The sequence below is a fragment of the Canibacter zhuwentaonis genome (assembly GCF_018531145.1).
GTDB lineage: Bacteria > Actinomycetota > Actinomycetes > Actinomycetales > Microbacteriaceae > Canibacter > Canibacter zhuwentaonis.
The window spans coordinates 1-57671 of record NZ_JAHDSZ010000002.1 but is presented as its reverse complement, the minus strand read 5'-3'; the positions used below and the strand labels follow the sequence as shown (position 1 = coordinate 57671).

General features: G+C 54.7%; 57 protein-coding genes and 1 tRNA gene (1 of these 58 running past the window's edge). 11 read left to right on the top strand and 47 right to left on the bottom strand.

All coding sequences use genetic code 11. The annotated features are described in order from the left end of the window. Positions 1–613: the 5' end (the start) of a hemolysin family protein gene (locus tag KJY78_RS02470; protein WP_214337004.1), read on the bottom strand. It extends 743 nt beyond the left edge of the window; the window shows 613 of its 1356 coding nt (coding positions 1–613); its start codon is at positions 611–613; its stop codon lies off the left edge, out of view. Between the two features lie 93 nt (positions 614–706). Continuing rightward, positions 707–835 (bottom strand): hypothetical protein, encoded by a 129-nt coding sequence (locus KJY78_RS06695; RefSeq protein WP_284675971.1) that lies wholly within the window; start codon positions 833–835, stop codon positions 707–709. Between the two features lie 169 nt (positions 836–1004). Between KJY78_RS06695 and KJY78_RS02465 the strand changes: the two genes are divergently transcribed. Next, on the top strand, positions 1005–4736 hold the full coding sequence (locus KJY78_RS02465) for a multifunctional oxoglutarate decarboxylase/oxoglutarate dehydrogenase thiamine pyrophosphate-binding subunit/dihydrolipoyllysine-residue succinyltransferase subunit (protein ID WP_214337118.1): 3732 nt from the start codon (positions 1005–1007) through the stop codon (positions 4734–4736). A 163-nt stretch (positions 4737–4899) separates the two neighbouring features. Here KJY78_RS02465 and KJY78_RS02460 read toward each other — a convergent pair whose 3' ends face one another. Further along, positions 4900–5199, bottom strand: coding sequence for an NAD(P)H-dependent oxidoreductase (locus KJY78_RS02460; RefSeq protein WP_348771178.1), 300 nt, complete (start codon positions 5197–5199; stop codon positions 4900–4902). 242 nt (positions 5200–5441) lie between these two features. Here KJY78_RS02460 and KJY78_RS02455 point away from each other — a divergent pair, with 242 nt between their 5' ends. Together KJY78_RS02455 and trhA are read left to right on the top strand one after the other, a co-directional pair. Next, positions 5442–6467, top strand: coding sequence for an agmatine deiminase family protein (locus KJY78_RS02455; RefSeq protein ID WP_348771172.1), 1026 nt, complete (start codon positions 5442–5444; stop codon positions 6465–6467). A gap of 15 nt (positions 6468–6482) precedes the next feature. Beyond that, positions 6483–7199 (top strand): PAQR family membrane homeostasis protein TrhA, encoded by a 717-nt coding sequence (trhA, locus tag KJY78_RS02450; RefSeq protein ID WP_214337000.1) that lies wholly within the window; start codon positions 6483–6485, stop codon positions 7197–7199. Positions 7200–7267: 68 nt separating this feature from the next. Here trhA and KJY78_RS02445 read toward each other — a convergent pair whose 3' ends face one another. Next, positions 7268–7528 carry a hypothetical protein gene (locus KJY78_RS02445; RefSeq protein ID WP_214336999.1) on the bottom strand — a complete coding sequence of 87 codons (261 nt, stop codon included), beginning with the start codon at positions 7526–7528 and terminating at the stop codon, positions 7268–7270. Between the two features lie 104 nt (positions 7529–7632). Between KJY78_RS02445 and KJY78_RS02440 the strand changes: the two genes are divergently transcribed. Both KJY78_RS02440 and greA read left to right on the top strand, forming a co-directional pair. Next, entirely contained in the window at positions 7633–8088 is a 456-nt protein-coding gene (locus KJY78_RS02440) for a DUF4307 domain-containing protein (protein ID WP_214336997.1), read from the top strand. Positions 8089–8731: 643 nt separating this feature from the next. Further along, a complete protein-coding gene (gene greA / locus KJY78_RS02435; RefSeq protein ID WP_214336995.1) occupies positions 8732–9217 on the top strand; it encodes a transcription elongation factor GreA in 486 nt (161 codons plus the stop codon). 68 nt (positions 9218–9285) lie between these two features. Here the strand turns inward: greA and ilvA are convergent, their stop codons facing one another. The 12 genes from ilvA to KJY78_RS02375 all read right to left on the bottom strand — a co-directional run bounded on the left by ilvA (position 9286) and on the right by KJY78_RS02375 (position 22207). After that, on the bottom strand, positions 9286–10533 hold the full coding sequence (gene ilvA, locus KJY78_RS02430) for a threonine ammonia-lyase (protein ID WP_214337116.1): 1248 nt from the start codon (positions 10531–10533) through the stop codon (positions 9286–9288). A 2-nt stretch (positions 10534–10535) separates the two neighbouring features. Next, a complete protein-coding gene (locus KJY78_RS02425) occupies positions 10536–11765 on the bottom strand; it encodes an AI-2E family transporter (RefSeq protein ID WP_348771171.1) in 1230 nt (409 codons plus the stop codon). A 68-nt stretch (positions 11766–11833) separates the two neighbouring features. Beyond that, positions 11834–12862 carry a 6-phosphofructokinase gene (locus KJY78_RS02420; RefSeq protein WP_214336993.1) on the bottom strand — a complete coding sequence of 343 codons (1029 nt, stop codon included), beginning with the start codon at positions 12860–12862 and terminating at the stop codon, positions 11834–11836. 2 nt (positions 12863–12864) lie between these two features. Further along, positions 12865–15018: a DEAD/DEAH box helicase gene (locus KJY78_RS02415; protein ID WP_431732320.1), complete on the bottom strand. Its 2154-nt coding sequence runs from the start codon at positions 15016–15018 to the stop codon at positions 12865–12867. A gap of 136 nt (positions 15019–15154) precedes the next feature. Next, a complete protein-coding gene (locus tag KJY78_RS02410) occupies positions 15155–16129 on the bottom strand; it encodes a bifunctional riboflavin kinase/FAD synthetase (RefSeq protein WP_348771170.1) in 975 nt (324 codons plus the stop codon). Positions 16130–16131: 2 nt separating this feature from the next. Then, positions 16132–16548: a hypothetical protein gene (locus KJY78_RS02405; RefSeq protein WP_348771169.1), complete on the bottom strand. Its 417-nt coding sequence runs from the start codon at positions 16546–16548 to the stop codon at positions 16132–16134. Between the two features lie 58 nt (positions 16549–16606). Next, complete coding sequence (mutM, locus tag KJY78_RS02400) at positions 16607–17581, bottom strand: bifunctional DNA-formamidopyrimidine glycosylase/DNA-(apurinic or apyrimidinic site) lyase (RefSeq protein ID WP_214336991.1); 975 nt, start codon at positions 17579–17581, stop codon at positions 16607–16609. Further along, entirely contained in the window at positions 17581–18474 is an 894-nt protein-coding gene (gene rnc, locus KJY78_RS02395; protein WP_348771168.1) for a ribonuclease III, read from the bottom strand. The genes mutM and rnc overlap by 1 nt, the downstream gene beginning before the upstream one ends. Before the next feature lie 12 nt (positions 18475–18486). Next, positions 18487–18690, bottom strand: coding sequence for a 50S ribosomal protein L32 (gene rpmF, locus KJY78_RS02390; protein WP_214336989.1), 204 nt, complete (start codon positions 18688–18690; stop codon positions 18487–18489). Positions 18691–18722: 32 nt separating this feature from the next. Then, positions 18723–19250: a YceD family protein gene (locus KJY78_RS02385; RefSeq protein ID WP_348771167.1), complete on the bottom strand. Its 528-nt coding sequence runs from the start codon at positions 19248–19250 to the stop codon at positions 18723–18725. 40 nt (positions 19251–19290) lie between these two features. Next, positions 19291–19788, bottom strand: a complete 498-nt coding sequence (gene coaD / locus KJY78_RS02380) for a pantetheine-phosphate adenylyltransferase (RefSeq protein ID WP_214336987.1) — start codon at positions 19786–19788, stop codon at positions 19291–19293. 247 nt (positions 19789–20035) lie between these two features. After that, entirely contained in the window at positions 20036–22207 is a 2172-nt protein-coding gene (locus KJY78_RS02375; RefSeq protein WP_214336985.1) for an ATP-dependent DNA helicase RecG, read from the bottom strand. Between the two features lie 30 nt (positions 22208–22237). On the opposite strand from KJY78_RS02375, the gene rsmD reads away from it, so the two are divergent. Next, entirely contained in the window at positions 22238–22822 is a 585-nt protein-coding gene (rsmD, locus tag KJY78_RS02370) for a 16S rRNA (guanine(966)-N(2))-methyltransferase RsmD (protein WP_214336983.1), read from the top strand. 86 nt (positions 22823–22908) lie between these two features. Here rsmD and KJY78_RS02365 read toward each other — a convergent pair whose 3' ends face one another. Further along, entirely contained in the window at positions 22909–24378 is a 1470-nt protein-coding gene (locus KJY78_RS02365; protein ID WP_214336982.1) for an NAD-dependent succinate-semialdehyde dehydrogenase, read from the bottom strand. Positions 24379–24491: 113 nt separating this feature from the next. Here KJY78_RS02365 and KJY78_RS02360 point away from each other — a divergent pair, with 113 nt between their 5' ends. Then, positions 24492–24998: a DUF3515 family protein gene (locus KJY78_RS02360; RefSeq protein WP_214336981.1), complete on the top strand. Its 507-nt coding sequence runs from the start codon at positions 24492–24494 to the stop codon at positions 24996–24998. A 134-nt stretch (positions 24999–25132) separates the two neighbouring features. Here KJY78_RS02360 and KJY78_RS02355 read toward each other — a convergent pair whose 3' ends face one another. The 5 genes from KJY78_RS02355 to KJY78_RS02335 form a co-directional block, all read right to left on the bottom strand. Continuing rightward, on the bottom strand, positions 25133–26233 hold the full coding sequence (locus tag KJY78_RS02355) for a D-alanine--D-alanine ligase family protein (protein ID WP_214336980.1): 1101 nt from the start codon (positions 26231–26233) through the stop codon (positions 25133–25135). Further along, on the bottom strand, positions 26223–27332 hold the full coding sequence (locus tag KJY78_RS02350) for an NAD(P)H-dependent glycerol-3-phosphate dehydrogenase (protein ID WP_214336979.1): 1110 nt from the start codon (positions 27330–27332) through the stop codon (positions 26223–26225). Before KJY78_RS02350 ends, KJY78_RS02355 begins: the two co-directional genes overlap by 11 nt. After that, entirely contained in the window at positions 27332–28165 is an 834-nt protein-coding gene (locus tag KJY78_RS02345; RefSeq protein WP_214336978.1) for a lysophospholipid acyltransferase family protein, read from the bottom strand. The genes KJY78_RS02350 and KJY78_RS02345 overlap by 1 nt, the downstream gene beginning before the upstream one ends. 10 nt (positions 28166–28175) lie before the next feature. Further along, positions 28176–29558 carry a UDP-N-acetylglucosamine 1-carboxyvinyltransferase gene (gene murA, locus KJY78_RS02340; RefSeq protein ID WP_214336977.1) on the bottom strand — a complete coding sequence of 461 codons (1383 nt, stop codon included), beginning with the start codon at positions 29556–29558 and terminating at the stop codon, positions 28176–28178. A 254-nt stretch (positions 29559–29812) separates the two neighbouring features. After that, positions 29813–30784 (bottom strand): TerC/Alx family metal homeostasis membrane protein, encoded by a 972-nt coding sequence (locus KJY78_RS02335; RefSeq protein ID WP_214336976.1) that lies wholly within the window; start codon positions 30782–30784, stop codon positions 29813–29815. 389 nt (positions 30785–31173) lie between these two features. Between KJY78_RS02335 and KJY78_RS02330 the strand changes: the two genes are divergently transcribed. Beyond that, on the top strand, positions 31174–31857 hold the full coding sequence (locus KJY78_RS02330; protein WP_214336974.1) for a queuosine precursor transporter: 684 nt from the start codon (positions 31174–31176) through the stop codon (positions 31855–31857). Between the two features lie 118 nt (positions 31858–31975). On the opposite strand, the gene KJY78_RS02325 is transcribed toward KJY78_RS02330, so the two are convergent. From KJY78_RS02325 to glmS, 4 genes are all read right to left on the bottom strand, one after another. Continuing rightward, positions 31976–32048, bottom strand: a tRNA-Lys gene (locus KJY78_RS02325). Positions 32049–32113: 65 nt separating this feature from the next. Next, positions 32114–33271 carry an alanine racemase gene (gene alr, locus KJY78_RS02320; RefSeq protein ID WP_214336972.1) on the bottom strand — a complete coding sequence of 386 codons (1158 nt, stop codon included), beginning with the start codon at positions 33269–33271 and terminating at the stop codon, positions 32114–32116. 41 nt (positions 33272–33312) lie between these two features. Next, positions 33313–33774, bottom strand: a complete 462-nt coding sequence (locus tag KJY78_RS02315) for a holo-ACP synthase (protein ID WP_214336971.1) — start codon at positions 33772–33774, stop codon at positions 33313–33315. A gap of 6 nt (positions 33775–33780) precedes the next feature. Then, on the bottom strand, positions 33781–35625 hold the full coding sequence (gene glmS / locus KJY78_RS02310; RefSeq protein WP_214337109.1) for a glutamine--fructose-6-phosphate transaminase (isomerizing): 1845 nt from the start codon (positions 35623–35625) through the stop codon (positions 33781–33783). Positions 35626–35655: 30 nt separating this feature from the next. Here glmS and coaA point away from each other — a divergent pair, with 30 nt between their 5' ends. Beyond that, entirely contained in the window at positions 35656–36648 is a 993-nt protein-coding gene (coaA, locus tag KJY78_RS02305) for a type I pantothenate kinase (protein ID WP_214337108.1), read from the top strand. A gap of 105 nt (positions 36649–36753) precedes the next feature. Here coaA and glmM read toward each other — a convergent pair whose 3' ends face one another. Genes glmM through rplM form a run of 3 tightly spaced genes read right to left on the bottom strand, consistent with a single transcriptional unit; the run spans position 36754 to position 39090 of the window. Continuing rightward, positions 36754–38106: a phosphoglucosamine mutase gene (gene glmM, locus KJY78_RS02300; RefSeq protein ID WP_214336970.1), complete on the bottom strand. Its 1353-nt coding sequence runs from the start codon at positions 38104–38106 to the stop codon at positions 36754–36756. 23 nt (positions 38107–38129) lie between these two features. Then, positions 38130–38615: a 30S ribosomal protein S9 gene (gene rpsI / locus KJY78_RS02295; protein ID WP_214336969.1), complete on the bottom strand. Its 486-nt coding sequence runs from the start codon at positions 38613–38615 to the stop codon at positions 38130–38132. A gap of 28 nt (positions 38616–38643) precedes the next feature. Then, positions 38644–39090: a 50S ribosomal protein L13 gene (gene rplM / locus KJY78_RS02290; RefSeq protein WP_214336968.1), complete on the bottom strand. Its 447-nt coding sequence runs from the start codon at positions 39088–39090 to the stop codon at positions 38644–38646. Between the two features lie 205 nt (positions 39091–39295). On the opposite strand from rplM, the gene KJY78_RS02285 reads away from it, so the two are divergent. Continuing rightward, positions 39296–41281 (top strand): acyltransferase family protein, encoded by a 1986-nt coding sequence (locus tag KJY78_RS02285; RefSeq protein ID WP_214336967.1) that lies wholly within the window; start codon positions 39296–39298, stop codon positions 41279–41281. Between the two features lie 251 nt (positions 41282–41532). Here the strand turns inward: KJY78_RS02285 and rplQ are convergent, their stop codons facing one another. From rplQ to KJY78_RS02235, 10 genes are all read right to left on the bottom strand, one after another. Further along, positions 41533–42087, bottom strand: coding sequence for a 50S ribosomal protein L17 (gene rplQ, locus KJY78_RS02280; RefSeq protein ID WP_214336965.1), 555 nt, complete (start codon positions 42085–42087; stop codon positions 41533–41535). A 28-nt stretch (positions 42088–42115) separates the two neighbouring features. Further along, entirely contained in the window at positions 42116–43120 is a 1005-nt protein-coding gene (locus tag KJY78_RS02275; RefSeq protein WP_214336964.1) for a DNA-directed RNA polymerase subunit alpha, read from the bottom strand. Positions 43121–43219: 99 nt separating this feature from the next. Beyond that, on the bottom strand, positions 43220–43618 hold the full coding sequence (gene rpsK / locus KJY78_RS02270) for a 30S ribosomal protein S11 (protein ID WP_214336963.1): 399 nt from the start codon (positions 43616–43618) through the stop codon (positions 43220–43222). 33 nt (positions 43619–43651) lie between these two features. Continuing rightward, positions 43652–44020, bottom strand: coding sequence for a 30S ribosomal protein S13 (gene rpsM / locus KJY78_RS02265; RefSeq protein ID WP_214336961.1), 369 nt, complete (start codon positions 44018–44020; stop codon positions 43652–43654). A 147-nt stretch (positions 44021–44167) separates the two neighbouring features. Beyond that, positions 44168–44281 (bottom strand): 50S ribosomal protein L36, encoded by a 114-nt coding sequence (rpmJ, locus tag KJY78_RS02260; protein WP_214336960.1) that lies wholly within the window; start codon positions 44279–44281, stop codon positions 44168–44170. Between the two features lie 66 nt (positions 44282–44347). Further along, positions 44348–44569, bottom strand: a complete 222-nt coding sequence (gene infA / locus KJY78_RS02255; RefSeq protein WP_214336959.1) for a translation initiation factor IF-1 — start codon at positions 44567–44569, stop codon at positions 44348–44350. Between the two features lie 150 nt (positions 44570–44719). Beyond that, the gene (gene map, locus KJY78_RS02250; RefSeq protein WP_348771166.1) at positions 44720–45556 is read right to left on the bottom strand and encodes a type I methionyl aminopeptidase; all 837 of its coding nucleotides are present in this window, start codon (positions 45554–45556) and stop codon (positions 44720–44722) included. Between the two features lie 3 nt (positions 45557–45559). Continuing rightward, positions 45560–46156, bottom strand: a complete 597-nt coding sequence (locus KJY78_RS02245) for an adenylate kinase (protein WP_214336956.1) — start codon at positions 46154–46156, stop codon at positions 45560–45562. 3 nt (positions 46157–46159) lie between these two features. Further along, positions 46160–47482 (bottom strand): preprotein translocase subunit SecY, encoded by a 1323-nt coding sequence (gene secY, locus KJY78_RS02240; RefSeq protein ID WP_214336955.1) that lies wholly within the window; start codon positions 47480–47482, stop codon positions 46160–46162. 327 nt (positions 47483–47809) lie between these two features. Then, entirely contained in the window at positions 47810–48793 is a 984-nt protein-coding gene (locus KJY78_RS02235; protein WP_214336954.1) for a class C sortase, read from the bottom strand. A 199-nt stretch (positions 48794–48992) separates the two neighbouring features. On the opposite strand from KJY78_RS02235, the gene KJY78_RS02230 reads away from it, so the two are divergent. Continuing rightward, complete coding sequence (locus tag KJY78_RS02230) at positions 48993–49571, top strand: PepSY domain-containing protein (RefSeq protein ID WP_214336953.1); 579 nt, start codon at positions 48993–48995, stop codon at positions 49569–49571. Here KJY78_RS02230 and tsaD read toward each other — a convergent pair. From tsaD to KJY78_RS02190, 8 genes are all read right to left on the bottom strand, one after another. Beyond that, a complete protein-coding gene (gene tsaD / locus KJY78_RS02225) occupies positions 49564–50628 on the bottom strand; it encodes a tRNA (adenosine(37)-N6)-threonylcarbamoyltransferase complex transferase subunit TsaD (protein WP_214336951.1) in 1065 nt (354 codons plus the stop codon). The genes KJY78_RS02230 and tsaD overlap by 8 nt on opposite strands. A 110-nt stretch (positions 50629–50738) precedes the next feature. Continuing rightward, positions 50739–51197, bottom strand: a complete 459-nt coding sequence (gene rimI / locus KJY78_RS02220) for a ribosomal protein S18-alanine N-acetyltransferase (RefSeq protein WP_214336950.1) — start codon at positions 51195–51197, stop codon at positions 50739–50741. Continuing rightward, positions 51194–51919, bottom strand: coding sequence for a tRNA (adenosine(37)-N6)-threonylcarbamoyltransferase complex dimerization subunit type 1 TsaB (gene tsaB / locus KJY78_RS02215; RefSeq protein WP_214336949.1), 726 nt, complete (start codon positions 51917–51919; stop codon positions 51194–51196). The genes rimI and tsaB overlap by 4 nt, the downstream gene beginning before the upstream one ends. Beyond that, complete coding sequence (gene tsaE / locus KJY78_RS02210) at positions 51903–52598, bottom strand: tRNA (adenosine(37)-N6)-threonylcarbamoyltransferase complex ATPase subunit type 1 TsaE (protein ID WP_250544083.1); 696 nt, start codon at positions 52596–52598, stop codon at positions 51903–51905. The genes tsaB and tsaE overlap by 17 nt, the downstream gene beginning before the upstream one ends. 85 nt (positions 52599–52683) lie before the next feature. Further along, positions 52684–54585, bottom strand: coding sequence for a translational GTPase TypA (gene typA / locus KJY78_RS02205; RefSeq protein ID WP_214336948.1), 1902 nt, complete (start codon positions 54583–54585; stop codon positions 52684–52686). 289 nt (positions 54586–54874) lie between these two features. Then, positions 54875–55390, bottom strand: a complete 516-nt coding sequence (locus KJY78_RS02200; RefSeq protein WP_214336947.1) for a hypothetical protein — start codon at positions 55388–55390, stop codon at positions 54875–54877. A 45-nt stretch (positions 55391–55435) separates the two neighbouring features. Beyond that, entirely contained in the window at positions 55436–55936 is a 501-nt protein-coding gene (tpx, locus tag KJY78_RS02195) for a thiol peroxidase (protein ID WP_214336945.1), read from the bottom strand. Positions 55937–56210: 274 nt separating this feature from the next. After that, positions 56211–57671 (bottom strand): LPXTG cell wall anchor domain-containing protein (locus KJY78_RS02190; protein ID WP_214336944.1); only part of this gene is annotated, 1461 nt, incomplete at its 5' end.

Genomic DNA, 57671 nt, shown 5'->3' with positions numbered 1-57671 from the left:
GGGTTGCCGTATCCGCTTCCAAAACACCGGCAAGAGCAGAGTGTTTCACAAGCGCGGAAAGCTCTTCTGCGCTGCGCGCGCCCGACAGCTCCTCTTTAACCTCTATTCCAAAGACTCGCAAAATCTTGTTTGCGCTGCCGTTGAGCAACGCAATTGCGGGTCTAAACACGGTTGTGAAGCCGATTTGCAGCGGCACAACTATTTTTGCGGTGCGCTCGGGCAGCGAGATTGCAAAGTTTTTAGGAACCAGCTCGCCAACGACCATTGACAGCAGCGTCGCTAAGAGCACCGCAACAGGTGCCATTACAATGTGCAGCACACTCGAAGTCACTCCGAGGCTCAGCAGCGGCGCGCTCAGCAGGGTTGTGAGTGCTGGCTCAAGCGTGTAACCGGCGAGCAGCGTTGTCAATGTGATGCCGAGTTGCGCGCCGGAAAGATGAGTGGATGTGTGCGCAAGGGCTTTAATTACGCCCCCGAGACCTTTTTCACCGGTTGCCCGACGACGCTCGAGCTCGTGCCTGTCCAGGGCGACGAGCGAGAACTCTGCCGCAACAAAAACTCCGGTGCCAAACGTTAACAGCACCCCGATTACCAGCAATAACCACTCACTCACAGTGAGTCACCGCTTGTGTAACGGCTACTGCACGCAGTCTCAGCACTACCGCGCGGCTTAAAACAGTCTGTATCCATGAATGTAACAATTCTACTATAGGTAGCCGTTTGCGAAACACTCGTTTACGACAGCAGCCGGATCGGCAGCCGGATCAGCAACAGGTGCGGCAGTACTCGCAAGATGTGCAAAGCGCGCGGCGGCAACTATTGCGGCAGAAACCAACCAGTGGTCACTAGCGCGGCGGCAGCTAACGTCCCAACACCCTCAGCTGCACAAAACCACGCCACAGCAACCGCGCACCAACTCCCTTACACTGTGTAGAATCTGAGCTTCCCAAGATACCTGCAGATATATCCACTAGAATGTGTTTATCATTTTTTCTCTTGCGCTGATGCCAGAGGGCATCAGCGCAAGCCACTCTTCTACAAGGAGCACCCAGACAGTGACCGACTCAAACCAGCCATTAAGCGACTCACGTTTTGGAGCTAACGCCTGGCTTGTCGAAGAACTCTACAAACAATATCTCGTCGACAAAAACTCTGTTGATAGTTCTTGGTGGTCTACACTCGAAGAGATAAAAACCAACGGTAAGAGCGCAAGTTCACCGGCTGTAAAACCGGCTGCGGCAGCTGCTAGCGCTGACACAAAACCCGCTAGCGGATCTCCCGTTGCCGCCAAAACCACGAACACCGCACCGCGCACTCCCATTCCAGCTGATACCCCCGCAGCGCAGAAAGCAGCGGAAAAGCAGACGGAAGACACTGCAAGCGTCGATAAGGTAACCCAGTTAAAAGGCATCGCGCGCACGATTTCAAAAAACATGGATGCCAGCCTGAGCATTCCAACCGCAACCAGTGTACGCGTAATCCCAGCAAAACTACTGATCGACAACCGAATTGTGATCAACAATCACCTAAAACGCACCCGCGGTGGTAAAGTCTCTTTCACTCACCTAATCAGCTGGGCTATAATTCAAACGCTTAAAGAGTATCCCTCACAAAACGTGTCGTACACCGAGATTGACGGCAAACCCGCGAGCGTATCCCCCGCCCACATCGGGCTGGGAATCGCGATTGACCTGCCCAAGCCAGACGGAACCAGGCAGCTCATGGTGCCCTCTGTTAAAAAGGCTGAAACTCTCGCTTTTAACGATTTCCTAGCCGAATACGAAGATCTTGTCACCCGCGCCCGCGCAGGCAAGCTCGTTGCAGCTGATTTTGCGGGCGCAACAATTACGCTCACCAACCCGGGCGGCATCGGCACCGAGCACTCAATCCCGCGGCTTATGAACGGGCAAGGCTGTATTATAGGAGCTGGCGCGCTCGAGTATCCTGCACAGTATCAGGGCGCATCCCCCGAGGCGCTGGCACAAATGGGTGTTTCAAAGGTTATTACCCTCACCAGCACCTACGATCACAGGGTTATTCAGGGCGCAGGCTCTGGCGAGTTCTTGAAGCTCGTGCACGAGCGCCTAATTGGCAGGCACAACTTTTATGAAGAGATTTTCGCCGCTCTTCGGCTGCCCTATCCGCCTGTGCAATGGGCAACTGATATTTACGTGGATCAGCAAGACGCTGTTGATAAAAACGCCCGTGTGCTCGAGCTAATTAACGCATTCCGCGTGCGCGGACATCTGATGGCGGATACCGATCCGCTTGAGTATCAACAGCACACCCACCCGGATCTTGAGCTTGCCACGCACGGGCTCACATTCTGGGATCTTGACCGCGAGTTTGTGACCGGCGGAATTTCGGGCAAGAAGCTTATGAAGCTGCGCGATATTCTGGGTGTTTTGCGTGACTCGTACTGCCGTAAAATCGGTGTTGAGTATATGCACATTCACGACCCGGAACAGCGCCTGTGGCTGCGCTCACAGCTCGAGGTGAGCTACGAGAAACCGCACCACGATGTGCAGCTGCGGATTCTTGAGAAGCTCAACGAGGCAGAGGCCTTTGAAACATTTTTGCAAACCAAATACGTGGGTCAGAAACGCTTCAGCCTTGAGGGCGGCGAGTCGCTTATTCCGTTGCTCGATGCAATGCTTATTGAGGCGGCCGAGCACGGTGTTGACTCTGTTGATATCGGCATGGCTCACCGCGGCCGGCTGAGCGTGCTCTCTAACATCGCAGGCAAGAGCTATGGGCAGATTTTCCGTGAGTTTGAAGGGTCGCAGTCTGCCGCTGGGTCTTCCGGTGACGTTAAATACCACCTGGGCGCGTCGGGTGTTTTCACCGCGCCAAACGGCACGCAGGTGCCGATCCACCTGGCGGCAAACCCGTCGCACCTTGAGGTTGTGAACGGCGTGCTGAGCGGTATTGTGCGCGCTAAGCAGGATCTCAAGCCGATCGGCTCCTTCACAAGTCTGCCAGTGCTCGTCCACGGCGACGCGGCTTTTGCCGGTCAGGGCATTGTTTATGAAACGCTGCAGATGTCGCAGCTGCGCGGCTACCGCACAGGCGGCACCATCCACATTATTGTTAATAACCAGGTTGGTTTCACAACGCTGCCGATTGATTCGCGCAGCTCAACGTACGCCAGTGACGTTGGTAAAACCGTGCAAACACCGATTTTCCATGTTAACGGCGATGATCCCGAGTCTGTTGTGCGGGTTGCGCAGCTGGCGTACCAGTTCCGCCAGAAGTTCCACCGTGACGTGATTATCGACCTGATCTGCTACCGTCGCAGGGGTCACAACGAGGGCGACGAGCCGTCGATGACGCAGCCGCTAATGTATGATCTCATCGAGGCGAAACGCTCCACTCGTACCCTGTACACCTCCGATCTTGTTGGGCGCGGCGATATCACGCAGGAGGAATACGAGCAGGCAAAGCGCAACTTCCAGCAGAAGCTCGAGCAGGCCTTTAACGAGACTCACGAGGCAGAAAACACCGACGCTGTGCAGGTTATCAATCTGGATGAACGGATCGAGGAGGTCACCGAGCAGCCGGCAACAACCGAGGTTGAAACCGCTGTGTCACGCGCCCAGCTTGAGCTGATTGGTGATGCTCACCTGAACAAACCGATTGGCTTCACAGTGCATCCGAAACTTGAAGCACTGCTGCAAAAACGCCACAAGATGAGCCGTGACGGCGGCATCGACTGGGGCTTTGGCGAAATTCTCGCGCTGGGCACGCTGCTGCAAGAGAACATTCCGGTGCGTTTTGCCGGGCAGGATGCCCGCCGCGGCACTTTTGCGCAGCGACACGCTGTTTTTCACGATCGTAAGAACGGGCAAGAGTGGCTACCACTCACAAACCTGAGCGACGACCAGGCTCGTTTCTGGATTTACGATTCGCTGCTCTCCGAGTATGCTGCGCTCGCCTACGAGTACGGCTATTCACTACAGCGCGAAGAAGCTCTTGTGCTGTGGGAGGCGCAGTTTGGTGATTTTGCCGATGGCGCGCAAACCGTGGTCGATGAGTTCCTCTCCTCTGCGGAGCAGAAATGGGGGCAGAGCTCGTCTGTTGTGATGCTCCTCCCTCACGGTTACGAGGGGCAGGGTCCTGATCACTCATCCGCTCGAATTGAACGCTATTTGCAGCTGTGCGCGCAGAACAATATGATTGTTACCAGGCCGTCAACGCCCGCCAACTACTTCCATCTGTTGCGCAGGCAGGCGTACGCAAGACCGCGCAAACCGCTGATCGTGTTCACGCCTAAATCGATGCTACGGCTGCGCAGCGCGACGAGCGATGTTGCAGATTTCGTAACGGGCAAATTCCAGACGGTAATCGGCGACGAGCAGGCGAATCCAAAGCAGACAAAGCGGATCATCCTCACAGCTGGCAAAATCTACTACGATCTGCGCAGCGCTATGGAAAAGCGCGACGAAAACAGAATCGCGCTGATTCGGCTAGAGCAGTTTTATCCGCTGCCCAAACGCGAGCTTGCGCAGGCGCTGTCGCGCTTTAGCGAGTCGAACGCCGAGGTTGTATGGGTGCAAGACGAGCCGGTGAACCAGGGCGCGTGGTCGTTCCTGGTAAGGCGCTTTGCGAAAGTGCCAGGCATTGAAAGCGTACGTCCAATTTGCCGTGATGCTTCTGCGGCCTCTTCAACAGGGTCGGCTAAAGTGCACGCCGCCGAGCAGGAAAGCCTGATTAACGCTGCGCTAGACCTTAGCTAAGCTGTTTTTAAGCTGTCACCTTCCCTTAGGAGTGGGAGGCGACCGCTTTTTGCGTAAGTTGGTCAGTGAGCTGGCTATCCAGCACACTACTTAGCTCACAAATTAGTTAGCGGGCTAACAGTCGCGCCGCCCCGACGCACTAATCAACACCTCAGCACGCTAGTCAGCTAGCTGTCACGTCTGTGTTATGGCACTGCAAAAGCTGCGTCCAGCGTGCTAGCTCGCCGCCCGCACGACGCGCACGCGGCGTGATCCGCTCAAAATCACTCTCCCACTCGGGTTTTGCACCATAAACCCTAATGCTAACAGTGATTCTGTGCAGGTACGAGATGAACGACCGCAGCACGCTCTCAAGCAGCAGCGCATGACGCGCGAATCCGCCTGTCGCCCCCAGCGTAACTGCTTTGCCCGAAAGCGTTACCGGTGGCAGCAGGTCAAAAAACAACTTCAGCAGACCCGAAATAGAACCCTAAAAAACAAGGGTTATAACTATTAGACCGTCCGCCAGAAATAATTGTGAGCCGTGTTTGCCGCTGCGATTCTGCCGCTTGTAACTTTCGTCTTTCGCTCTCTGTGCGGCGCTTGGGCACGTGTAAACTCGCTGAATACTACCAATTGCTGGCGCGAATTGGCAATAATTAAAAACGGGTCAGGCAGGCGCGCTATGCTAGAGGAAGCACTAAAAATTTAGCAAGAGAGGTGTCCGTGTCAAACTGGAGAATGCCCATTGAATCGCATCCACAGGAGCGCGTGTTTATGGCGTGGCCTGCCAGCGGCGGCTATCTTTTTACCGATGCAACCAGCGCGGCAGAGGCTTATACCGCGTGGGCGAGCGTCGCTAACGCAATTACCGAGCACGAACATCTCACAATGCTCGTCAACCCGGGTGACGAAAAAATCGCCAAAAAATACCTTGCCAGGCAGGTTGAGCTTGTAACAGCTCCGCTCAATGACGCGTGGATGCGCGACATCGGGCCGAGTTTTGTGATTGGCGAGAACGGGGAGCTGGGTGCTGTAAACTACGTTTTTAACGGCTGGGGCGCGCAGCGCTGGGCAAAGTGGGATAAAGACCAACACGTTGGCAAGATCGTTGCCGAGCTTGCCGGGGCAACGATAATCAACTCTGAGATGGTTAACGAGGGCGGCGGAATCCAAGTTGACGGCATCGGTCGCGTTATCGTAACGGACACTGTGCAGCTTGACCCGGGGCGTAACCCGGGTTGGAGCAAAGCCCAGGTTGAAGACGAGCTGCGCCGCACAATCGGCACCACCGGCACACTCTGGCTGCCCCGCGGTCTAACCCGCGATTCTGACGAGTTCGGCACTCGCGGGCACTCTGATATTCTCGCCGCCTTTGCGAGCGAGGATGTGCTGCTAATGCACGAACAGACAAACCCTGCACACCCCGACTATGCCATTTCCAAAGAAAATATCGAAATTACACAACGCTGGCTGCAGGAGCGCGGCGATAAAACTGCTATTCTCACCCTGCCAGCGCCCGAAATACTCCGCGACAGCGAAGGCTTTGTTGACTACAGCTATATCAATCACCTGGTTATTAACAACGCGGTAATTGCCTGCGGCTTCGGCGAGAAAGCGGCGGATCAGCGCGCCCACTCGATTATGGCGGAGGTTTACCCCGGGCGAGAAATAGTGAACCTTGACGCACGCGATATTTTCACTCGCGGCGGCGGTATTCACTGCATAACACAGCAACAACCAGCGGTTTAACAAAGAAAAGCGACATTGCAACAAAACACTGAACCGACAGCCGCCACGGCAACCACGCAAACCCCGCGGGCAGAACATTCCGCCAACCAACCTTACAAACCCCTGCTGCGGGGCTGGCTGCACGCTGGCACAACTCCCCTTGCGATTGCGGCGGGCGTGCTGCTGATCGTGTTCGCGCACGGCACGGCGAGCAAGCTGAGCGCCGTTGTGTATCTTGTAAGCTCGGTTTTGCTGTTTGGCAACTCCGCGCTCTATCACCGCCTCAACTGGTCTGCTAAAAACAAGCGTATTTTAAGGCGGATCGATCACGCTAATATCTACCTGCTAATCGCGGGCACCTACACGCCAATTGCCGTCGGCACACTCCCCACTGATAATGCCAGGATTCTGCTATTCGCGGTGTGGGCGGCGGCTGTTGCAGGTGTTGCGATCCGCGTATTCTGGCTTGGTGCTCCCCGCCTGCTGTATGTTGGGCTGTATATTGCGATGGGCTGGGCGGCGGTTTTCTTCCTGCCGAAAATGTTTACTGCAAACAACGCAACCGTGATTCTGCTAATAATAGGCGGGCTAATTTACACGGCCGGCGCGGTTTTTTACGCTTTCAAATGGCCACTGCGCAATAATCAGTTTTTCGGCTTCCACGAGCTTTTTCACGCCTGTACAGTTGCCGCGTTCTTCTGCCACTGGGTGGGTGCGCTGCTGGCGCTGCTGAACCCGCTGTATCTGCGCTAGCTACTGCGAGCATAGAACCCGCCGCTAGCTTCCACGGGCGTGCAGCCCGATCCGCCGCAGCTGCGTCACTAACTGTCAGACGGTTTAGTGCCCTGCGCGGTCAGCTCCTGCACGATTTGCTCCTGCACCTGTGCGCGGTAATTGATCCGCCGCAGCGTGCGCACAAAAAACACGCAAAGCACAATCACAATCAGCACGAGCAGCGCAATAAAGGCAAAGCCCACGATTCCTGGGGTGACGCTAACCGGGTCAAAATCGTACTCGGGCGGCGTCTCCAGCGGCAGCACCCGATCGAGCGCAACCGCCCTAAAAACACCTGGTAAAAACAATTTGAATCCCCTGTGGTAAACCTACGGCGGCAAAAAATGTTTACAGCCGCATAAAGTATGCTGTCTAAAGTTAATTCTATTACTAAAACCCGAAAGTACCCGCAGTGCTATTAAGCGATCAAGCAGCAGAGGGCGCAGATCAGCCGCCCGCGTGCACAACTGTCGCCCCCCATTTGGCGGATCGCTACGGCGCGCGCGCCTCTCGTAAACGCGATCGCGCGCTCGCCTGGGTGCTCGGCGCGATGCTCGTTGTCTCGCTCGGCTGGTTCACCTACGCAATGGTTTTCAGAAACAGTTTTGGCAATATCTCAGTTGCTGATATCAGCCACTCTGTTATCGACAAGCACACCGCCAAAATAACCTTCGATGTCACAACCGCACGCCCGCAGACAAAACTGCGCTGTGAAATTCAGGCGCTAAGCACTTCTTATGCGCCGCTCGGGTACAAAATAATAGAGCTGCCCGCAAGCTCAAAACAGCATCAGCGGATCACAACAGAATTGCGCACCCTCAATACCGCCAACACCGTAACCGCAACCGACTGCTGGGAAGTACCGTAGCCGGGGCATAAAACCATCAAGATAACTCACAAAATCGCCAAGTATCTTGATTCTTAGTTGACACCTAGAAGGGTGGGAACTTATCCTCGCGATTGTCGCACTGCCGGCAATCACGAAACAGAAGAACTAGCTCAGCTAGTTACGAGACACACAAGGAGACACATAATGAAAACAATAAAAATATTTACAGCGGCCAGTTCGGGTCTTAGAGAAGCTCTGCTAGAATTGCTCGTTGTCGGAGCGGTAATTTCTGCTTGTGGATTCGGAGCATAAAATGAAAATCACCAGTATAATTGGCGGCTGCATTCTAGCAGCTGGAATCTTTTTGTATAATTTTTTGGGGGTTACCTGCGATGCATCTCTGCATATTACAGGTTTTTTCGTAGCGCTGGGGGGTTTAATATACGCAAAACTGCAATCTTCCAGGTCAGCTAAGGCAGATAAGCTTGCTGAGTAGCTCTTATAGATCGCGCAAGTTCGGCGGCGGGCTTCGTTTTGGTGGGGCTCGCCGCCGCTTTTTGCTTCCTCAATCACACTGATTAGCCAGAAAACAAGAAACTAGCTGTATAATGGATGAGTTAAAGGGGTGTTGATGTTATCAACACTGCTATTTTTTTTATCCACAAATATTTAAGGAGCAAGCGTGGCTGAAACAAACAAAACATGGCTAACGCAAAGCGCTTACGATCGTCTCAAAGCTGAGCTTGATCAGCTCTCAGGCGAGGGACGGCGTGAAATAGCAGCCCGTATCGAAGCGGCGCGAGAAGAAGGCGACCTCAAAGAAAACGGCGGATACCACGCCGCAAAAGACGAGCAGGGTAAAATGGAGGCGCGGATTCGCAATCTCGAAGAACTCCTACAAAACGCGGTTGTTAGCGCTGCACCAACTTCAAGCGGGGTTGTTGAAATTGGCACGGTCATCACCGTTGAACTGTTCGGTGAGGAAGAAAAGTTCCTGCTCGGCAGCCGCGAAATAGCAGAGGGCACAGAACTAGACGTGTACAGCCCAGAAAGCCCGCTCGGCAAAGCTGTGCTCGGGCTTAAAGCGGGAGAAACCGCGAGCTACACCGCACCCAACGGCAACGACATCAGCGTAAAAATTGTTGGCGTAGAAACCTTCAGAGACTAACCGCTCTTATAACCAACTAAGCGGTGTTGCGTTACTCACGCAACACCGCTTTTGTATGCTTAAAACTCCTAGTATCTCTCCCTCACGCGCACAACATACCCGGCGCTCTCCAGGGCATCCACAACCTCGCGCCCGTGCTCCTCGCCACGCGTTTCAATGTGCAGCTCCAGCTCCACATCACTAACCGGCAGCTCCGTTGTGTGACGCGTGTGCAGCACCTCCACCACGTTCGCGTTTTGCCGCGCCACAATCTCGGCGGTGCGCACAAGCTGCCCGGGATGATCCGGCAACAAAATACGCAGCTTCAGATACCGCGACGCGGCCGCAAGACCGTGCCCAATAACACGCTGCATTAGCAGCGGATCGATATTACCCCCCGACAAAACAACGGCGGTTACTCCCGTAGCATGCACTTTGCCTGCAACAATGGCGGCAACTGCGGCAGCTCCCGCCGGTTCCACAACCAATTTTGCACGCTCGAACAGAATCACAATTGCACGCGCAATATCTTCGTCGCTCACGGTTACAATCTCATCAACATAGTCGCGCACAACCGCTAGGTTACGATGCCCGGGCTTAAAAACCGCGATTCCGTCAGCAATTGTTGAGTTGCTCGAATTAACAGCAATCGGCTCACCCGCCGCCAGTGAGTTTTCAAACGATGCCACGTTCTCAGCCTGCACCCCTATTACCCGCACGTGCCGCCCCTGCCGAGCAGTTAAACGCTTTGCAACAACGGCAATTCCACTGATTAACCCGCCGCCACCAACGGGCACAATAATGGTTTCTAGTTCTGGCGCGGCGGTGAACATTTCAAGCCCCACAGTTCCTTGCCCTATGATCACATCGTGATCGTCAAAGGGCGGCACAAAGTGCGCGCTCTCCTTAGCCGCAAACACATTTGCCGCGGCCAGAGTCTCGTCCACGTTAATTCCGCCGAGCACAATGTCTGCGCCGTAGTTACGAGTCGCCTGCAGCTTCGGCAGTGCGACACCCCGCGGCATAAAAATAGTTGCTTGTAAACCCAGCTCACGCGCCGCATACGCAACGCCCTGCGCGTGATTTCCCGCAGAAGCGGCCACGACGTGGGTGACGCCACTGCTTTTGGCTAAATTAGCGATGTGGTTGTACGCGCCGCGCAGCTTGTACGAGCCAGTGCGCTGCAGGTTCTCGCATTTTAGATACAGCTCCGGTACGCGCAGCAGATCCGCTAAAAATCGAGATGTCACAAGCGGAGTGCGCTGTGCAACCTTAGCAACCTGCGGCTGCGCCGCTATGAACTCTGATAACTCTGGTGGTGTGTATTTCGCAGAAATAGCTACGACCTCCTTTTAACTTTGCGCGCCAGCTCCCTGATAATAGCACGCTTGTCGCGCTCCTGCTCTTTATCAGCGTGGTATATTTTAACCGGATCGGGCAGCCCTCGCCAGCTGCCCGACGCGAGCGTGTTAACCATTGAATTCGCGCACGCGGCAATTGGCACGGCAAACAACGCCCCGGCAATGCCCGCAAACATTGCGCCCATGGTAACGGCCAAAACAACCCCGAGCGGATGCACGCTAACCGCATTACCCATCACGAGCGGCTGCATCACATTGCCCTCAATCTGGTTTACCAGCACAACAACCGCGAGCATTAGCAACGCAATTGTGGGTCCGTTGTAAACAAGCGCGATAACGCAGGCGAGCACGCCCGTTGTAATCGCTCCCAAGAACGGAATAAACGACGCTAAAAAAACTGAAATGCCTATCGGGATCACAAGCGGCACCCCGAGAATCCACGCTCCCAGCGCAATGCCAACGGCATCAACAAAAGCCACGAGAATCTGCACTCGAACATAGTGCCCAACGGACTCCCAGCCGGCTTTTGCAGCCTCGTTAACGGGCGCGTGAGCTGCGGCAGGCAGAAAACCGAGCACCCAGAACCATATTTTCTTGCCGTCTATCAGCAGAAAAATAAGCGAAAAAATAACCAGCAGCGCACCGGCCATAATCTGCCCGGCGGTTGTTGCAAACCCGAGCGCACCGCTCAGTAAGCGGTTTTGGTTTTCGCGGATCGTCTGGATCGCGTCACTCACACTAAACTTAAAATCGCTCAGGTCAAAAGGCAGCGGGCTTGTAGTCAGCCACTCGGTGAAGTCGTTCCAAGCAAGTTGGATCCGCACCCCAAGCGCGTCAAAACCAGACTGAAAATTAATCACAATCAGCCACACAAGCAGCGACACGAACGACACCATAACCGTTAGCGCCGTAAGCATTCCGAGCCACCTAGGCAGCCCTATTTTAACCGCAAACTGCACAATCGGCTGCAGCAGCGCAGCGAGCAACACCGCAATAAAGAGTGGAATTACAATTGTGGAAACCTGCGCGATTAACCAAAAAGTAACCGCAATAGCCGCACCAACCAACAGCAGCCGCCACGACCAGGCAGCTGCGATGCGCATCCCTGCGGGCACATACTCCTGCGCTGGCGCGCTTTGCACGGTATTTCCGTTTTTAGAATCCTCACTGTTTGGCGCTGATTCTGAGGCATTTAATATGGTGTTCACCCTGTTAATTTTAGACTAAAAAGATACGCGCTAAACTCAGCAATAGCCTGGAATGCGCTATTTAGCAGCTACCCAAAAAGGCGCCGCACTTCCAGATAGCGCTCTTTTGGCACGTGCTTGGTTTTGCCACCAACCTCTGCCAGCGGCACAAGCTCCATCCGCTCGCCGCGCGCGGCAACCATTTTGCCCCATTCACCATCAGCTGCCGCATCCGCAACCCGAATCCCGGCGCGGGTTGCCAGTACCCTGTCAAACGCGGTCGGTACGCCACCGCGCTGCACGTGCCCGAGCACGGTCGCTCTTGTTTCGATGCCCGATATTCTTTCGATTTCTGCGGCAAGTATTTCAGCCACCCCGCCGAGCCGTTTGCGCCCAAAACCGTCGCTGCCCTCGCGTGTTATTTCGGTGTCATAACCCAAGGGAATAAACCCTTCTGCAACAACAACCAGCGCGCTTCTGCCCCGCTGATCAACCTTTGTCACCCACTCTGCTATCTGTTCGACGCTCTCACTGTGCTCAGCAACGAGAATAACCTGCGCACCGGCGGCAACGCCCGCGTGCAGGGCGATCCATCCCGCATCTCGACCCATTACCTCGAGCACCATGCAGCGCCTGTGCGACTGCCCGGTTGTGCGCAGCCGGTCAATAGCCTCGGTTGCAATGTGTACTGCAGTGTCAAACCCAAAACTGTAGTCTGTGCCAACCAGGTCGTTATCGATTGTTTTTGGCAGCCCCAGCACGGGAATGCCCTCCTGAAACAGCATATTGGCGACCGTTTGCGTGCCGTTGCCTCCGATTGTAATAAAACCGTCAATCGCGTTATCACGCATATGCTGTTTTAAGCCGCTCACGCCGATCGCACCGTCACCGAGCGGACTCACGCGGCTACTGCCCAAAATTGTGCCCCCGAGCGGCGCAATACCGCGCACAGCGGCCCTGTTAAGCGGCATAAATTCGTTATCGCGCACTCCGCGCCAGCCGTCCCGGTAGCCAATATACTCGTACCCGTAAACGTCAACTCCGCGCAGCACAGCGCCGCGCACAGCAGCATTCAGCCCCGGGCAATCACCGCCCGAAACCAAAACTCCAACTCGCATGGTTATATTGTACTAATACGCCGCTGCAGTTCTTGCCGCAGCACCTCAATCAGCACCCGCAGCTGCACCGGATCGCTGTTTTCCGCCTGTGCCTCAGCGCCGTCAAGCGCGCGCGCGGCAAGCCCGGCCTTGGAATCAATCAGCTCTGCGATTTTTTGATCCACCGTTTGCGCGGCAATGATCCGCCACGCGGTAACGGGTTCTTCCTGCCCTATGCGGTGCACGCGGTCGATAGCCTGCGTCTGCTCCGCATCGGTCCAGCTCAGCTCGGCAAGCACAACGTTCGAGCTGGCCTGCAAATTAACACCCACGCCCGCAGCTGTCAAAGAGCACACAATCACGTTCACGCGCGGGTCATTCTGGAACGCGTCAATCGCCTCCTGCCGCTCAATAGCACTCTGCGAGCCACGGATCGAACTCACGCCAAGCCCACGTGCGCGCATAAACTCCTCCGCACGATCCATAACTTCAATGTGCTTTGCAAAGAAAACAACTTTGCCAACCGAGCGCGCCAACTGCGCGGCATAATCGGCAGCAAGTTCAGCCTTCGCCAGCCCGATTTGGCGCACCATTGTGAAAACACTAACACCCCCGCTTTCGGCGGCGATCTCGTATTCCTGCATACAAGCGGCGCGGATCAGCTGCTCAGTGCTGAGTTTCTGCCCCAGTTTGCGCTGCTTAAGTTTCGCAAACTGGTTAAACAGTTTAGTCGCGAGCTGCCGTTCTGCCGCTTTAATATCTGGCGCTTCATCCGTGTCAAGCTCCACCGGCAAGTCAATAATCCGCTTTGCGGGCAGGTCTTTTGCCACGTCGATTTTACGGCGGCGCACAATTCCAAGATCAATAACCGACTGCCTCGCGGCCGGATAAAACGCACCATCTGCCGGGGTGTACCCGTTTTTCTCAAGCTCGTTAAGCAGTTTTGCGCCCGGCGCATCGCCCTGCAACCAGCCCAAAAACTGCCAGATCGCACGGAAATCCTCAATATCATTAATGAGCGGCGTGCCCGTTAGCGCAATCAACAGCGGATCAACCACGCTCTCGCGAATTTTTGCGGACAGCTCGAGTGTGTTGCGAGAGCGCTGCGAGGTCACGTTTTTAATCATGTGCGCCTCGTCAATAACCATGCCCTTAAACCCAAAGGCGGCAAGCCATGAAATATGCCGCTCAAGAATGTCGTAGTTGATAATAAAAATATCGGCGAACGGATTCACGTCTTTACCGTCACCGGTAATCACGCTCACACGACGCTGCGGAGTCCAGCTGGCGGCCTCGCGCGCCCAGTTCATTTTTACCACGTTCGGCGCAACCACAAGCAGCGGATACGCACCGGCAACAGAGGCAGCCAAAAGCGACTGCGCTGTTTTGCCAAGACCCGGCTCATCCGCCAGCAAAAACTCCCGATGCCCCGCACGCACACTCGCCAAAAGCCGCGCCTGGTGCGGCATCAGAGCTGACCTAGGAGGCGCAAACCTGTCTCGCTTAGGAGCCTCTGGCAGCTGCATTGTCGACTCGCCCTGCCCGCCCTGCTCAAAAGCCTTTAGCAGCGGCGCAATAAGCTCCCAGTTAGCAAGCCCGGTGTGCAAAGTCTCATGGTTTATCACGCCCTGCGGGGGCGGCAGGAACGGATTTGCGCGTGCGCGCCGCGCAATTGACCGCGGCACAACCTGCCGCTGTTTAGATTCTGTGACCATTTTACGCGCAGACGCAACCTCAACACTAAGCTCTTCGGGCTCTGTAACCCCGGCTTTTTCAAGCATTGTTTTGCGCAGTTGCAAGGCTGCGTCGGTTATCACAGCGTCTGGCTGCAGCAGCGGAATTAGCGAAGTATCGTGGCTTGCCGCGCTCGCCAGAATATTAGCCACGCCGTCTAGTCTTTTTAGGGTTTCTTGGCGATCTGCCTCGCTGATATCAGTGCCGTCGCGCACCCGCGCACGCTCCTCACGCACAAGCAGCGCAACAACCTGAAAACGCACCCTGTTTGCCGGGGTTGCTTTGCCGCGCCGGGCAGAAGCCTCAACCTCGCGCACCGCGAGCGCAAGCTGCGGGATGATCCCCTCGTTTTTAAGCACACGTCCTCCTCGTACAAGCGAACGGATGCCGTTCTTGTTGCCAGTCGCACGATTTTTCAAGCGTGCATCAGCCGTGGATGTCACAGAATCTCCAGATTTTAGAAGTAATAACGCTACAAAAATTAACCAAATATGTGCGTGAAAAGCACAAATATATACCTTTGCATAATAATACCAGGAAATAATAGATTCGCACAATAGTTTATGTGCGCCCGCCCCGCTATTTAGCTGCCTGCGGTTGATCCGCCAACCCGTCCAGGATCGGCGCGATTATACGCCGCGTGTTCACAACGTCTTCGCTAATCTGCGCAACCAGCGCGTCAATTCCCCGGTACGCGGTCATCATGCGCAGGTGCGCAACAAACTGCAGGGTCATTAATTCACCGTAAATATTGCCGCTAAAGTCTAAAAGATGCACTTCGATCTGCGAGGGCGCATCGGGCGTGAAAGTCGGGTTGCCACCGATAGAAATAGCCGCCGCGTAAGTTTCACCAGCGACCGTTGCGTATCCGGCGTAAACCCCGTCGGCGGGAGCCAACCCGGCATACTTCGGCTGCATATTTGCGGTAGGAAACCCCAGCGTGCGCCCGCGCGCCGCGCCATGCACAACAAGCCCGCGCACACTCTGTGTGCGACCCAGCAGTTTCGCGGCACCCGTCACATCCGCCCGCTCCAACAGCTCCCGGATCCGCGTCGACGAAACCCGTTCGCCGTCAATTTCAATGTCGGAGAGCACCCGCACAGCAAATCCGTGCTGCTGCCCGAGCTCGCGCAAAAGTTGCACGTCGCCTGAGCCGTTTTTGCCAAACTTAAAATCGTGTCCGACAAGTATTTCGCGCGCATTCATGCCCTGCAACAGCACGCGATACACAAACTCCGCCGGTTCTAGCCTGGCAAGCTCGCGCGTAAAATCAACCATCAGCGTGGCGCTCACACCGGCTTTTGCGAGCAGCTCGATCCGCTGTTCCGTGCTAGCGAGCGCGCGCGGGCACTTTTCGGGTGCGAGAGTTGCCAGCGGATTATCAGTGAAGGTGAAAACACAGGGCTCGTAATCACGCTGGCGGGCGGTGTTAATAAGCTCGGTAATAATTTTTCTGTGCCCCAGGTGCAAGCCGTCAAACTTACCTATTGCAACCGCTGTTGCAGAGGTGAACGCGTCTTGCGGCAAGGCTGCAAAACTTCTAAACGTGCGCACAGCTACCTTTCAACCCCTGATTTCAGCCACCACATACCAATAACCGGCAACACCAGCGGAATAAACAGGTAGCCCTGCCCGAAATACGACCATACGCTCGGATGCGCAAAAAGCTCTTTGTGCGTCAGGCTCAAAGTGCCAACAACCAGCACGCCCACAAGCTCAAAGGCGAGCGCAGCCTGCGCCACCGCGCGCCACCTAACGCCCTTAATAAGCGCAACCGTGGCAACGATGTAAACAGCCGCGGCAACTGCGGAAAGCGAGTAGGCAACAGGCGCCTGCTCAAATTTACTCAGCAGCTGATAGCAAGATCTTCCCGTGGCGGCGATCGCAAGAATTAAATAAAAACTGATTAAAATTTTGCCCGCGCTACGATGTTTCGACCCGTCAGTCTGCTGGTTTCCTGTTTCAGTGCGCACCCGTCAATTTTAGTTGATACTCTTAATTTTTACTACTCAGCAACTTTGCCGTGGCCAGCTATCGCTTGCGCTGACACCGCGGACAATAATGCGATGCCCGCCCAATCGCGTTTGACAGCCGCATAATCTCCCCGCACCGTTTACAAGGCTCGCCCGCGCGCCCGTACGCATTAAGACTGCGCACAAAATAGCCCGCCTCGCCATTAACATTCACATACTGTGCGTCAAAACTCGTGCCGCCCTCAATAAGCGCCCGCGCCATCACATCCGCCGCCGCCGCGAGCAGCTGCCGCAAACGCGCAACACTGATTCTGCACGCCCTCAATTCCGGATGAATAGCCGCCTCCCAGAGAGCTTCATCCGCGTAAATATTACCGATTCCGCTGCATAGCTGCTGCTCCAAAAGCAACTTTTTAATCGCGCTGTTACGCAGTTTCAAACGCGCCGCTACCTGCGCAAAATCAAACTCCGCATCAAGCAGATCTCGCGCAATATGCGCCGCCTGCGCCGGTATTGCGCAGGCATCATCGCCCCACCCCGCAGCCCTGCCATCAGCGGTTGGCACAAGCGGATCAATCGCGAGCGAGCCAAAACGTCGCTGATCTGCGAAATCAAGGCGGATCAGCTGCCCCGCCGCGCTCTCCAGCAAGATTCTAATTCGCACGTGTTTATCGTCTGGCGCGTCTGGCGCGCGCAAGAGCAGCTGCCCGCTCATCGCAAGGTGCGCAAACAGCGCGGTGTGCGGTTGTGGGCTGTCGGCTATGGGAATCCACAGAAACTTGCCCCGCCGTACGGGTGCGGCGAGTTTAACGCCGGTTATTCTTTGCTCAAAATCGGCGGCGCGCAGACTCTGGGTTGCAGCGTCGAGTGTGCGTCCGTGAGAGGGAGCAAGCTGCCCGCTGTTGCGTTCCGTTAGGCTAATGTGGCGTTTTAGCGAGCGCGCATCAAAAACTTTTGCGCTAAGCACGCACGCCCCTGTCACCGCAGGCTGCAAACCCGCGCGCACAACCTCAACTTCTGGTAATTCGGGCATTATTCAGAGCATCCGCATCTATTTGGTGAGTTTTTGCTCGGTTTTAATAGGCTTCTGCTCGGTGTTAGCAGGTTTGTTTTGTTATTGCTCGCCTGCTTGCTAATATGTTTTTTCACATAACCTGTGTAGTGGGCAAAGTCCGTCGACATTTTACTAAGCGCACTCTGCGCGGCAAGAGTCTCAGCCGCTTTTTTGCTGCTGGCAGAACCAGTGCCCGAAACACCCCGCCCATCAACAGCCACAGCTTTAACCACAATCGTGAATCTCTTATTGTGCGGCGGACCTTCTTCTGCAACAACCTCATAGACAGGAGCTGTGCCAACTGCGCACCTCTCTTGCAGCGTGGTTTTAGGATCGTTTTCCACAGTAAGAAACTGTTTCTGCGAGAGTAAATCTTCGTCTAACAGGTAGAGCACAAAGTTTACTGCTTTCTCAATATCGGTTGATAAAAGCACCGCCGCAATTATAGATTCAACAGTGTCTGCAAGCAGTTTTTTCCGCTCCCTGCCGCCGTTTTTATCCTCTCCCTTGCCGAGACGCAAAAACTCGCCAAAGCCAAAACGCTTTGCAACGGACGCAAGCGCCACTTCAGAAACGAGCGATGCTCGCAGACGCGAAAGATCACCCTCGTTAAGACCTCGATGATTTTTATAGATATACCTGGTCACCACATAACCGAGCACCGAATCACCCAGAAACTCCAGGCGCTCATAGTGCTTATCAGCAGGATGCTCCGCCGTCCACGACCTATGGGTTAGCGCTTGAGTTAGCAGCTGCTGCTCAACCTTAACTTCAAACCTTGCAAAAAACCCGTCTGAAGTTGCAAGATCATGCTTCATATCGGCATAACCGGCAATTTCAGACGAGTTTTGAGTGTTTTTATTAGCGCTCACAAGAAGCACTCGTTATGCGTCAGCTACGCGACGACCTTTATACTCAAGAAACAGTGCGTTACCCTGCGCGTCCTCAACAACACGAGCACGGTGAGGCACACTGTAAACGGTGCGACCATTCTCAACTGTTTTCACGAGGGTTGGAGCCGTTGCTTTCCACTGAGAACGACGGTGACGCGTGTTTGAGCGAGATAACCTACGCTTTGGAACTGCCATGATGCTCTCTTTCTAAATAGTTTAACTAAAGTCTAGTTTTTACTGCCTGTACGAATGGAAAAATCAGCAAGAGCCGCCCATCGAGGATCAACCTCGGGCACTTTTGCAACTGCTACGCCCGACTCATATGGCTCACCGGTTGCCGGGTCAAGACCCTCGCAATCACTGTCACACACAGGAGTGAACGGAAGTGCAAGCACTACCGCATCACGCAGCGGGAATTCCAGATCAATCTGATCGCCACGAACCCCGTATTCTTCATCTTCAGTAAGATTATACGCGAAAAGTTCTGTAAAATCGACTTTAATGTCTTGCGTGAAGTTTTTAAGGCATCTCGCGCACTCAGATTCCGCCTCTGTCGCAGCTCTCACAGTCGCCAAAATTCCCTCGTGAACAGACTCAAAACGAATCTGCAGCCCAACCTCAGCGCCTGCTTTCACGCGCGAAATACCCTCACCCCAGGTTTCTGTCAGCTGCGCTTCGTGCGTCAGCTCTCGCATTTGCCCGGGGCGATTGTAGATATCGCGGATATTGAACCTAAAAATATGTTTTTTACTCACACACCAATTAAACCCTGAAGAGTCAAATTAAGCAAAGGCGCTATTGATCCGCCGCCCGCACCCGCTGCAAATACTGCAGCACCGACTCTGGCACGTACTCGCGCACGTCTCCGCCGAGCGCGTGCACCTGCCGCACCAGTGAGCTTGACACCATCGAATAAGCAGGGTTAGGCAGCAAAAACACGGTCTCAATATCGGCCAGCGAACGGTTCATCAGCACCATGGGCACTTCGTAGGCGACGTCCGTCTGCGAGCGCACGCCCTTGACTAGCACGCTCGCGCCGATTTTTTTGCAGTAGTCCACGAGCAGTCCGCTCTCCCAGTTGCGCACAAGCACCCTATTTTGCAGCCCGGCATCTGCAATTGCTGCCGCTGTCAACCGCTCACGAGTTGCGATGTCGAGCATACTTTTTTTATCGGGGTTGGTCACGACCAGCACATGCACCGTGTCGAAAATCTTGCTGGCGCGGCGCACAACATCTAGATGCCCGAGGGTTAGCGGATCAAAAGATCCCGGCACAACAGCGGTTAAACTCACATAATAACTCTACTCTGCTTTTACTAGCTGGAGGATATTTTTCTCTGTGCGACCACTATCCCGTAACCTACTACGAAGAAAAACGCGTATGCGAAAATTAGCATACACAATACTGTAGTAAATTAAGCTCGATAATATAACAGGTGCATCTATAAAGACAATAAACTGCGGCACAGGATAAAATCAATGCATATGACCTACGACACTGAAACTAACGCGGCATATATTACTTTCGGTAGCAGCACCCCTACGTCTTAGTAATCCCCGCGGCTTTAGCCGCGACCGTGACAAGCTCGGCGCGCAAACCGGGCGCGGTTGTAAGCTCCGGATCCGCTTCCAAAAGCTGCTCCGCAAGCGCGCGAGCCTGAAAAATCACCTCGCCGTCAAAAAGCACCCTTAAAAGCTTCAAGGTAGCCTTAGCGCCCGACTGCGCGGTGCCTAAAATATCCCCCTCGCGGCGCTGCTCCAGGTCAATTTCAGCAAGCGCAAAACCGTCAGAGGTGCACGCCACCGCCTCCACACGCTGCCATGCCTTGGAGGTGCGATCCGCTTCCGTCAACAGCAAGCAGATACTCGCGTGCTCACCACGGCCGATACGACCGCGCAACTGGTGCAGCTGCGAAACCCCAAACCTATCGGCCTCAACTATGATCATAACCGTCGCATTGGGCACATTAACACCCACTTCAACAACCGTTGTTGCCACCAGCAGGTCAATCTCGCCCGCCGCAAACTCACGCATAACGCGCTCTTTCTCGGCGGTTTCAAGCTGCCCGGTCAAAACATCTATGCGCACACCGGCGTAATCGGCTCGCGATTTAAGCCCCGCCTCAATATCGTAAACACTCGCGCGCGGGCGCTTCACTGCACCGGAAACTGACAACGGATCGTCCTGTTCCGCACCCTCAATGGCCGGGCACACAACATACACCTGCCTGCCCGCTACGATCTCCTCGCGCGCCTTTTGCCAGGCGCGCACATTAAGCTCTGGATTCTCCTGGATGTGCACCGCAAAACTCCTAATGGGAGGACGGTTTGCGGGCAGCTGCCGCAGCGTAACAACCTCCAGCTCACCAAACGCGGTGAGCGCAACCGTGCGCGGAATGGGTGTTGCTGTCATCGCGAGCAGGTGTGGATTTTTGCCCTTCTGGCGCAGTGTTTCGCGCTGATCCACTCCGAATCTGTGCTGCTCGTCTATAACAATCAACCCCAGATCGTAAAATGCAACCCGGTCGTTAAAAAGCGCGTGAGTGCCGATCACAATTTTTGACCTGCCCGAAACAACCTCGAGCAGCGCCGCCTTTAGCTGCGCCGCGCTCATCGACCCCGTGATTAAAACCGGACGCAGTTTGCAGCTTAGCTCATCACCGAGCAGCTGCTGCACCGACAGCAGATGCTGCCCTGCGAGTACCTCGGTTGGTGCGAGCAGCACGCTCTGCCCGTCGTTATCTGCAACCTGCAGCATTGCGCGCAATGCAACAACCGTTTTACCAGATCCCACCTCACCCTGCAGCAGTTTTGCCATTGGCGAGTTGAGCGCGAGCGCGGTCTGCAGTTTTTCCCCGACAGTAACCTGATCCGCCGTGAGCTGAAACGGCAGTTGCGCGTCAAAAGCGCTTAAATACCCGCCAGACACTGCCTTTCTGGCGTCTGTGAACTGCGCGGCGGTGTTGCGAGCGCGCGCAACAAGAGACAGCTGCAGTTCAAAAGCCTCTCGAAACCTGAGGCTGGCACGGGCGCGTTTAATATCACTCTGCGATTGCGGCATATGCACGCCGCGCAGCGCCGCATCAAACTCGCATACTGCCGCGGTTTTACGCACCCAGGCGGGGATTTTGTCGGGCTGCACAGGCAAATGATCGAGCACCGTTTTAATGCTGCTTGCAATAACCCACGAGGGGATTTTAGCAGTTGCCGCATAAACCGGGGTTATAACCCGCGAAAACGCCAACGCCTCGGCGCGCTGCATAGCCTGCGCATCAACCCCGCTGGCACTGACCTGCTCCTGCGTGAACAGCTGATAATCGGGGTTTTGCAGCTGCAGCTGCCCCTGATACGTTTTTACCTTACCGGCAAACTGCCCTTGTCTGCCCGGCACCAGCTCGCCCTCGCGCCAGGCCTGATTAAAAAAAGTGAGGGTTATAAACCCTGTGCCGTCCGTAACGCGCACGTTTAGCAACGACCCACCGCGCCGCGTCATTTCACGGCGCTGCACGTCAAGAATCTGCCCTGTAATTGTGACGTGTTCGTTCAAAGGCAAATCGCACAGCGCGGTCAGCTCGCCGCGCCTAACATAGCGGCGTGGCAGATGCCAGAGTAAATCTTTAACCGTCTCATATTCAAACGCGCGCTGCAACGCCTGCGCGGTCGCGCCACCCAGAACCCTGTGCAAAGAAGTTTCTAAAGCAAGCGTTTCCATGCCTTTGAGTTTATCGGATATGCTTGAATTATGACCAGAATTATCGCGGGTGATGCCAGCTCTCTACGCATGAAAGTGCCAGAACGGGGCACGCGCCCCACCAGCGATCGCGTGCGAGAGGCTATTTTTTCAGCGCTTGACGCCTGGAACTATCTTACAGACACTCGCGTGCTCGATCTGTATGCCGGATCGGGCGCGCTCGGCGTTGAAGCTCTGAGCCGCGGTGCTGAGCACGCAACATTTGTTGAAAAACATGCCCCGACGGCAAAAATTATTGACGAGAATTTCGCCGCTGCGCACACAGCAATAAGCGCTGCTGGGCGCACAATAACACACAGCATTTATACGCAGAGCGTGCAAAAGTTTTTAATAGCGCACCCACCAGTAGCACCGGAGCTACGCTATGACGTGGTTTTTATTGATCCGCCATACGATTTTAGCGACGCTGTTATTGCCGAAAATCTCGCCTCGCTAACGCCGCTCTTAAAAGCCGACGCGCTCGTTATGATCGAGCGCAGCAAGCGCAGCCCTGAGCCAGCTATGCCGCAGTCTCTGCGCATAATGAAGCGCAAAAACTACGGCGAAACGAGCTGCTGGTGGGCTGAGCGGATCTGATCCGCCACAAATTACCCCGCTTAAACAGAACCCGCGCGCAGCACGGAAACGGTTTTAACCGGTCGCGCGCACAGGTTTACTGCACGCTAGCGGCGCGGAATCATAGTGTATTTCACCGACAAGAACTCTTCGATGCCCTCAATACTGCCCTCTCGCCCGAGACCTGATTGTTTCACGCCGCCAAACGGCGCCGCAGCGTTAGACATAACACCCGCGTTAACGGCCATCATGCCCGATTCGATCTCGGCAATCATGCGCTGTGTGCGGTGCAAATCTTCTGTGAAGATGTAGCTTGCCAGCCCGTATTCAGTGTCATTAGCCAGCTCAATCGCCTCATCATCGGTGCTGAACCTGGTAACCGCAAGAATAGGACCAAAAATTTCTTCTTTGTACAGCGCTGCATCTTTTGTGATTTTATCAACGACAGTCGGCTCAAAAAAGAAGCCCTTGCCCTCTATGCGGTTGCCACCAATTACAACTTCAGCGCCGCGCTTTTTAGCGTCATCAACCAGCCGCACCGAGTTTACAACAGCTTTCTCCTCAATCATCGCGCCAATCTGCACGCCATCTTCGGTGCCCTTACCAACTTTGAGCTGTTTAACTTTTTCAGTGATTCTAGCAAGCAGCTCGTCAGCGATATCGTTGTGCGCGTAGATGCGGTTGGCCGCGGTGCAGGCCTGCCCTATGTTACGGAACTTCGCGAGCATAATTGCGTCCACTGCCGCGTCAAGATCAGCGTCTGCAAACACGATTAGAGGCGCGTTGCCGCCCAGCTCCATCGAGGTGCGCAAAACGTTTTGCGCGGCAGCTTCAAGCAGTTTCACACCAACCGAAGTTGAGCCGGTGAAGCTGAGCTTGCGCAGGCGAGAATCCGCCAGCAGCGCGGATGACTGCGCACTAGACTTAGATGTCTGCACAACATTTACAACGCCACGCGGCAGCCCTGCATCCTCTAACAACTGCTGGAAATAAATAGTGGTGAGCGGTGTTAGCACGGCGGGTTTCACAACAACAGTGCAGCCTGCAGCCAGCGCGGGCGCAATTTTGCGGGTTGCCATCGCCAGCGGGAAGTTCCACGGCGTTATGAAATAGCACGGACCAACCGGCAGCTTCGACACGAGCATATCCGCCGTGCCCTCTGGGTTACTCCCAAAACGCCCTGAAATACGCACCGCTTCCTCAGAGAACCAGCGCAAGAACTCGCCGCCGTAGCCAACCTCGCCACGAGCCTCTGCGAGCGGTTTGCCCATTTCAAGAGTCATCAAAAGCGCGAAATCATCAGCGCGCTCCTGCAGCAGCTCCCAGGCTTTACGTAGCATCACCGAGCGCTCGCGCGGGGCTGTTTTCGCCCAGTCGCGCTGCGCAGTAACTGCCGCGTCAAGGGCGCGTTGCGCATCCGCAACGCTCGCATCCGCAACGGTCTTGATCACCTCGCCCGTTGCCGGATCCACAACGTCAATAGTTGCACCGCCTTCAGCGTCAACCCATTCACCACCGATCGCTAAACGATTTTCAACGCGATCCAAAAGCTGCTGTTGCACGCTAGTAAGTGCCATTATTCTCCTTCAAAAGTTAGTTGTCTCAAGCCAGGTCAAATCTCGCTTATACGGCTAGGTTACCACTCCATCCCGGGTTAGTGCTTAAACTGCAATAGCAGTAAACTAGCAGGGTGGCTAAAAAAACACTTTTCTCGCTCTGCGCAGCAGCTCTTGTCGGGCTTAGCGGATGCACTCCGAGCGTACCCGTTGAGGCCGCCACAGACGCTAACAACCCACTGTGCGCGGAAGTTACTGTGCGACTGCCGGATACGCTCGCAAAGCTCACGAAACGCTCCACAACATCGCAGGCAACAGGCGCGTGGGGCAACCCCGCTGCGGTGATTGCGCGGTGCGGATTACCACCCACAGCGCCAACTGTCAACGCATGTATTAGCGTGAACGACGTTGATTGGGTTGTTGACGACAGCCAGAAACCCCGCTACAGGTTCACAGCCTACGGGCGCGAGCCGGGGCTTGAGGTTTTTGTAGAGTCTGAGAAAGTTAGCGGCACAGATGCGCTGCTCGACATATCCGAGGCGGTGAAGCAGCTGCCCCAAAAACGGCGCTGTTTGAATCACCGGGATACGCTCGATGCGGATCAGCTGCAGCAAACCGACAAATCTGCTACTGCCGAATAAGTGCGCCGCGCAGCCGCCAGCTGTCGGCGCTTACGCCCTGCTCTGCGGCGCTTCACACTACACTGCGTGACGTAGCAGCCGTGCAGGCGCAACCGCTACCCCAGGCGCGCAACAGCTGTAGCCCGGCGCAGCCGCTATCTGTCAGCGCACAAGCCCAGCTCGATAAGCTCGGTAATTAAAGCCGTGTAGTCAACACCACTTTCGCGCATCAGCTGCGGATACATCGATATCGGGGTAAAACCAGGCAGCGTGTTAATCTCGTTTAACACCGGACCAGAATCAGTTAAAAAGAAATCAACCCGCGCATATCCGGCGCAGCCGGTGGCCTCAAACGCCCGCAGCGCAGCGTCTTTTAACTGCTGATACTCCGCGACTGTTACATCCGCCGGTAAAACCACATCGGCTCCGACCGCGCCCATATATTTCGCCTCAAAGTCGTAGAAATCGCGCCCGTTAAACACGATCTCACCAATCACGCTGCTCGTCAGCGGAACGCTCCCGTCGCGCCGCTCAAGCACGCCAATTTCAACCTCACGCCCGATCACAGCAGATTCCAAAAGTGCGGTTTTATCGGCTGCGAGCGCGGTCTCAATCGCCACGGGCAGATCCGCTGGAGCACTCACGCGAGTAACACCCACGCTCGACCCTTCACGCGCAGGTTTGACAAACAGCGGATAAGACAGCCCCGCATCAAGATCTCGTGCACCCGCCAAACCGCCCGCAAACTCAGCCCTCGTCACAAGCTGCCACGGCGCAACCCGCACACCGCAGGTCTGCAACACGAGCTTTGCAGCGTGCTTGTCCATGCAGAGCGCGGAGGCGAATGATCCGCTGCCCGTATACGGCAGCCCCGCTAGCTCGCACAGCCCCTGCACCGTACCGTCTTCGCCGAAACGACCGTGCATCATAATGAGCGCAACATCCAAGTGCGCGAGCGTTTCAACCGTGCCCGCTTTGTTAAGGAGTCGCAGTCTGTGATCGTTTGTGCTGAGCGGGAAAATCAGCTCCTCATCGCCCTTTACAATCTCTGGCAGAAACTCCGAGTCAAGCCTAAAAGTTTGCAGCGCAGCAACGCTCACCGGCACGAACTCGCCAAGCTTTGTGATGCCAACACAGACAACATCGTAGGCGTTTTTGTCGATTGCGCTGTACACGCTCGCGGCCGTCACACAGCTAATGCCGTGCTCGCTGGATCTGCCTCCAAAAATCAGCGCAACTGTTTTTTTACTGCTCATCGCCGTCACTCTGTTTTCTAAATAACGATTTGGTTTTATGCCAGATTCCCTCCGACTCGGCGTTCGCGTCGAGTTTCAGCTCAGGCTCTGGAACGCTGCCTTCTGCCGCCAGGTGCGGACCGAGTTCGAGCGGCTGAATATCGCCATCCAGCACCATTTTGACCTGTGACACAATGGGCATTTCAATGCCGCGCTGCGCAGCAAGGCGCAGCACCGGATCCACCGATGTTAGCCCCTCTGCGAGCTGCCCCAGTTTTGCAGCTGTTTGCTCTTTGGAATAGCGCTGCCCGATTAACCTACCCGCGCTGAAATTGCGCGAGAGCGGCGACTGGCAGGTGGTGATCAAATCACCCAACCCGGCAAGCCCTGTCATAGTTGTTGGGTATGCGCCCGATGCCACCGCAAACTCTGTCATTTCAGCGATGCCGCGCGTAATAATTGACGCTTTGGTGTTTTCACCGTAACCCACGCCGTCAACGATGCCGATCGCAATCGCAATCAGGTTTTTAAGCACACCCCCGAGCTCGGTGCCCGTTACATCGGTGTTAATGTAAGTGCGGAAATACGGGGTTGTTGACACCTGCGCGACCTTTTTTGCCACCGCCAGCTCAACGCACGAGGCCACCGCTCCGGTTGGCTGCTCTCGCGCAATTTCAAGTGCGATATTCGGTCCGCTCACAACCGCGACCTGTTCCACGCTCCAGTTGATAGTTTCGGTGATAACCTGCGACATACGCATTCCGGTGGATTTTTCAACCCCCTTCATAAGACTCACCAAAACAGCATCTGCGCGCAAGTACGACGCCATCGCGAGCAGCTTATCGCGCAGTGAGTTGCTGGGGATCGCAAGAAAAACTATTTCAGCATCCGCCACCGCGGTTGCGAGATCATCCACTGCGCGCAATTGTTTGGGCAGCACAATCTCAGGCAAATACTGCGAGTTACGGTGCGCTTTGTTGATTTCTTTTACAACCGCGCCGCGCCGCGCCCACAGCACAACGTCATTGCCCGCATCGCACAGTATTTTCGCGTATGTTGTGCCGAAGCTGCCCGCTCCGATTACCGCAACTTGTGTGCGCTGTTTTTTATCTGTCCGCATTAAAATCTTCCCGCTTCTGTCTGGTTGTGTTCGCGCGGATTCCACCGCTCGTGTGGCGCATTCTCGCCGCGCAGTTTTGCCAGGAGCAGTGTTATTTCCTGCATCAGCTCAGCAGTAACCCGTGCCACAAGCTCCTGAGTCACGGGAACGCCACGGTATTTTTCGAGGTTCATCGGCTCGCCGATTGCAACGCAGATGGTTTTGCGCTTGAACAGGTGCACTTTTTTACCGTAGCGCGGCATAATATTCTGTACTCCCCAGTGCGCCGCAGGATACAGCGCGATTTGCCCCTCAAGAGCTAATCTCACAGCCCCGCTTTTGCCGCGCATCGGCCACATATCAGGATCACGCGTGAGAGTGCCCTCGGGGTAGATAATAACCCCAGCGCGCTTACTAATAAGCTCACTCGCCGCCCCGATCGGACCGACTTTGGGAGCGGATTTTTTTGCCATTTTTGTGCTGCTGCTGGCGTGGTTTGCGCTGTCTGCGCCGCGACTTACGCGTTCAACAGGAATTTGCCCGCTCGCGCGCATTAACCAGCCCAGCACTGGCACTCTAAACAGGCTCGCCTTTGCCATAAAGCGCGGCAAACGCCCCAGTTTCCAGGTTGCAACCCCGATTGCAACCGGATCGATCTCGCTCATGTGGTTGGGACACAAAATAAACGGCTCGTTCTGCGGCAGTTTTGATCCGGGTGTGAACCTGTATTTTGCGCTCATATTCCAGAACGGCAGCACAAAAACGGCCAGCAACCAGAAAACAGACGGTTTTCGCTTTTCAGCCGAACTAATCGATTTTAGTTTAACAACTCTCACAGCTTCTTTTGTAGCCATATCTCGCACCCTACCCCTCGTAAATAAAGTCAGCGCCGAGCGTTTTCAGCTTCTCAATAAAGTTCTCGTAGCCGCGCGAAATAATGCCAATATTTGACACCTCGCTCTGCCCTGTGGCGGTTAGCGCCGCAATCAGGTGGCTAAAACCACCGCGCAAATCTGGCACCTCAATGTTTGCGCCTGTCAGCTTAGTCGGCCCGGATATCACTGCCGCCTGCTCAAACTCGCGCCGTTTAACTCGCCGCGTGCCATCGTCAAGACCGTCTTTATACACCTCAATTTTTGCGCCCATTTTGTTAAGCGCATCAGTAAAGCCAAAGCGGTTTTCGTAGACCGTTTCGTGGATCTTTGAGACCCCCTCCGCCATGGTTAGCGCAACCACAAGCGGCTGTTGCCAGTCCGTCATAAAGCCTGGGTGCACATCCGTTTCAACAACAACCGGGGTTAGTTTTTTAGCGCCGCGCCAGAACCTAATGCCGTCATCTTCTATCGCAAAATCGCCCCCGACCTTGCGATAAATGTTAAGAAACGTCATCATTTCTTCCTGTTTCGCACCAACAACAAAAATATCTCCGTTTGTGGCAAGGGCAGCGGATGCCCAGCTTGCAACCTCGTTACGGTCAAAAATAGCCCGATGGTTATAGCCCCGCAGCGATTTCACACCCTCAATAAAAATTACGCGGTTGGGCTCCATCGTGATAATCGCGCCCATTTTTTGCAGCACACAAATTAGATCCACAATTTCCGGCTCAATAGCCGCATTACGCAGCTCTGTTTGCCCGTCCGCCAAAACCGCAGTTAAAAGCACCTGCTCTGTTGCGCCAACAGAAGGATAAGGCAGCTCAATATTTGCGCCCTTTAAGCCGTTAGGCGCTGTGAGGCTAATGCCGTTGCTGAGTTTTGCAACCTGCGCACCAAATTTGCGTAGCGCGTTCAAGTGAAAATCGATTGGGCGATCGCCTATGCGACAACCACCCAAATCGGGAATAAACGCCTCACCGAGCCGGTGCAAAAGCGGACCGCAGAACAGAATCGGGATTCGCGAAGACCCTGCGTGTGCGTCAATATCTGCCATATGAGCGCGCTCCACGTTTTCGGGATTGAGAATCCACTCGTCATCGTCACCCTTGCTGATAACAACCCCGTGCAGCGCCAAAAGCCCGGCAACAACACGCACATCAGAAATATTCGGCACGTTGCGCAAAACACTGGTTGTCTGCCCCAAAAGAGCCGCCACCATAGCTTTGGTGGCGAGGTTTTTGGCACCGCGCACCTCTATCCGCCCCCGTAACGGGCGACCGCCGTTAATGATAATCTGATCAGAGGTTAGCCCAACTCGCGCACCGGCGCTGCGCGCATCCGCTGCCAGACCTTTATCCTGTGTTTCGCTCATGCCGTTACGCTCCTACCGTGTCTAAAATCTGCGAGCCATTATTGCGCGCGGCATTTGGGCTACGCTCACATTTCATTTAGATTTTACTACCTCAAGTTGCGAAAAATGTGACTACGGGAGGCAGCGGAACGGGTAGTTAGAAAGTAACTATATCCGCCGTGCAAAACGCGCGGGATTGGTTAAAACACAAAGGACATCTCAACACGCGCGGGTCACCCAAAACTCCCTGGGCGGGGTGCTTAGCCTTCTAACACTCACTCGTCTCTGCGCATTTTTATTAGACTCGCTACGGTTGCAACAACCATGCACACCACGATCACGCTCAGCGAAAACCACGTATTCGGCGCCGGAATAACCGTGATCGGCTCTCCGCCGTTAATAAAGCTCAGCTCGTTGTGATTTGCCGCGTGCAAAACAAGTTTAATGCCGATATAACCTAGAATCGCCGCGATACCGTAGTGCAGATACTCGAGTTTTTCGAGCAGCCCGCCCAGCAGGAAGTACAGCTGGCGTAGCCCCATAAGCGCAAACACGTTTGCCGTAAACACAATAAACGGGCTCTGCGTGATACCGAAAATCGCGGGAATTGAGTCGAGCGCAAACAGCACATCAGTTGAGCCGAGCGCCAAAAGCGCAAGCAGAAACGGCGTAAAATAACGTTTCCCATCTTTTTTGACGCTGAGTTTTCCGCCGTGAAACTCGTCAGTGAAAGGCAGCGCTTTTTTAATCACGCGCACCGCCCAGCCCTCGCGCGGCTGCTCATCGTCACCGCCGCGCGCCTGCTGAATCGCGGTGTAAATAAGCCAGGCGCCGAAAATATAGAAAATCCAACTGAAATGCTCAATTAGCGCCGCGCCCGCAAGAATAAAGATACCGCGGAAAACCAGCGCCAGCACAATACCGATCAGCAGCGCACGCTGCACATACTGCTGCGGTACTTTGAACGCGATCAAAATCAGCACAAAAACAAACAGATTATCAATTGAAAGACTGTACTCGGTAAGCCAGCCCGCCAAAAACTCAGAGCCGTGCTGCGCATCCACCATCAAAAACAGCGCGCCCGCAAAGAGCAACGCCAACAGCACATAAAACCCAACCCAGAGGGAGGCTTCACGCATACTCGGCACGTGCGGTTTGCGGATAATCAGCAGCAGATCCGCCAATAAAACAATCACGAGCAGTGCGATCGAACCGATTTCAAACCACTGCGGCACTACAGATTCCAACAGAGCTCCTTCTTGTGTGCGCAACAGGTCTCTTCCCGATAGTTTCGCCGCCAAACGCGCGCAAATCGCGCAGCCCGGCAGTGACCAGCTAGCACCGGAGAGCTCCCCTTCTTCAAGCTAAATATTATATCTTAAATAGCAGGGCATAAATAATTATCCACAGGCGAGGGCAGCGCGCCTAAATAACGGATCGAAATTCATCGGTCGTAGCCCCAGGCGACGCACTTAAATAGTGATTATCCGCAAGCGCGGGAAACACGCCTGCCCCGGTTGTAAGGCTCAAAATTTTTTCGCTATTATTGTTATCAGCACCACTTGGGGCAGCGAGTGTTGGCGATGCCGCAGAGGCAACCCGCCGTGCTTGTAACTGTTGTACTACAAGGAATCTCATGTCTGCCCCAATAGCTTCAAAACCTTTTTTTGCTCCCACCAGGTCACGCGTTTACACCGTTCTGGTGGCCGTTATGGTCGTGACACTAATTCTGTCTAATATCGGCGCTTCAAAGGGCGTTACGATCTGGGAAATCCCCCTTGACGGCGGATTCTTCTTGTTCCCGCTGGCATACATAGTTGGCGACGTGCTCAGCGAGGTTTACGGGTTCAAGGCGAGCCGCCTGGCCGTTATAACAACTTTTGCGCTCAGTATTTTCACCGCCCTCTGCTACTGGATGATTATCACGCTGCCACCGGCTCCCTGGTATGACGGGCAGGAAGCACTCGCGCGCACGCTCGGCGTGGTGCCCATTATTGTTGCAGCCTCGCTGCTCGCTTTTGTTATCGGGCAACTCAGCAACGCTTGGTTGATGGTGAAGCTAAAAAACCGCAACGGTGAGAAAAAACTTTTCGGACGCATCGCGCTCTCAACCCTGCTCGGCGAGTTCCTGGACACGCTGACTTTCTGCGCAATCGCAGCAACTGCTATCGGCATCAATACTTTCCAGGTCTTCCTGCAGTATCTGTTCGTTGGTTTTGTTTTCAAATCGATTGTTGAAATAATTATCTCGCCGGTTACGATTTTTGTGATCAACAAAATCAAGCGGCACGAACGCAAAGCTGTCGCACCCACTGTTTAAAAAGGCTGCCTGGCGGGAGCGCGGACGGTACAGCAGCCGTGCAAGCGCCGCCACGCACAAAACCCGCGCTGTATATGAAAAGTGTGGCTGCCGTAAAATGACAACCACACTGAACCGGTGGGCCCTGCGAGGCTCGAACTCGCGACCCGCGGATTAAAAGTCCGATGCTCTACCAACTGAGCTAAAGGCCCAAAGCCTAAAATATTCTATCACATATTTAACAACGGTCACAATCTATACGATCACTGCGCGGGCGTTACAGATCCGCTGCCACACGCACCCGTGAAATACGCGCGCCGAGCCCCACGATTATTTCGTAGTTAATGGTTTCAAGGCACTTAGCCCACTCTTCCACCGCAGGCTCGCCCCGCGCCGGGTCGCCAAACAGCACAACTTCATCGCCAAGGTGCACTCGTTCGCCCAGCTCGAGCCCCAGGTCGATAATACACTGATCCATGCCTATGCGTCCGACAATCGGGCGTCTTGCGCCCGCGATCAGGACCTCCGCGTTGGCGTTGTTGAGCGCCCGCGGCATACCGTCCGCGTATCCTACCGGAACCAGTCCCAGCACAGTATCGCGCGGCGCGACATAGTTGTGCCCATACGACACTCCGGTGCCCGCTGGCACGCGCCGCAGCGCGACAATCTGCGCTTTTAGTCGCAGCGCGGGGCGCAGCCCCAGATCTTGCGAGCTACAGCTAGCAAAGGGGCTCAGCCCGTAGACGGCAAGCCCCACCCGGACGGTGTTGTATCTGAGCGCGCTGTTGCCGCCCAGGCTCGCCGCTGAAGCTGCCAAATGCTGCATTTTAGGGTTTAGCCCGGCCGCAGCTGCCAGCTCAATCGCGCTGTCGAAGCGTGCAGCCTGCTCGTTATCGGCACGCTCTCCGGCGTTTGCCAAGTGACTGAAAATGCCGGTGACGGTCAGAATTCCAGCGCGCTCAAGCCGCGCTGCCAGCTCAAAAAACTCGCGCAGCTCGCGCTCATCAGCTCCGTTGCGGCTCAGTCCGGTGTTGATTTTCAGCTGCACCCGCGCGCGTGCGACCACCTCAGCGCTCGCACTGCCTCGCACTCGCCGCACCGCATCCGCTATTTTTTCTAGCTGCCACGCGCCGCTCACGCCGAGTTCGATCCGCTGCTGCACAGCCTCGGTAAAATCCTGATCGGCAGCGTGCAACCAACACAGAATCGAAGCAACATCAGCCGCAATTCCCGCCTGCCGCAGTGCCAGCGCCTCCGCAATATCTGCAACACCCAGCATCGCCGCGCCGCCGGCGAGCGCTGCCCGCGCGGCGATCTGAAGCCCGTGCCCGTACGCGTTGGCCTTCACTACCGCGATCACTTGCGAGTTAGTGATCTGCCGCACACGCCGCACATTGTGGGCAATCGCGGTTACGGAAATTTCAGCGGATCGCATAGCCAAGCCCGGTCGGTCCGAATTCCTGTAATTGTCGCAGCTCACAGTACGGCCTTCGGCGTTGGCGGATGCGCGTGCATGCAGCAAATATCGCTGGCGCTGTTGTTTGGCAATGCCTCTGCAACAACAACGGCAACGGCGTGCCCACCGTCATGACTGAGCGAAAGATGTGCGCGAGTCACACCGAGGTCTGTAAAAACCTCTAGCAACCGCGGAGTGGCGCTAAACTCAGGTTTGGTGCCGTTCGCCGGTAAAATCTCGATGTCCTGCCAGCTCAGACTCAATTCGTGTTCATCACCGACACCCCCCACGGGCACAGCAAAATTTGATCCTCCAAGCGCTTTCACAAGTGCCTCTTTTGCAGCAAAGCGTGCCGCGAGCGAGCGTACTGGCAAATCCTGCTCGCGCCCCGTGAAAAGACGCTGCAAAAGCCGCTGATTAGTCGTGATTTTAGTCACAAAACGGTCTACATCTACAGTGTCACAGCCAATTCCGTAAATCACAAGCTGTTACTCGACCGTGACAGATTTCGCTAGATTGCGCGGCTGATCTACGTCAAGCCCTTTAACCGTTGACAGCTCAAGCGCAAACCACTGCATCGGAACCACCTGCAACAGCGGCTCGAACAGCACATCCGTTAACGGCACGCGGATCACATCATCAGCAAACGGCAGCACCGCAGTATCACCCGTTTCAACAATCGCGATAATCCGCGCCCCACGCGCCCTGATCTCTTGAATGTTAGAAACAACTTTCGAGTGCATAACAGAGTTCGTACGCGGGCTTGGCACCAGCACAAACACCGGCTGACCGTGATCAATTAACGCAATCGGACCGTGTTTCAACTCGCCAGCGGCAAAACCCTCGGCGTGAATGTACGCAATCTCTTTGAGCTTCAGCGCGCCCTCAAGCGCGGTCGGGAAGCCAACGTGACGCCCCAAAAACAACACCGAGTTGGTGTTCGCCATCCAGTGCGCAAGCTCTTTAACCTGCTTGTGCACGGCAACAACCTCGGCCACCTTGTCAGGGATGGTCTGCAGCTCTGCAACAGTCTCCCGGTGCGCTTCTGTTGTCAGCGCACCGCGCACCCTCGCCAGGTGCAAACCTAACAGCTGCAGCGCAACAATCTGGCTCAAAAACGCCTTGGTCGAGGCAACCGCAACCTCCGGACCTGCATACGTGTAAATCGCCGCGTCCGACTCGCGCGGAATCGTGGCACTTTGCGTATTGCACACAGAAATCGTCTTCAAACCCTGCTCACGCGCAAAATTAACCGCCATCAACGTGTCCATGGTCTCGCCCGACTGGCTCACAGAAATCACCAGCGTGTTAGCGTCAAAAATTGGATTGCGATACCTAAACTCGTGACTCAGCTCCACCTCAACTGGCACGCGCGCCCACTCTTCAATCGCGTACCGCCCGATCATTCCCGCGTAAGCTGCGGTGCCACACGCCAAAATAACAATCCTGTTAACGCGCTGCAAATACTCGTCACCAAGAGCTGCGAGCTCTGGAATATCGACAACACCGTCATTAACGCGACCGCGGATCGTATCCGCCACCGCCGCCGGCTGCTCACTGATTTCCTTCGCCATAAAGGACGGCCAGCCGCCCTTATCCGCCGCAGCAGGATCCCACGCAATCTCGTACTCGCTCACCTCTGCTAGGTTGCCATCAAAATCTGTGACCGTCACGCCGTCGGCCGTAATAACCACGATGCGATCGTCTGCAACCGCAACAGCACGCCTCGTATGCTCAACAAACGCCGCAACATCTGAGCCCAGGAAACTTTCACCCTCACCAAGCCCGATAACAAGCGGTGAATGATGCCTAGCACTAACAATTTTGCCCGGCTCGCTAACCGCAGCTGCCAACAGGGTAAACGTGCCCTTAAGCCGTTTTACAACGTTTCTAAAAGCTGTTTCCAGATCTCCCACGATCGCAAGCTCGCGCCCCAGCAACACCGCAACAACCTCGGTGTCAGTTTCGCTCTGCAGTTTTACATCGGCCAGCTCGTCACGCAGCTGCGCAAAGTTCTCGATAATACCGTTGTGAATTAGCACAACGCTGCCGTCTTCGCTGTAGTGCGGGTGCGCGTTCTCATCGGTTGGACCGCCGTGAGTTGCCCAGCGAGTGTGCCCGATCCCGGTGCTTCCGGCTATCGCAGGCGAGCTTTCAAGCAGCTTCCGCAGCTGCGCAAGTTTGCCAGAGCTTTTACGCAGGCAAGACTCCCCGGTATCATTAATGATCGCGATTCCCGCCGAATCATACCCCCGGTACTCTAATCGAGCCAGACCGCTCAACAGCACGCCTGCGGTATCACCCGATCCTACATAACCAACAATTCCACACATAAATGCCATTTTACTGGCAAGATAGTTATGATGTCTGAAAAACCACGTAACAACGCAACTTACGACGCTGCAACAGCTGTCAGGTCGAACGCTGAACTGCCCAGTCTTTTCAACGATATTCCGCGCACACAATGGGCGAGTTTGGCGGCGGATCTGGCCTCACCGCTGCAGGCTCACGAGCTCGCAGCACTCAGCAGCTACGGTGAAAAGCTTAATCTGCAGGAAATCGCGGAGGTTTATCTGCCACTCAGCCGGCTGCTCAATCAGTATGCAATATCTGCCGCTGAAATGCACCGCCGCACGCGCAACTTCTTACAGCACAAAAACGCACCCAAGTCGCCCTTTGTGATTGGAATTGCCGGGTCGGTTGCCGTTGGCAAATCAACCGTTGCCAGGGTGTTGCGCGAGCTGCTCTCGCGCTGGAGCGAGACTCCGCGCGTTGCGCTGGTAACGACCGACGGGTTTTTATACTCTAACGCCCAGCTCAAGCGGCGCGGTCTGCTCGATCGCAAGGGCTTCCCCGAATCGTACGACCGACGCTCACTGCTGCGCTTTGTGGCCCGCGTCAAAGCGGGGATGCCCGAGGTAAAAGCTCCGGTGTATTCGCACCTTGTCTACGATGTTGTGCCCGATAAATTCACCCTTGTAAACCGCCCCGACATTCTCATTATTGAGGGCATTAACGTGCTGCAGCCGCCATCGTCGAAAAAAAACCCGCTCGCGCTAAGTGATCTTTTCGACTTTTCAATCTACGTTGACGCGCGCACCAAAGACATTAAAACCTGGTATCTAAAGCGCTTTTTGCGCCTGCGGGCGAGCGCTTTTCAGGATCCACAGTCCTTTTTCCGCCCGCTCGCGCAGATAAGTGAAGCGGACGCTATTACCACGGCAAAATACTACTGGAACACAATAAACGCCCCGAATCTCGAGCAGAATATTAAGCCAACCCGCGGCAGAGCATCGTTGATTCTGCGCAAAGACACGGATCACAGCGTGCAAAAAATCCTGTTACGTAAACTGTGACAGTAAGCAATAACAGACCACCACGCGTCCACTGCGAACAGACACTGCTCACAGCGCGCAAAAACCTGCTGCACAAGAGCGATCCGCTTGCAAAGCTTAGCGCCGCTAAACAGCCAGCCGCGTTTTCACAACCTCTGCCAACTGATTCGCGATAGTTTCTGCCTTTTCAGCCGTGGCTGCCTCAACCATCACGCGCACACACGGCTCGGTGCCACTCGGGCGCAACAGCACCCTGCCTTTTCCTGCGAGTTCAGCCTCCGCCTCCGCAACAGCGCGGGCTAGCTGCTCGTCGCTGGCAACTTTTGCGCAATCCACTCCGCTCACGTTCACAAGGATCTGCGGATACACTGTCATGCTCGCATCGGCAAGCTCCCCCAGCGACTTGCCGCTGCGCACAACCTCTGCCGCCAGGTGCAATCCCGTGAGCACGCCATCGCCGGTTGTCGCATACTCGCTCATCACAACGTGCCCCGACTGCTCACCGCCTAGAGTGTAGCCCCCCTCAGCGAGCGCCTGCAAAACATACCTGTCGCCAACCGCAGTTTGCACAAGCTCAATCCCGTTGCGCTGCATAGCAAGTTTCAAACCGAGGTTGCTCATCACCGTTGTTGCAAGCGTGTTTTTAGCAAGCTCGCCGCGCTCGTTCATAGCAACGGCCAGAATCGCCATAATTTTATCGCCGTCAACAACTCGCCCGGCACCGTCAATTGCCAGACATCTATCGGCGTCACCGTCGTGCGCAATGCCCAAATCAGCGCCGGTTGCAACAACTTTTTGCTGCAGCTGCGCAAGGTGCGTTGAACCGACACCGTCGTTAATATTAAATCCATCCGGGCTGTTGCCAATAACAACAACCTCTGCCCCGGCCTGCGCAAACACCGCGGGCGAAACCTGAGAGGCTGCGCCGTGGGCGCAGTCGAGCACGATCCGCAGTCCCTTTAGACTCTGCCCGTGCAGGGTGCTCAGCAGGTGCTGCGTGTAACGTTCCTCCGCATCAGCAAGTACGCTGATGTTACCAACATCGCGCCCTGTAACGGGCAGATGTTCCTGATCCATCGCGGCTTCTATTCTGTTTTGCAGCTCATCAGAAAGTTTTTCACCACCGACCGCAAAAAATTTAATGCCGTTATCTGCTGCGGGGTTGTGCGATGCTGAAATCATAACCCCAAAATCAGCTCGCAGATCGGCCACCAGATAAGCGGCGGCGGGGGTTGGCACAACGCCTGCGTCAAGCACGTGCACGCCCGCGCTGGCAAGCCCGGCAGCAACCGCCGCACCAATAAAATCCCCGGAAACACGCGAATCCCGCGCAATTACAGCGGTGGCGTGCCTACCCTGCGCGCGTGCGCTATCGCCCAAAACAAACGCGGCTGCTCGGGAGAGGTTAAGAGCCAGATCGGCGGTAATATCTACCCCCGCAAGACCTCTTACACCGTCTGTTCCGAACAGCCGCGCCATAATAAAATACTCGTCGTAAGAGATTAACGCTTTGAGTACTGCGGAGCTTTACGAGCTTTCTTAAGACCCGCCTTCTTACGCTCTTTAATACGTGCGTCACGGCTCAAAAAGCCAGCCTTTTTAAGGGTTGGGCGATTGTGCTCTGCGTCAATCTCATTTAGCGCACGCGCAATAGCGAGACGAAGCGCGCCAGCCTGACCTGACGGACCACCGCCGACAATGCGCGCGATTACGTCGTATGAGCCTCCAAGCTCAAGCACTGTGAACGGATCGGTAATTAGCTGCTGGTGCAGTTTGTTTGGGAAGTAATCCACAAACTCACGACCGTTAACTTTAATTTCACCGTTACCAGGCACAAGGCGCACACGCGCCACAGCTTGCTTACGACGCCCAACAGCCGCACCCGGCACACTTAGCGCAGGACGGTCACTTACTGCAGCGGTTGAGCTGCTGCTCGCTAGGGTTTCTGATGTGTAGCTTTCGGTTGCTACAGTCTGCTCTTCAATCACGATGTTCCTTTACTCTCGCAGCCGTCAGCTACTGCGCTACCTGGTCGATGGTGTACTCGGTTGGCTGCTGCGCAGCGTGTGGATGCTCAGATCCCGCATAAACTTTAAGCTTGCGAAACTGGTCACGACCGAGTGAGTTCTTTGGCAACATTCCTCGAACGGCTTTTTCAACAGCGCGCTCAGGGCGTTCAGCCAAAAGCTCGGTGTAGCTTACAGCTCGCAAGCCGCCCGGATAACCCGAGTGGCGGTACGCCATTTTTTTAGCCGCTTTACCGTTGGTAAGAACAACTTTATCAGCGTTAATGATAATTACGTAATCACCCATGTCCATATGCGGAGCAAAGGTTGTTTTATGCTTACCGCGCAAAAGAGCTGCGGCGTGTGACGCAAGACGACCGAGTACCACGCCTGCTGCGTCAATAACGAGCCAGTCGTGCTGCTGATCAGCTGCTTTAGGTGTATATGTGCGAGTCACTTAAGTGCTGCTTTCTGTCGAGATGGAGATGTTCGTGGATCCCACTCCAGCCACTTCGTGTTACGTCGGTGGCAACGGAGGGCTCACATTCGGGGGCACAAAAAATGCGCCAATTAGACACTCTATCACACTATAACGCGCGGGGCAACACAATCCGACCGGGCTAAAGACGAAACACAGTAACAACTACTAAAGTTGTACTGGTATGAAAACTCATCCGCGATCCGCCACACAAGCCAGAAACCCGCTAGGTTATGCGCCTTTCCCGGGTCTCACCGGGCTACGCGCAATCGCGGTAATCGCGGTTGTTATCTACCATTTCTTCCCCAAGGCGCTCCCCGGTGGCTTTCTGGGAGTGGATATTTTCTTCTGCGTATCAGGGTTTTTGATCACGTCACTGCTGCTGCGCGAGTATTCGCTCACGGGTCGTATTAACCTGCCGGGGTTCTGGAAGCGCCGCGCGCGGCGACTGCTCCCAGCGCTCGCGGTAACGCTCGCGGTCTCAGCATCGCTGGCAGGGCTTCTGGGAGGCGATATTCTCCTGAATCTGCGCGGGCAGCTGCTCTCCAGCGCACTTTTTGCCGCAAACTGGTTCTACATTATCAAGGGCAGCAACTACTTCACGCAGGACGCCCCCGAGCTTTTCCGCAACACCTGGTCGCTGGGCGTGGAAGAACAGTTTTATTTGCTGCTGCCGTTGCTCCTGCTGCTCTTAAAACGAGCGCCAAACAATAACGCACGGCTGGCGGTTTTTCTGCTGTGCGGAGGCGCTTCGGTGCTCGCGATGACATCGATGAGCGCGGCCGGGGTCTCCGCAAGCCGCATTTATTTTGGATCAGACTCGCACAGCTCTGGGCTGCTACTGGGCGCTTCCCTGGCGCTCGCGCTGCATCGCAAACCGGGCAGTCACAAAGCCCCGAGCTGGTATCGGCAAATCGTTTATATGCTGGGCACCTGCTCAGGTCTAATCGCGCTGTTGATAATGTTTCTAATTCTGCAGGAGGGCTCGGCTGAGAGTTTCCAGGGTGGTATTCTGCTGGCGACATTCGCAACCATCGGCATTATCACGTGTGTCACAGGCTACAGGTCGCTACCGGGCAAGCTTCTCGACAGCGGTCCGCTCAAAGAAATCGGGCAAAAATCGTACGGCATCTATCTCTGGCACTGGCCGCTCCTACTAATTACAAGCGCCGCTTTTGAGCAACTCTCGCCCGATTGGCGCGCCTTGCTGGTGCCCCTTGTTACGCTGCCGTTAACGTTTGTTGCGGCCACTTTTTCGTACCGCTATATTGAGCAACCGATCAGGCAGGGCGGATTTATAAACTCACTCAGAAAACTGGCTGCTGCGCTGTCACCACAGGCTCCTTCGCGGATCCGCGCGCTGGCGTTCTGCATCACGAGCGCGATGCTGCTTTCGCTAACAGGCACGGGGTTTGCGCTGGCGCAGCAACCGCGCGCCAGCAGAGCACAAATCGCAATCGAGCGCGGCGTGCAGGCATTAGAACAGCAGCGCTCAGCGCAGCCTCGCGACCCCGGTAAGCAGTCGGACACCCCGGATAGCCCGCCCGGCAATCCAGCACAACACCCCCACACAACAGAAAACGCGACAGCGCACGCCATCACCGGTGACAAGGTGAGTGCGGTTGGCGACTCTGTTATGCTTGCGTCAGCCGGTGAGCTCACAGCCGCGCTGCCCAATATTTCCGTGGATGCGGCAGTTTCCAGGCATTTTGGCACCGGAATAGACATTTTTGAACAGTTGCGCGCTAACGGCGAGCTGCGCGAGTATATGATCGTGGCGCTGGCCACGAACGGCCCGATCAGAACGGAAGATTTGACCAGGCTCGCAGAGTTTAGCACCAGCCACAAAATGGTTGTTGTGACCGGGTATGCTAACAGGTCATGGATTGCAGAGAACAATCAGATACTGGCGCACTTTGCGCAGGTGCGACGCGGAGTCACCCTTGCAGACTGGAACGCGGCAATAGCCGCGCACCTTGAAAAGCTCGCCGACGACGAAATTCACCCGGAACCTGCCGGAGCTGAAATTTATGCAAAGACGGTAGCGGATGCTCTGCAGCGCCTAAACAGCCACGCAGAACAACCGCAAAACTCCAAAATCCCATATCTGCTCGAGCTAACAGAGCAGCGCAGTAAGATTCTGCCGCAGTTCGACTTGCTCGAGCAGTAACTGCCCGATAATCTCGTGCAACACGGAGCTACAATATTAAAACGTCAGCCCCACTTTCAGAGTGTTAAACTACAAACCTGTAAAGCCACTGCCACAAAGGATCACGCAGGTAAACGAACAGCCGACCAAAACGTACAGAGCACCAAACCGCACGCTTCTAAAGCTCTTAGCGCACATAAAAATAGCGCCGACTGAAAACACTCGGCGCTATTTCAGCTATGAACCAGAAGCTGATCTTTAATCAAAATAGCTTATTTAACTTCTGCTACGGTTTCTACTTCCGTATCCGCGCTTGCTGCGGCAACCTCGGTTGCCGCAGCAGTTGTTTCCGCTGTGGTCTCAGCAACCTCTTCAGCTGCTACAGCCCCTTCAGCCACAGTTTCGTCAGCGCTTTCAACAGCAGCCTCTGTTGCAGTAGGAGCGGCTTTAACAGCACCCTTTTTAGCAACCGGCTCAAGCACTAGCTCGATAATCGCCATGGGAGCGTTATCGCCCTTGCGAGGAGTTGTTTTAATAATGCGTGTGTAGCCACCCTCACGCTCTGCAACAAGCGGAGCAATATCTGTGAACAGTTCATGCACAACTGATTTGTCAAGAATCTGACGCATTACGCGACGGCGTGAGTGCAGGTCGCCGCGCTTCGCGAAGGTCACAAGACGCTCGGCAACGGGACGCAAGCGCTTTGCTTTGGTCTCAGTTGTTTTGATCCGCTTGTGCTCAAAAAGCTGTGAGGCCAGCTGGTTGAGCATTAAACGCTCATGTGTTGGTCCACCACCAAGGCGTGCCCCCTTAGTTGGTCTAGGCATTTTTATCTCCTAAAATCTCAGTGAGCCGCTACCGCTGCTCTGCCTCTAAATTGTCGCCGTCTTCGTAGCTATAGTAGTTAGCTCCGTCAAGCCCTGGTATCGAATCTTTCAGTGAAAGACCGCGCTCAGCGAGCTTACTGTTAACCTCCACAACCGATTTCGCGCCAAAGTTTCTGATGTTAGTCAGCTCTGTTTGCGACAGTGTCACAAGCTGACTTACGGTGTCGATGCCCTCGCGTTTCAGGCAGTTGTAGCTGCGCATTGAAAGATCGAGATCCTCAATTGGGATCGCAAGTTCGCTATCCGCAGGAAGATCAACCGGATTTTGACCGATTTCAATACCTTCCGCAGCGGGGTTAAGCTCGCTCGCCATGCCGAACAGCTCAACAAGAGTTGATCCCGCAGAGGCAAGCGCGTCGCGCGGGCTAATAGCCGGTTTGGTTTCCACGTCAATGATGAGGCGATCGAAGTCGGTGCGCTCACCCGCACGGGTTGCCTCAACGTCGTATGTAACCTTAAGCACTGGAGAGTAGATAGAGTCAACCGGGATTCTACCAACCTCTGCGTCTTCGTTGCGGTTCTGCTGCGCTGATACGTAACCGCGACCACGCTCGATCGTTAGATCAAGCTCGAACTGCGCATCCGCACTGCAAGTTGCGATAACCAAATCTGGGTTGTGGATTTCAACACCCGCAGGGGTTGAAATATCAGCTGCGGTGATTACACCGGCGCCTGATTTGCGCAGATGCGCGGTAATGGGCTCGTCGTGCTCGCTAGAAACAACCAGACCCTTGATGTTGAGAATAATATCTGTAACATCTTCGCTAATATGCGGGATGGTTGTGAATTCGTGCGCAACACCCTCAAAGCTAACGCTTGTAACAGCCGCGCCCGGAATAGATGAAAGCAGTGTGCGACGCAGGGAATTGCCTAGCGTGTAGCCGAAACCTGGTTCAAGAGGCTCGAACACAAAGCGTGAACGAAACTCTGAAATTGTTTCTTCTGTAAGTGTAGGTCGCTGTGCTATGAGCACTGTTCATTCCTTTCGTTAAAGAGTCCACTATCTGGCTCAATACGGTTTAAAGGGTTAGGGAAAAGCCCCGCAATAAAGCACTGCGGGGGATGCTCAAAGCTAAACGCGACGCCGTTTTGAAGGGCGGCATCCGTTATGTGCCTGAGGTGTCACATCGGTAATAGAACCAACTTCAAGACCTGCGGCCTGCAGTGAGCGGATCGCAGTTTCACGTCCTGATCCTGGACCTTTAACGAAAACGTCAACTTTCTTCATGCCAAACTCTTGCGCTTTTTTAGCAGCTGATTCAGCTGCAAGCTGCGCCGCAAAAGGAGTTGATTTACGTGAGCCTTTGAAACCCGATTCGCCGGATGAAGCCCAGCTTAGAACCGCACCTGTAGGGTCAGTAATAGAAACGATCGTGTTGTTAAACGTTGACTTAATGTGAGCCTGACCCACTGCAACATTCTTTTTATCTTTGCGGCGTGGCTTACGCACCGCAGATTTTGGTGATGCCATAAAGTTCTCCTTGAAAAATTAGTGTGAGTGGGGTTACTTCTTCTTGCCTGCAACGGTGCGCTTTGGTCCCTTACGAGTCCGAGCGTTAGTCTTCGTGCGCTGTCCGTGCACGGGCAAGCCCTTGCGATGACGCAAGCCCTGGTAACTTCCAATTTCTACTTTACGGCGGATATCCGCAGCCACTTCACGGCGCAGATCACCCTCCACTTTAAAGTTACCCTCGATATAATCGCGCAGCGCTACAAGCTGATCATCATTAAGGTCTTTAACGCGGGTGTTTTTGTCAATACCAGTCTCAGCTAGTGTTTTCAGAGCGCGGGTGCGACCCACGCCATAAATGTATGTAAGAGCTACTTCTACGCGCTTCTCACGCGGAATATCAACTCCGGCCAGACGTGCCATAAGGCATCTCCTAGGTGTTTCTTGAAGGTGTGGAGCGTATCAGGTGTCTGAGCCTTCATCTCAAGGTGTTTTCAGCAAGCTGAGTTCTTAGATACGCGGATATATTACATAGTGTGCGTCCGAGGGCGCATGGTTCCTGGACTAAGATTAGCCCTGGCGCTGTTTGTGGCGTGGATTACTGCAGATAACCATAACCCGACCGTGACGGCGGATTACTTTGCACTTATCGCAAATCTTCTTAACGCTTGGTTTTACTTTCATAATGTTTCCATTTCTCGCTGTCCTCGTGAATGCGCTGCTAACCACGCAAACCGTTACTTTGTAGCTTTACTTGTAGCGATAGCTGATACGACCACGAGTTAGATCGTAAGGTGTGAGTTCAACAATTACTCGATCTTCTGGCAGAATACGAATATAGTTCTTGCGCATTTTGCCTGATATCTGCGCGAGCACAACGTGCCCGTTGGTTAGTTCAACACGAAAGTTAGCGTTGCGCAATGCTTCGACTACGCGCCCCTCAACCTCTATTACACCCTCTTTTTTAGTCATATCTCCTATTATCGCTTCAAATATTAACTACGCATGCGAGCACTTCGTGTTACTTACAAAAGCAAACAGCACAAAGCACCACCAAACAATACTACGCGATGTGTGCATAAACCGCAAACCGCGCGGAGCGCGATCCGCTAGTAAGCAAGGCTAGGCAATAGGAGTTGGTGTGATTCCAAACGGCGCGAGCCCTGCCGCGCCGCCGTCCTCAGCAGTTAGCACCCAAATGCCGTCTTTGTGCACGGCAACACTGTGCTCCCACTGGCAGCTGTCTTTACCATTGCGCAAACGCACCGTCCAGCCGTCGGCAGAGTCAACCGCACACTCGGCATTGTCAACGGCAATAATCGGCTCAATCGCAACCACCAGACCGGGTTTAATCTGCTCGCTACGCCCGGCGACCGCGTGATTGAACACGGGGGGAGCCTCGTGCATAGAGCGCCCAATACCGTGCCCGATATACTCTTCAACAATTTTATAATCGGTGTTTTTAGTGATGTAGTCTTCCACAGCAACGCCTATTTCGTTAACGTATTTTCCTTTTGCCAGGGCGGCAATACCGTGCCACATGGCCTCCTTTGTGTGGTCGCTCAGGCTTTCGCGTGCCGCCACCAGCTCGGGGCGATCCGCATCTGGAATTACAACAGTGAGCGCAGAATCCCCATTCCATCCTCCCAGCACAGCGCCGCAGTCAATGGAAATAATATCTCCCGGCTGCAGCACATAATCAGTTGGCACAGCGTGCACAACAGCATCGTTCACATTAGCGCAAATTGTGTGCTTGTAACCGGGCTCGAGCATGAAATTAGAGGCTGCGCCCAGCTCGCGAATCCGCGCCTCCGCCGCTCGATCAAGGTCAAGCAGTGTGGCTCCCGCTTTGCAAACGCTCTTCGCAGCTTCCAAAGCCTCGCGAGTGATTCGGTTTGGCTCAAGCATTAAGCGCAGCTGCGCTGGTGACTTGTAAATTGACCTTCTAACTCCGCGCACAGCTTACGACCCCAGTTTAACTGCGAGCGCAGTATTAATGCGCTCCGCAATTTCTGCAACGCTGCCCAGCCCGTCAACCGATACCAAAATGCCACGCTCGCTGAAAATAGCGACAAGCGGAGCCGTTTGCTCACGGTAAACATTCTGCCGGTGGCGGATCACCTCTTCGGTATCATCGGCACGCCCCTCACGGAATGCACGCTGTAACAGGCGCGACACAACAACATCGGTGTCCGCCTCGAGCATGATTACTGCGGTGAGCACCTCGCCGCGGTCTGCTAAAAACTGATCTAAAGCAACAACCTGAGCCTCGTTGCGTGGATACCCGTCAAGCAGAAAGCCGTTTACAACATCATCCTGCTGCAGCCTGTCAGCAACAATCTCGTTGGTTAGCGAGTCTGGCACAAGCTCGCCGGCGGCAATAATCTGCTGCACTTTTTGCCCGAGCTCGGTACCGGTTTTAATATTTTCCCTGAAAATATCGCCGGTCGAAATTGTTGGAATCTGATATTTCTCGGCAATTAGCTGCGCCTGAGTGCCTTTTCCTGCGCCAGGAGCGCCGATAATAAGCAGGTTTAGTTTAGTCAAATTATCAGTCATATCCTAGTTTTTTATAAGCCCCTCGTAGTGGCGCTCCTGCAGCTGCGCGTCAATCTGTTTCACAGTCTCAAGACCCACACCCACAATAATCAGAATTGAAGATCCGCCAAATGGGAAGTTCTGGTTTGCGCTAAACAAAGCCAGCGCAAACAGTGGGATCATCGCGATAAAGCCCAGGTACAACGCACCCGCTGAAGTAATTCTGTTGATCACATAGCGCAGGAAATCGGCTGTTGGCTGACCCGCGCGAATGCCCGGGATAAAACCGCCGTAGCGTTTCATATTGCCAGCTACCTCATCAGGGTTAAAAGTAATTCCCACGTAGAAGAACGCGAACGCAATTGTGAGCAGGAAGAACACCGCCATATAAATTGGCTGGTCACCGTAAACAAGATTGTTTTGAATCCACACAACCCACTCGGCAGGTTCTTTACCCGGAGCTGGGGTGTTGAACTGCGTAATAAGCAGCGGAATAAACAGAATCGACGACGCGAAGATAACGGGGATAACGCCAGCCATATTCACCTTAATCGGAATGTACGTGCTGCTGCCACCGTAAGTGCGGCGACCAATAACACGCTTCGCGTATTGCACAGGAATCCGACGCTGCGACTGCTCAACAAACACAACCGCGAGCATTACAACGAGTCCGATAAGAATTACGAATATGAAAATCTCCCAGCCTTTTGACTGCTGGATTGTCATCAACGCACCCGGGAAACCGGCCGCAATCGAGGTGAAAATAAGCAGTGACATACCGTTGCCGATACCACGCTCGGTAATCAGCTCACCAAGCCACATCACAAGCCCGGTGCCGGCTGTCATGGTCACAATCTGCACCAGCATCGCCCACCACTCAGGAGCAACGATTTTTTCGCAGGCGGCGGACTGTGCCGCACCAAAAAGCAATCCTGAACGAGCCGTTACCAGCAGGGTTGTTGCCTGCAAAATAGCAAGCCCAATTGTGAGATAGCGCGTGTATTGTGAGAGTTTAGCCTGCCCTGCCTGACCCTCCTGGTGCAGCGACTCAAAGTGTGGAATGACAACGCGCAACAGCTGCGTAATAATAGACGCGGTGATGTACGGCATAATGCCGAGCGCAAAAATAGAGAGCTGCAACAGTGCACCACCAGAAAACAAGTTGATCATCTGGTACAGCCCCGATGCGCTCTCCGCAGAGGTCAAACAAGCTTGCACGTTGTTGAAGTTAACGAACGGCGCAGGCACGAAAGAGCCTAGTCGAAATACCGCCATGATTGCAAGCGTAAAGAGTATCTTACGTCTCAAATCTGGTGTGCGAAAAACTCGACTAATAGCCCTGAACAAATTGTCCTCCGTCTACAAAACACGAAAGTGTATCAAAATAACTCAACAAGTCTATACCTTTGAGCGAGATAACGCCAGAATAAGCACTTTGCCAAACCACTAAAAGCAGTAACTAAGCCCCCGTTCCAAAACTATTTTAGCGGCGAAAACGTCAGTTGGAGTCTTATTTAGGCTTTCTGCAGCCTTTCGCGTGCATACAACTTGCTGCGCGCCCGCGATCGCACTTTCTGCTTTGCGCGGGCGCGAGTTTGAGCCGTGCCCGCCCCGAGTCCGTGCTTTCTACTCGCGTCGCAGTCACCCACGCTGGCGAAGTGCGCACCCGCTAGGTTAGCCCGCACCAACCAGCTCAGCGGCTTGCGCATCCGCATCTGCACCAGCATCCGCAGCTGCATTAGCATCCGCAGCTGCATTAGCTTCAGCATCAGCATCTGCACCAGCATCTGCATCCGCTTTTTTCTTCTTAGTCGGAAACAGCATATAGCGCACACCCAGAATCACGCCCGCAATCGAACCAACCCACATAATCAGCCACCACGGGAAACCCGGGTCAATGTCTTTTAAACCCTCGATTTCGTTTTTTGGAGTCGGACTCACGCGCTCGCCCGTCACAAGAATTCGGTGACTGTTAATGCCCAGCGGCGTGCAAGTAACGAGCGTCGCCAGATCTTTGCCAGCAACTGGCAAAATCGCCTGCCGATCATCTGGGTCAACAACCTGAATCTCGGAGATGCGATACGTTAAAACCTGCCCGAAAGTCTCAAAAGTAAAGATGTCACCCTTTTCGAGCCTGTCGAGATCCGTAAACATTCTCGCGCTCGCCAAGCCCCTGTGCGCGCTCACAACCGTACGGGTGCCATCGCCGCCAACCGGCAGAGAGGTACCCTCAAGGTGCCCCGCACCAACCAGCAAAACATCGTCGCTCACACTGTGGTAAATGGGCAGATCAACGTTAATTTTAGAGATTTTAATGCGCGACATAAGCCCCGTTGTGCCCACCTGCAGCTGCTGCTCGTACGGCTTCACGCCTGCTGGTAAGCTTGATTCGCCGTCAAAGGCAGTTGGGAAGCGCTCGCCAGAAGCAACCAGCGCACCCGAAACCAGAGCTTCGTTGTACAGCGAAGCCGCCTCAATCTGGGAATCTGGCGGCGGCAAAACCTTGTCAATTCCATTAGAATAGTCGCTGGTAACTTTTGACTGGTTGTAGGCAGAAACCCACTGGGAAGTGGATGGATACAGCATTAGCGTTACGCCGGTTATTAACACCAGCGAAATAAGAATCGGCAGCAGGTTACGCCTTACTTTTCTAAACATAAAACCCTATTTCTAACAGTCAGTCGCTTTAAGCGAGTGAAAACCGAGCCTTCCCGTACCTAGTATCCATCAGAATATCCTACCGCACCAGCTCGAAATGTGAATTCCAAACATTCTATAGCAAACAATCACGCGGACTTTAATGCAAGCGGCGATATTTTCCTATTATACACACAGATACATGCTATATCTTGCTTTTATGCTAAAAAGACTTTTCTCAACCGGACTTGTTACCGGAGTTGCTCTAGTAACTCTCACAGCATGCACAGCTAATAACAGCGCCAGTCCGATCAGCTCTCACAACAATCCGCCTGCGGGTCAAAGCACCCCTGCGCCGCAACCGCAAACCCCGTCACAAACCCCGCTGGGTGGCACCGCTGAAACGGCAAAAAGCGCTATTTCGCTCGCGTTGCAGGCATCAGGCGGCGGCAAAATCGCCAAGCTCGACTACGACTCCTCAGATGCCGAGTGGGAGATCGAAGTGGTTAGTAAAGATTACAAGCACGAGTTCACCGTGAGCGGCGACGGCAGCCGCATTATTTCAAAAGACACCCCGAAATTAGCCGATCGCGATGATGCGATCCGCACCCAAAACGCCCGCACAACCGCCGCTCAGGCGCTTGATGCCGCGCTCGCGCACACACCGGGACTTCTCGTTGAAATTGAGCTAGAGTCGGGTCACGGCGCGAACCCAATCTGGAAAGTGACCGTGCAACAGCAGAATTCGCAGGCAACCACCCGGGTACTGATCGACTCGGCCGACGGCAATATTATCTAGACTCGCCGACCATCACACTGGTGACCGGCAGGGTTGAATGGGCGCTAAAGTTCAAAAGTGACGGATCTTTGCCCGCAATAATCAGCTGCGCACCGAGCGAGGCAATCATCGCGCCGTTGTCTGTGCACAGTGACAGCGGCGGCACTCGCAAAGTAATATTGTGAGCGGCGCAGAGTTTTTCTGCGCGCCAGCGGATTTGCGAGTTGGCAACCACCCCGCCACCCAGAATCAAGTGCGACACCTCGCGTGTGAGGCAGGCATCAATCGTTTTGTGGAGCAGCACATCCGCCACCGCCTCCTGAAAGCTGGCAGCCACGTCTGCTCGATTAACGGTCCTGCCCTGCGCTAGCTCGCGCTCAACCCAGCGCGCAACCGAGGTTTTTAAGCCGGAGAAAGAAAAATCGTAACGGTGTTTCACAAGATCCGCAGGTTTCACAAGCCCCCGCGGGAATCTAATAGCAAGCGGATCGCCATCCGCCGCGATTCTGTCAATTTCAGGGCCGCCAGGGTACGGCAACTCGAGCACCCGCGCCACCTTGTCGAAAGCCTCGCCGGCCGCATCGTCGATTGTCTCGCCCAACATCACAACATCGTCAACCAAATCACGCACCAGCAACAGCGAAGTGTGTCCGCCGGAAACCAGCAGCGCCACGGTTGGCGTGTGCAGCGGCTCAGCGCTCGAGAGCAGCTCAGCGCCCACGTGAGCGACCAGGTGATTCACCCCGTACAACGGCACACCCAGCGCCAGCGCGAGCGCTTTTGCGGCCGCCACTCCAACCATGAGCGCACCCGCGAGCCCCGGCCCGGCAGTCACCGCGATCGCGTCTATCTCGCGCAGCTCAACTTGCGCGGCGCGTAGGGCCTGTGCAATCACGGATTCCAAGCTCTCCAGGTGCGCGCGGGCGGCAATCTCGGGCACAACCCCGCCAAACTTAGCGTGATCTGCCATCGAGGAGGCAATCACGTTGGCGAGCAGTTTTCTGCCGCGCACAATCCCCACGCCCGTCTCGTCACAGCTGGTTTCAATGCCCAGCACCAGTGGTTCTTGCCTGTTCATTCTTTCCAACCTCTGCTCCTGTTGTTGCGCGGCGCACGCTGTCTTTCAAACCTCTGTTGCGCGAGACGCGCTGTATCTTGCACTTCTGATCACATTCCGCGCGGTGCGCACTATAAAAACGCTCGCATAATCAACGCATCCACGCCCGCTGGCTGATAATATTTCGGCCGAATCGCGATCTGCTCAAAGCCGTTCTTCTGGTACAGTTTAATCGCCGGCGGATTATCAGCGCGCACCTCTAAAAATAGCTGTTTCGCTCCCGCCGCCAAGGCGCTTGCTACTATTTTATCTAGCAACAGCTGCCCCAAGCCACAGCCCTGATACTGTGCTGCAACCGCGATTGTTTGCAGATCCGCTTCACTGCCGAGCGCGAGCAACCCAGCATAGCCCACTATTTCATGTGCGACCGTCTCGAGCACCCAGTATGTGCGGTGCGGGGCTGTTAGCTCGTCGCGCACAAGATTTTGACTCCACGCGTCCGTGCCAAAAAGTTCCTGTTCAAGCGCGAATATCGCCTCGCAATCTGCGACAGTTGCCTGACGGATCGTGATTTGCGCCGCGCTAGTCATCGCTGAAACACAGATTTTACGGGCACCGGCTGGCGCACATCGGGGTCGCGCAGGTACACGGGTTGTTTTGAGCCAAACTCGAGCCCGTATGCGAGCCGCACAAGCGCGGCCTGCAGCAAACCGCTGCCGGAAACCCTGGTTGGCGTGTGGTCGCTGCCTGCAGCGGTAAACTCTGCGCGCGCAATCACCGCCGGTGCTACGGTGTTTACGGGGAGCAGAGCTTGCGGCGCAGTGTACCCGGTCACAAAAAGCTCTTTGCGGCGCGCGTCCTGCACTATGCGCACAGTGCTCGCCGCCGGATTGCTGTTAAAAAATTCAATTGCGCTAGCCTCGTGCGAAAGCACCGGCAGCAACGGTTTTGCAAGACCGATCGCAAATGCCGCAGCCGCCGCCATTCCAACCCGCAGCCCGGTGAACGAGCCAGGTCCCGTGCCCATTACAACCGCGTCGATATCGCTGACTGTAAGTTCTGCCTTCGCCAGTGCGTGGCGGATCACTTCCCCCACAACCTCGGCGTGCGCCATCGCGTTGTCGCTCACGCTCTGCCAGACTTTCACGCCACAGCTCAGACTTACAACAGTACCGAGTGAAGTGTCTATGGCGAGCAGCGCTGGTTCTGCTCGCAGGCGTGTCGCAGTGTTTATAGAGACTAGACCTAATATTTCTGTCGGAAGCGCCAGCTCTGGCAGCGCTTCGCCGCTAATTTCACTCTGCACAATCACGCTCTTCTCCCACTAGTTCTGCCGCTAAAATCTGCTGTTTAAGATGCTGCCAGCGTTCGCCGCGCGCTGTGAACTGTAAAACACGCGGTTCTGCGCCCTCAAATACAGCCTCGCCGTTAAAATATGGGGTTTCTGCGTTTGCCGCGTCTGGGCTACCCGTCGCACCCTGAACACCCACCGTGCTCGTGTTGCCATCCGCGCCCTCGCTAGACGCTCTTGCCGCACCCGCAAGGCCGGCGACCGGTGTACCGGCAACACCAGATGCATCGACGCCAGCACCAGCCATATCCGCCACGCTCCGTGTAATAACAATCTCGAGCGCGATTTCGTCGTCGGATACCAGCCCGGCACCCCACTCGGCAACAATAATACTGCTGGCGGTATCAATACCCAGATCTTCAAGCTCTGCGCTAGACTCGAGCCGATAAGCGTCAATGTGCACAAAATCAACGTTCGCCACGGTTTTGTGCGTGCGCGCGATAATAAAAGTCGGGCTGCTAATGTTATCGAGCACTCGCGCGCCCTCGCCGATGCCTCGCGTCAACGTTGTTTTGCCAGCGCCCAGCTCGCCCGTGAGCAAAATCAGATCCCCCGCCCGCAGCAGCTCGCCCAGACGCACGCCCAACGCGTGCATCTGGCTCGGAGTTGCAACCATCTGTTCCCAAGTTGTTGTGTTCATAGCTGCTTAGATCCTCAAATTAGCGGGAGGTGTGGGTAGCGGATGGCTGCGGCACAGGGTCTCAAACATCCGCCTGCCGCTTACACTACTGGTTTTTAAGCTTGTTAGCCGCTTTTTTACGCTCGTTCGCGTCGAGCTCAACCTTACGGATGCGCACGATTTCGGGCGTCACCTCGACACACTCGTCTTCACGGGCAAACTCGAGGCACTCTTCCAGCGTAAGCTGTTTTGGCGGGGTCATTGTTTCCATCACATCGGCGTTAGAAGAGCGCATATTGGTGAGCTTCTTCTCTTTTGTAATGTTTACTTCCATATCGTCAGCGCGCGAATTCTCGCCAACAACCATACCCTCGTAAACCTCTTCACCGGGTTGCACAAAGAATGTCATCCGCTCCTGCAGGTTCATAATTGCAAACGGAGTTGCAACTCCCGACCTGTCGGCTATAATCGAACCGTTTTGACGGGTTGTGATAACCCCAGCCCACGGACCGTAGCCGTGCGAAATAGCGTTTGCAATACCCGTGCCGCGAGTTGTTGTCATAAACTCTGATCTGAAGCCGATAAGCCCACGCGATGGCACAATAAACTCCATCCGCACCCAGCCTGTGCCGTGATTGCTCATGCCTTCCATGCGCCCCTTGCGCGCCGCAAGCAGCTGCGTGATCGCACCCAAGTATTCCTCGGGAGCGTCAATTGTGAGGTGCTCGAACGGCTCATGCACTGCCCCGTCAATGGTTTTTGTAACAACCTGAGGTTTGCCCACGGTCAGCTCGAAACCCTCACGGCGCATATTCTCAACGAGAATCGCCAGCGCCAGCTCACCGCGACCCTGTACCTCCCAGGCATCAGGACGACCGATGTCTTCAACCCTAAGCGACACGTTACCAATCAGCTCGCGATCGAGGCGGTCTTTAATCATGCGGGCTGTGAGTTTGTGCCCTTTAACCTTGCCAACCAAAGGCGATGTGTTAGCTCCGATTGTCATTGAGATTGCCGGATCATCTACTGTGATTACGGGCAGGGGGCGCACATCTTCGCTATCGGCTATTGTCTCGCCAATGGTAATGTTGTCAATGCCCGCGATTGCTACAATATCACCCGGGCCTGCGGTTTCTGCAGGGAAACGTGTTAGTGCTTTGGTGAGCATCAGCTCGGTTACGCGCACGTTTTGTACGGTTTCGTCATTGCGCACCCACGCTACGGTCTCGCCTTTGCGAATATTGCCGTGGTGCACACGCAAAAGCGCGATTCTGCCCAGAAACGGCGACGAGTCAAGGTTTGTGACGTGCGCCTGCAGCGGGTGCTCGTCGTCATACTCGGGCGCTGGCACGTGACGCACAATGGCTTCAAACAGAGGCTCTAGATCTTCGTTGTCTGGGAGCGCACCATCGGCCGGACGGTTGTGGCTGGCAGCCCCCGCGCGCCCTGACAGGTACACCGTCGGCACGTTCAACACGGCATCAACGTCTATTTCTGGCTGATCTTCTGCGAGGTCTGAAGCCAGCCCCAGCAGCAAATCTTGCGCTTCAGATTCCACCGCTGCAATGCGCGCATCCGGGCGGTCAGTTTTGTTTACCGCGAGAATCACCGGCAGGTGCGCCTCCAGAGCTTTGCGCAGCACAAAGCGCGTCTGCGGCAGCGGACCTTCTGAGGCGTCAACGAGCAGCACAACGCCGTCAACCATTGAGAGCGCCCGCTCAACTTCGCCGCCAAAATCGGCGTGTCCGGGCGTATCCACCACATTAATGGTGATGGTGTTACCTCCAGAGTGCGCACCCGCGTAGGCGATGGCAGTGTTCTTGGCAAGAATTGTAATGCCTTTTTCGCGCTCGAGATCGTTTGAGTCCATAACCCGATCGTCAACATCAGCGTGAGCTTCAAAGCTGTTGGTCTGTTTGAGCATCGCGTCAACCAGGGTTGTTTTACCGTGATCAACGTGCGCCACAATTGCGACATTGCGCAAGTCACTGCGTTTGGCTAGTGCCATATGTGTTTTCCTTACAGGTTTTCAATTTGATTCAGCTACCCATTCTACCAGCGCAGCTCGAGTTTTGCCGATGTGTAGCAAGCAAAGCGCGGTTTGGTGCGGATCACCCCGCCGCGAGCGGGTGCTGCAGTTTATTCAGCGCGCTAGCTTCGCCCTGTGCGCACAGGTCTATTCCGCGCACTAAGTTTTTGCGTGCCAAGTTGCGGGGTCGCGCAGGTGCGCCGGTCTAAATAAGAGCACCCGATGCTAGCACAACGCCCCGCTCAGAGCAGCGGGCTGTGCTAAGGGTTTACTCGACCCGCTGGGTTGTTACCGCTGCCTCGAGCAGACCCCAAATTTCATTGTAAACTTCGAGAGCCACCTCACACTGCGCTGCGGGTTTCAGGGCGGTGAGCTTGCTGCCCTCGCGCTTAAACCCGAACTGCTCGCGCAACGGCGCACACTCTTGCGGCAGCGAGTTAATCAAGTCACTGCTTAAAATAGCCACGCCGTCTTTCAACTCATACCGGGCAGAGCCAAACTTCGCCGAAAGATCAACGGTCACACCCCACTGGGTAATGCTAAAAGCGTAGGTGCTGCCGGGGTTTACCTGCGGTGTTTTAAGCTTCGGAACGTGTACTGTTGGCGGCACATTCTCTTGTGCGCTCTCCTTCTGTTGTGCTGCGGTTTCCTGTTCTCTAGTGTGCCCCGCTTCACCGATTTTAATCAGGATTGTTGACAGCGCAATGGCAATAATCGTGACAACCCCAACCGTTATCCACGGCAAAATTGCGTATTTAGCCTGATCGTTTTTTATAGAATTCACTGTTTTAAAGCTTCAAAAACATTGCAACATGAGTCGCGACGATGCTTATCCGCGCAGGGCAGCAAAGGCCGCCTCGTAGTCGGGTTCGTCAGCAACTTCTTGCACCAGCTCGGTGTAAACAATCTCGCCTGCGGCGCTAATAACCACTATGGCGCGCGCGAAAAACCCGGTCAGTGGCCCCTCTGCCAGGGTTATGCCGTAGTCTTCACCGAACGATGATTTGAAAGCGGATAACGGCTCAACACTGTCGATGCCCTCTGACCCGCAGAATCTTTTTTGCGCAAAGGGCAAATCTTTAGAGATGCAAAGCACGACGGTTTCTTGCAAACCGGCCGCGCGCTCGTTAAAGCGGCGCACGCTTGTTGCGCAGGTTTTTGTGTCGACGCTGGGAAAGATATTCAGAATTATCTGTTTGCCAGCGTAGTTTTGAAGCGACTTTTGCCTCAAGTCAAGATCGACAAGGGTGAAATCGGGAGCCTTTGTGCCCACACTGGGCAGCTCGCCAACCGTTGTAACGTCGTTTCCGTGCTCTTTTAATCTAGCCATACAGCTATTTTATCGGCACGCAGCTGAGTAAATGCTTATTAAAGCTAGGGGCATTTACTCAGCTGCGACCAAAATTTGTTCTGCTCGATTGCACCTGTGGCGCGGTATCTGGCGGATACTAACGCCCGGCATTAGTAGCCTCGCTGGTGCAAGGTGTGGTGTGCTTTAACTGGCGCGGGCAGCGTTAACACAACACCACCCGCCTATGCTAGCCATCCAGGGGCTGACACCCGAGCGGTCAAACCACCCGCCTGTTGCTTCTGCTTGTGGGGTGTTACACGCGAGCCTGTAACCGTCGGCGTGCCACAAGCCCCGCCGCAACACCAACTATCAGCACACCTGCTCCTGCTAGATACAGCCAGTCGGACGCGACACCTCCGGTGAGTGGCAGCGGTGGTGCAACAGCCATGAATTTGCGTTGTACACGAACCTCGTGTTCAACCCGGGTATCTCCCATAACCTTCGTAAGCTTTTGCTCACTCATAGTTACGCCCTTAAACTCCCAACCATCAGGAGCTGTTATGTTGCGTACTGTTACTGTGCAGTTGCTTCCAGCCCACACCCTACTATCCACAACCTTAGCAGACCACGAAGCATAATTAACAAGATCAGCATAATCAACCATATGCATGAAAGTAGTATTATGCCGAAACGGGGTAACACAGTTGACACTACCCGACACGGTCACAACACCCGTGGTGGGGTAATCCCCCACAGGCTGCAACACAAGCGAAACAGCAACCCGCTTATTCTTAACAGTAACTTTCTGACTAGCCCTATTATTACCCTGGTTAGCATCAGCAAACGCAGACACCGCAGAAGCTGTAAAATCACGGCTGTTAGCCTCAAACAACCCAGCCTCACCTGTAACAGTCACCGTAACACTACCCCCAGCAGGAATCCGCGGTATTGTTGCTGTAACCGTGTGGTTAGCTGCGTCATACCGCCATGCGGCAGGGCACATAGCACCCCTCGCAGACTGACAAGCTGGTGTGGCTGTGGCGTTTGTTTTCACAAACCCATCACGTGGTAGCTGAACAGTAACAGGCACATTACTTGCCTCGTTCCCACTAGCTGCTACCACAAACGACACAGCCACAGACCCGCCACCATTAACACTCACACCACCACCAGCAGCAGTAACTGCAACATCAACAGGAATCCGCTCAACCTCCAACCGTATTTGAACAGTACGCTCAGACATGATATTTGATTCTGTTACCACAATAGGTGTATTCGTTTTCCATCTCCAACCAGCAGAAACCATACCCTTGTTAAGAGTTATCACACAATTACTACCCACATCAACCATGTTATGCAATTCTCGTTCCCACCTGCCGTTTGCTAGCTGGTTGTGTTTCAGAGTAAACATCAGAGTTTTCCTGCTTGGCTGGCTACCAGGAAAAGTACACACAACATCACCCCTTACAACAACCTGTCCTTCAGTAAGCCCCACAGGCTGAAACGAAGCCTTCAACACCGTTTTACGAGAAACAATTGTAAACATGGCTTGAGAGGGAGTGGCGGTGAAAGATTCTGAATGGGCAGCACCACCAAGTTTGCCGATAGGAAACTCAATCACTCCGTCAGCGGTAGTGGTAACCGTGTGAGACCCGATATGGTTTGTTGCAGTACCTTTTATTAGAACAGTGTCATCAAACAACTGCGCCGCGCCATCGTCCTTACTGTGATAAGAACGTAAACCACCAGTTAGCGTACGTGACTGTTGGTTATA

What these genes read in the sequence shown, in the direction of transcription:
- KJY78_RS02465 (WP_214337118.1), top strand. Translation starts at nt 1,005, where the DNA reads ATGCCAGAGGGCATCAGCGCAAGCCACTCTTCTACAAGGAGCACCCAG.
- KJY78_RS02420 (WP_214336993.1), bottom strand. Translation starts at nt 12,862, where the DNA reads ATGCGAGTTGGAGTTTTGGTTTCGGGCGGTGATTGCCCGGGGCTGAAT.
- mutM (WP_214336991.1), bottom strand. Translation starts at nt 17,581, where the DNA reads ATGCCCGAATTACCAGAAGTTGAGGTTGTGCGCGCGGGTTTGCAGCCT.
- rpmF (WP_214336989.1), bottom strand. Translation starts at nt 18,690, where the DNA reads ATGGCAGTTCCAAAGCGTAGGTTATCTCGCTCAAACACGCGTCACCGT.
- KJY78_RS02375 (WP_214336985.1), bottom strand. Translation starts at nt 22,207, where the DNA reads ATGGAAACGCTTGCTTTAGAAACTTCTTTGCACAGGGTTCTGGGTGGC.
- rsmD (WP_214336983.1), top strand. Translation starts at nt 22,238, where the DNA reads ATGACCAGAATTATCGCGGGTGATGCCAGCTCTCTACGCATGAAAGTG.
- KJY78_RS02365 (WP_214336982.1), bottom strand. Translation starts at nt 24,378, where the DNA reads ATGGCACTTACTAGCGTGCAACAGCAGCTTTTGGATCGCGTTGAAAAT.
- KJY78_RS02355 (WP_214336980.1), bottom strand. Translation starts at nt 26,233, where the DNA reads ATGAGCAGTAAAAAAACAGTTGCGCTGATTTTTGGAGGCAGATCCAGC.
- KJY78_RS02350 (WP_214336979.1), bottom strand. Translation starts at nt 27,332, where the DNA reads ATGCGGACAGATAAAAAACAGCGCACACAAGTTGCGGTAATCGGAGCG.
- KJY78_RS02345 (WP_214336978.1), bottom strand. Translation starts at nt 28,165, where the DNA reads ATGGCTACAAAAGAAGCTGTGAGAGTTGTTAAACTAAAATCGATTAGT.
- murA (WP_214336977.1), bottom strand. Translation starts at nt 29,558, where the DNA reads ATGAGCGAAACACAGGATAAAGGTCTGGCAGCGGATGCGCGCAGCGCC.
- KJY78_RS02330 (WP_214336974.1), top strand. Translation starts at nt 31,174, where the DNA reads ATGTCTGCCCCAATAGCTTCAAAACCTTTTTTTGCTCCCACCAGGTCA.
- alr (WP_214336972.1), bottom strand. Translation starts at nt 33,271, where the DNA reads ATGCGATCCGCTGAAATTTCCGTAACCGCGATTGCCCACAATGTGCGG.
- glmS (WP_214337109.1), bottom strand. Translation starts at nt 35,625, where the DNA reads ATGTGTGGAATTGTTGGTTATGTAGGATCGGGTGATACCGCAGGCGTG.
- coaA (WP_214337108.1), top strand. Translation starts at nt 35,656, where the DNA reads ATGTCTGAAAAACCACGTAACAACGCAACTTACGACGCTGCAACAGCT.
- glmM (WP_214336970.1), bottom strand. Translation starts at nt 38,106, where the DNA reads ATGGCGCGGCTGTTCGGAACAGACGGTGTAAGAGGTCTTGCGGGGGTA.
- KJY78_RS02285 (WP_214336967.1), top strand. Translation starts at nt 39,296, where the DNA reads ATGAAAACTCATCCGCGATCCGCCACACAAGCCAGAAACCCGCTAGGT.
- rplQ (WP_214336965.1), bottom strand. Translation starts at nt 42,087, where the DNA reads ATGCCTAGACCAACTAAGGGGGCACGCCTTGGTGGTGGACCAACACAT.
- rpsK (WP_214336963.1), bottom strand. Translation starts at nt 43,618, where the DNA reads ATGGCATCACCAAAATCTGCGGTGCGTAAGCCACGCCGCAAAGATAAA.
- rpsM (WP_214336961.1), bottom strand. Translation starts at nt 44,020, where the DNA reads ATGGCACGTCTGGCCGGAGTTGATATTCCGCGTGAGAAGCGCGTAGAA.
- rpmJ (WP_214336960.1), bottom strand. Translation starts at nt 44,281, where the DNA reads ATGAAAGTAAAACCAAGCGTTAAGAAGATTTGCGATAAGTGCAAAGTA.
- infA (WP_214336959.1), bottom strand. Translation starts at nt 44,569, where the DNA reads ATGACTAAAAAAGAGGGTGTAATAGAGGTTGAGGGGCGCGTAGTCGAA.
- KJY78_RS02245 (WP_214336956.1), bottom strand. Translation starts at nt 46,156, where the DNA reads ATGACTGATAATTTGACTAAACTAAACCTGCTTATTATCGGCGCTCCT.
- KJY78_RS02235 (WP_214336954.1), bottom strand. Translation starts at nt 48,793, where the DNA reads ATGTTTAGAAAAGTAAGGCGTAACCTGCTGCCGATTCTTATTTCGCTG.
- KJY78_RS02230 (WP_214336953.1), top strand. Translation starts at nt 48,993, where the DNA reads ATGCTAAAAAGACTTTTCTCAACCGGACTTGTTACCGGAGTTGCTCTA.
- tsaD (WP_214336951.1), bottom strand. Translation starts at nt 50,628, where the DNA reads ATGAACAGGCAAGAACCACTGGTGCTGGGCATTGAAACCAGCTGTGAC.
- rimI (WP_214336950.1), bottom strand. Translation starts at nt 51,197, where the DNA reads ATGACTAGCGCGGCGCAAATCACGATCCGTCAGGCAACTGTCGCAGAT.
- tsaE (WP_250544083.1), bottom strand. Translation starts at nt 52,598, where the DNA reads ATGAACACAACAACTTGGGAACAGATGGTTGCAACTCCGAGCCAGATG.
- typA (WP_214336948.1), bottom strand. Translation starts at nt 54,585, where the DNA reads ATGGCACTAGCCAAACGCAGTGACTTGCGCAATGTCGCAATTGTGGCG.
- tpx (WP_214336945.1), bottom strand. Translation starts at nt 55,936, where the DNA reads ATGGCTAGATTAAAAGAGCACGGAAACGACGTTACAACGGTTGGCGAG.